The 44679-nt window shown below is 55.8% G+C and carries 43 protein-coding genes and 1 tRNA gene (1 of these 44 only partly in view); 23 read left to right on the forward strand and 21 right to left on the reverse strand.

Annotated features, from left to right (window positions below; genetic code table 11):
• From ABJI08_RS22625 to ABJI08_RS22655, 7 genes are all read left to right on the forward strand, one after another.
• On the forward strand, positions 1-686 hold the final stretch of the coding sequence (locus ABJI08_RS22625) for an AMP-binding protein (RefSeq protein ID WP_348404113.1). It extends 1312 nt beyond the left edge of the window; the window shows 686 of its 1998 coding nt (coding positions 1313-1998); its start codon lies off the left edge, out of view; its stop codon occupies positions 684-686.
• Positions 683-1498: an ABC transporter ATP-binding protein gene (locus ABJI08_RS22630; protein ID WP_348404114.1), complete on the forward strand. Its 816-nt coding sequence runs from the start codon at positions 683-685 to the stop codon at positions 1496-1498. Before ABJI08_RS22625 ends, ABJI08_RS22630 begins: the two co-directional genes overlap by 4 nt.
• Positions 1499-1539: 41 nt before the next feature.
• Positions 1540-2541 carry a branched-chain amino acid ABC transporter permease gene (locus ABJI08_RS22635; RefSeq protein WP_348404115.1) on the forward strand — a complete coding sequence of 334 codons (1002 nt, stop codon included), beginning with the start codon at positions 1540-1542 and terminating at the stop codon, positions 2539-2541.
• Positions 2542-2544: 3 nt separating this feature from the next.
• On the forward strand, positions 2545-2799 hold the full coding sequence (locus tag ABJI08_RS22640) for a hypothetical protein (RefSeq protein ID WP_348404116.1): 255 nt from the start codon (positions 2545-2547) through the stop codon (positions 2797-2799).
• Complete coding sequence (locus ABJI08_RS22645) at positions 2799-3875, forward strand: branched-chain amino acid ABC transporter permease (RefSeq protein WP_348404117.1); 1077 nt, start codon at positions 2799-2801, stop codon at positions 3873-3875. Before ABJI08_RS22640 ends, ABJI08_RS22645 begins: the two co-directional genes overlap by 1 nt.
• Positions 3876-3955: 80 nt before the next feature.
• Positions 3956-5239 carry an ABC transporter substrate-binding protein gene (locus ABJI08_RS22650; RefSeq protein ID WP_348404118.1) on the forward strand — a complete coding sequence of 428 codons (1284 nt, stop codon included), beginning with the start codon at positions 3956-3958 and terminating at the stop codon, positions 5237-5239.
• A 71-nt stretch (positions 5240-5310) separates the two neighbouring features.
• On the forward strand, positions 5311-6132 hold the full coding sequence (locus ABJI08_RS22655; protein WP_348404119.1) for an ABC transporter ATP-binding protein: 822 nt from the start codon (positions 5311-5313) through the stop codon (positions 6130-6132).
• Here the strand turns inward: ABJI08_RS22655 and ABJI08_RS22660 are convergent.
• The gene (locus tag ABJI08_RS22660; RefSeq protein ID WP_348404120.1) at positions 6129-6992 is read right to left on the reverse strand and encodes a hypothetical protein; all 864 of its coding nucleotides are present in this window, start codon (positions 6990-6992) and stop codon (positions 6129-6131) included. The two genes, ABJI08_RS22655 and ABJI08_RS22660, sit on opposite strands and share 4 nt — an antisense overlap.
• Before the next feature lie 122 nt (positions 6993-7114).
• Here ABJI08_RS22660 and ABJI08_RS22665 point away from each other — a divergent pair, with 122 nt between their 5' ends.
• Together ABJI08_RS22665 and cysK are read left to right on the forward strand one after the other, a co-directional pair.
• Entirely contained in the window at positions 7115-8335 is a 1221-nt protein-coding gene (locus ABJI08_RS22665) for a phenylacetate--CoA ligase family protein (protein WP_348404121.1), read from the forward strand.
• 168 nt (positions 8336-8503) lie between these two features.
• Positions 8504-9580, forward strand: a complete 1077-nt coding sequence (gene cysK / locus ABJI08_RS22670) for a cysteine synthase A (protein ID WP_348404122.1) — start codon at positions 8504-8506, stop codon at positions 9578-9580.
• A gap of 78 nt (positions 9581-9658) precedes the next feature.
• Here cysK and ykgO read toward each other — a convergent pair whose 3' ends face one another.
• Both ykgO and ABJI08_RS22680 read right to left on the reverse strand, forming a co-directional pair.
• Positions 9659-9784 carry a type B 50S ribosomal protein L36 gene (gene ykgO / locus ABJI08_RS22675; protein WP_008562923.1) on the reverse strand — a complete coding sequence of 42 codons (126 nt, stop codon included), beginning with the start codon at positions 9782-9784 and terminating at the stop codon, positions 9659-9661.
• A 74-nt stretch (positions 9785-9858) separates the two neighbouring features.
• Positions 9859-9933, reverse strand: a tRNA-Val gene (locus ABJI08_RS22680).
• 149 nt (positions 9934-10082) lie between these two features.
• Between ABJI08_RS22680 and ABJI08_RS22685 the strand changes: the two genes are divergently transcribed.
• Positions 10083-10946, forward strand: a complete 864-nt coding sequence (locus ABJI08_RS22685; RefSeq protein ID WP_348404123.1) for an N-formylglutamate amidohydrolase — start codon at positions 10083-10085, stop codon at positions 10944-10946.
• Between the two features lie 44 nt (positions 10947-10990).
• On the opposite strand, the gene ABJI08_RS22690 is transcribed toward ABJI08_RS22685, so the two are convergent.
• Positions 10991-12244 (reverse strand): DNA polymerase IV, encoded by a 1254-nt coding sequence (locus tag ABJI08_RS22690; protein ID WP_348404124.1) that lies wholly within the window; start codon positions 12242-12244, stop codon positions 10991-10993.
• Between the two features lie 30 nt (positions 12245-12274).
• Between ABJI08_RS22690 and ABJI08_RS22695 the strand changes: the two genes are divergently transcribed.
• On the forward strand, positions 12275-12727 hold the full coding sequence (locus ABJI08_RS22695; protein WP_348404125.1) for an NUDIX hydrolase: 453 nt from the start codon (positions 12275-12277) through the stop codon (positions 12725-12727).
• On the opposite strand, the gene dxs is transcribed toward ABJI08_RS22695, so the two are convergent.
• The 6 genes from dxs to ABJI08_RS22725 form a co-directional block, all read right to left on the reverse strand.
• The gene (gene dxs / locus ABJI08_RS22700) at positions 12713-14641 is read right to left on the reverse strand and encodes a 1-deoxy-D-xylulose-5-phosphate synthase (RefSeq protein WP_348404126.1); all 1929 of its coding nucleotides are present in this window, start codon (positions 14639-14641) and stop codon (positions 12713-12715) included. The two genes, ABJI08_RS22695 and dxs, sit on opposite strands and share 15 nt — an antisense overlap.
• A 16-nt stretch (positions 14642-14657) precedes the next feature.
• A complete protein-coding gene (locus ABJI08_RS22705) occupies positions 14658-15527 on the reverse strand; it encodes a polyprenyl synthetase family protein (protein WP_348404127.1) in 870 nt (289 codons plus the stop codon).
• Positions 15528-15579: 52 nt separating this feature from the next.
• Positions 15580-15822, reverse strand: a complete 243-nt coding sequence (locus ABJI08_RS22710) for an exodeoxyribonuclease VII small subunit (RefSeq protein ID WP_348404128.1) — start codon at positions 15820-15822, stop codon at positions 15580-15582.
• The gene (locus ABJI08_RS22715) at positions 15819-16754 is read right to left on the reverse strand and encodes a histone deacetylase family protein (protein ID WP_348404129.1); all 936 of its coding nucleotides are present in this window, start codon (positions 16752-16754) and stop codon (positions 15819-15821) included. Before ABJI08_RS22715 ends, ABJI08_RS22710 begins: the two co-directional genes overlap by 4 nt.
• A 105-nt stretch (positions 16755-16859) precedes the next feature.
• Positions 16860-17561 (reverse strand): response regulator, encoded by a 702-nt coding sequence (locus tag ABJI08_RS22720; protein ID WP_348404130.1) that lies wholly within the window; start codon positions 17559-17561, stop codon positions 16860-16862.
• 12 nt (positions 17562-17573) lie between these two features.
• Positions 17574-18071 (reverse strand): MarR family transcriptional regulator, encoded by a 498-nt coding sequence (locus tag ABJI08_RS22725; RefSeq protein ID WP_348404131.1) that lies wholly within the window; start codon positions 18069-18071, stop codon positions 17574-17576.
• Positions 18072-18236: 165 nt separating this feature from the next.
• Here ABJI08_RS22725 and ABJI08_RS22730 point away from each other — a divergent pair, with 165 nt between their 5' ends.
• Together ABJI08_RS22730 and ABJI08_RS22735 are read left to right on the forward strand one after the other, a co-directional pair.
• Positions 18237-19109 (forward strand): branched-chain amino acid aminotransferase, encoded by an 873-nt coding sequence (locus ABJI08_RS22730; RefSeq protein ID WP_348404132.1) that lies wholly within the window; start codon positions 18237-18239, stop codon positions 19107-19109.
• A gap of 102 nt (positions 19110-19211) precedes the next feature.
• A complete protein-coding gene (locus tag ABJI08_RS22735) occupies positions 19212-20729 on the forward strand; it encodes a malonyl-CoA synthase (RefSeq protein ID WP_348404133.1) in 1518 nt (505 codons plus the stop codon).
• Positions 20730-20755: 26 nt separating this feature from the next.
• Here the strand turns inward: ABJI08_RS22735 and ABJI08_RS22740 are convergent, their stop codons facing one another.
• The gene (locus tag ABJI08_RS22740) at positions 20756-21160 is read right to left on the reverse strand and encodes a helix-turn-helix domain-containing protein (protein WP_348404134.1); all 405 of its coding nucleotides are present in this window, start codon (positions 21158-21160) and stop codon (positions 20756-20758) included.
• 224 nt (positions 21161-21384) lie between these two features.
• Between ABJI08_RS22740 and ABJI08_RS22745 the strand changes: the two genes are divergently transcribed.
• The gene (locus ABJI08_RS22745) at positions 21385-21729 is read left to right on the forward strand and encodes a GFA family protein (protein WP_348404156.1); all 345 of its coding nucleotides are present in this window, start codon (positions 21385-21387) and stop codon (positions 21727-21729) included.
• An 8-nt stretch (positions 21730-21737) separates the two neighbouring features.
• Here the strand turns inward: ABJI08_RS22745 and ABJI08_RS22750 are convergent, their stop codons facing one another.
• Positions 21738-22694: a helix-turn-helix domain-containing protein gene (locus ABJI08_RS22750; RefSeq protein WP_348404135.1), complete on the reverse strand. Its 957-nt coding sequence runs from the start codon at positions 22692-22694 to the stop codon at positions 21738-21740.
• A gap of 150 nt (positions 22695-22844) precedes the next feature.
• Here ABJI08_RS22750 and ABJI08_RS22755 point away from each other — a divergent pair, with 150 nt between their 5' ends.
• Together ABJI08_RS22755 and ABJI08_RS22760 are read left to right on the forward strand one after the other, a co-directional pair.
• The gene (locus ABJI08_RS22755; RefSeq protein WP_348404136.1) at positions 22845-24575 is read left to right on the forward strand and encodes a sulfatase-like hydrolase/transferase; all 1731 of its coding nucleotides are present in this window, start codon (positions 22845-22847) and stop codon (positions 24573-24575) included.
• A 269-nt stretch (positions 24576-24844) separates the two neighbouring features.
• On the forward strand, positions 24845-25597 hold the full coding sequence (locus ABJI08_RS22760; RefSeq protein WP_348404137.1) for an SDR family oxidoreductase: 753 nt from the start codon (positions 24845-24847) through the stop codon (positions 25595-25597).
• 328 nt (positions 25598-25925) lie between these two features.
• Here the strand turns inward: ABJI08_RS22760 and fdhF are convergent, their stop codons facing one another.
• The 4 genes from fdhF to ABJI08_RS22780 form a co-directional block, all read right to left on the reverse strand.
• The gene (gene fdhF / locus ABJI08_RS22765; protein ID WP_348404138.1) at positions 25926-28709 is read right to left on the reverse strand and encodes a formate dehydrogenase subunit alpha; all 2784 of its coding nucleotides are present in this window, start codon (positions 28707-28709) and stop codon (positions 25926-25928) included.
• A 10-nt stretch (positions 28710-28719) separates the two neighbouring features.
• The gene (locus tag ABJI08_RS22770; RefSeq protein WP_348404139.1) at positions 28720-29100 is read right to left on the reverse strand and encodes a VOC family protein; all 381 of its coding nucleotides are present in this window, start codon (positions 29098-29100) and stop codon (positions 28720-28722) included.
• A gap of 1 nt (position 29101) precedes the next feature.
• Entirely contained in the window at positions 29102-30790 is a 1689-nt protein-coding gene (locus tag ABJI08_RS22775) for an NAD(P)H-dependent oxidoreductase subunit E (protein ID WP_348404140.1), read from the reverse strand.
• An 84-nt stretch (positions 30791-30874) separates the two neighbouring features.
• Positions 30875-31780 carry a LysR family transcriptional regulator gene (locus ABJI08_RS22780; protein ID WP_348404141.1) on the reverse strand — a complete coding sequence of 302 codons (906 nt, stop codon included), beginning with the start codon at positions 31778-31780 and terminating at the stop codon, positions 30875-30877.
• Positions 31781-32135: 355 nt separating this feature from the next.
• Between ABJI08_RS22780 and petA the strand changes: the two genes are divergently transcribed.
• The 7 genes from petA (at position 32136) to ABJI08_RS22815 (ending at position 40464) form a co-directional block, all read left to right on the forward strand.
• Complete coding sequence (gene petA, locus ABJI08_RS22785) at positions 32136-32696, forward strand: ubiquinol-cytochrome c reductase iron-sulfur subunit (protein ID WP_348404142.1); 561 nt, start codon at positions 32136-32138, stop codon at positions 32694-32696.
• A 12-nt stretch (positions 32697-32708) separates the two neighbouring features.
• Positions 32709-34022, forward strand: a complete 1314-nt coding sequence (gene petB / locus ABJI08_RS22790; RefSeq protein ID WP_348404143.1) for a cytochrome b — start codon at positions 32709-32711, stop codon at positions 34020-34022.
• 14 nt (positions 34023-34036) lie between these two features.
• Positions 34037-34828 carry a cytochrome c1 gene (locus ABJI08_RS22795; RefSeq protein WP_348404144.1) on the forward strand — a complete coding sequence of 264 codons (792 nt, stop codon included), beginning with the start codon at positions 34037-34039 and terminating at the stop codon, positions 34826-34828.
• A gap of 205 nt (positions 34829-35033) precedes the next feature.
• The gene (gene pncA / locus ABJI08_RS22800; RefSeq protein ID WP_348404145.1) at positions 35034-35630 is read left to right on the forward strand and encodes a bifunctional nicotinamidase/pyrazinamidase; all 597 of its coding nucleotides are present in this window, start codon (positions 35034-35036) and stop codon (positions 35628-35630) included.
• Between the two features lie 77 nt (positions 35631-35707).
• Positions 35708-37936 (forward strand): ATP-binding protein, encoded by a 2229-nt coding sequence (locus ABJI08_RS22805; protein ID WP_348404146.1) that lies wholly within the window; start codon positions 35708-35710, stop codon positions 37934-37936.
• Positions 37937-38020: 84 nt separating this feature from the next.
• Positions 38021-39313 (forward strand): nicotinate phosphoribosyltransferase, encoded by a 1293-nt coding sequence (gene pncB, locus ABJI08_RS22810; RefSeq protein WP_348404147.1) that lies wholly within the window; start codon positions 38021-38023, stop codon positions 39311-39313.
• A 92-nt stretch (positions 39314-39405) separates the two neighbouring features.
• Positions 39406-40464, forward strand: coding sequence for an ATP-grasp fold amidoligase family protein (locus tag ABJI08_RS22815; protein ID WP_348404148.1), 1059 nt, complete (start codon positions 39406-39408; stop codon positions 40462-40464).
• Positions 40465-40467: 3 nt separating this feature from the next.
• Here the strand turns inward: ABJI08_RS22815 and arfB are convergent, their stop codons facing one another.
• The 5 genes from arfB to ABJI08_RS22840 form a co-directional block, all read right to left on the reverse strand.
• Positions 40468-40890 carry an alternative ribosome rescue aminoacyl-tRNA hydrolase ArfB gene (gene arfB, locus ABJI08_RS22820; protein WP_348404149.1) on the reverse strand — a complete coding sequence of 141 codons (423 nt, stop codon included), beginning with the start codon at positions 40888-40890 and terminating at the stop codon, positions 40468-40470.
• 371 nt (positions 40891-41261) lie between these two features.
• Positions 41262-41897, reverse strand: coding sequence for a queuosine precursor transporter (locus ABJI08_RS22825; RefSeq protein ID WP_348404150.1), 636 nt, complete (start codon positions 41895-41897; stop codon positions 41262-41264).
• Positions 41898-41984: 87 nt separating this feature from the next.
• Positions 41985-42887 (reverse strand): esterase-like activity of phytase family protein, encoded by a 903-nt coding sequence (locus ABJI08_RS22830; RefSeq protein ID WP_348404151.1) that lies wholly within the window; start codon positions 42885-42887, stop codon positions 41985-41987.
• Positions 42860-43675: a penicillin-insensitive murein endopeptidase gene (mepA, locus tag ABJI08_RS22835; protein WP_348404157.1), complete on the reverse strand. Its 816-nt coding sequence runs from the start codon at positions 43673-43675 to the stop codon at positions 42860-42862. Before mepA ends, ABJI08_RS22830 begins: the two co-directional genes overlap by 28 nt.
• An 89-nt stretch (positions 43676-43764) precedes the next feature.
• A partial coding sequence (locus ABJI08_RS22840; RefSeq protein ID WP_348404152.1) for an MFS transporter occupies positions 43765-44679 on the reverse strand: 915 nt, incomplete at its 5' end.

Genomic DNA, 44679 nt, shown 5'->3' on the forward strand with positions numbered 1-44679 from the left:
CGGGCACATTTGTCGAGTATTACAACAACCCGGAATCCACGGCCTCGACCAAAGATGCCGAAGGGTGGGTCGCGACGGGTGATGCCGGGTTCTTTGAGGATCAAACCGGGCATCTGCGCATTATTGACCGCGCCAAGGACGTTGGCAAAATGGCTGATGGGTCGATGTTTGCGCCGAAATATGTCGAGAACAAACTGAAATTCTATCCCGACATTCTGGAAGCGGTTTTGTTTGGCAACGGTCGGGATCGGTGTGTGGCGTTCATCAACATTGATCTTTCGGCTGTGGGCAACTGGGCCGAGCGTAACAATATCGCCTATGCCTCTTATCAAGAGCTTGCGGGCCATCCCAAGGTGCTGGATTCCATTCAGGGCCACGTGGAAGAGGTCAATAAATCTGTGGCTGCTGACCCCATGTTGGCCGGGTGCCAGATTCACCGGTTTTTGATTTTGCACAAAGAACTGGATGCGGATGACGGCGAAATGACCCGCACGCGCAAAGTGCGCCGGGTGATTGTCGCGGACAAATTCAGCGATCTGGTCGACGCGCTTTATGACGGGTCAGACAAAATTTCGACCACCACCGAAGTGACATATGAAGACGGTCGTAAAGGCAGCATCAGTGCAACGCTTGATCTGCGTGATGCCGCTATCGTTTCAACTGCCAATAAGGTCGCCGCAGAATGAGCACCCAGGAAAGCTACATCACCGATGACGGCCGCACGATTGGCCCGACCGTGATGGAAATGAAAAATATCACGCTGCGATTTGGCGGTGTGAAAGCGATCACGGACATCAGTTTTGACATTCGCGAAGGTGAAATCCGGGCCATTATTGGTCCGAACGGCGCCGGGAAATCATCAATGCTGAACGTCATTTCCGGCTTTTACGTCCCACAGGATGGCGAGGTTTGGTACAAAGGCAAAAAACGGCCCCCCATGCGCCCCTATCAGGTGGCCCAGCAAGGCATTGCCCGCACATTCCAGAACATCGCGCTTTTTGAAGGCATGTCGGTTCTGGACAATGTGATGACCGGACGGTTGCGTAAAATGAAGTCGGGACTGTTGGCGCAGGCTTTGTGGCGCGGCAAGGCTGAGAAAGAAGAGACGGAAAACCGCGAGGCGGTGGAAAAAGTCATCGACTTTCTGGAGATTCAGCACATTCGCAAGACCCCGGTTGCGCGGCTGCCTTATGGTCTGAAAAAGCGGGTCGAGCTGGCGCGGGCCCTGGCGGCAGAGCCTTCCATTCTGTTGCTGGACGAGCCAATGGCAGGCATGAACGTTGAAGAAAAAGAGGACATGAGCCGCTTTATTCTGGACGTGAATGACGAATTTGGCACGACAATTGCGCTGATCGAACACGATATGGGCGTGGTCATGGACCTGTCTGATCGTGTTGTTGTGATGGATTACGGAAAGAAAATTGGCGACGGCACACCAGACGAGGTGCGCAGCAATCAGGACGTCATCGACGCCTATCTGGGGGTGTCACATGATTGATCTTTCTCTTGTTCTTAATATGAAAACCGGAGGCGCAATCGATGCCTGACAGTCTTCTCTTTGGTACCGAAGTGGTCCTGAACGGCCTGATGGCGGGTGTGCTTTATGCGCTTGTCGCATTGGGGTTTGTTTTGATCTACAAAGCTTCGGGCATTTTTAACTATGCACAGGGCGTGATGGCCTTGTTCGCGGCGCTCACGCTTGTGGGTATTATGAACGGGCAGGTCCCGTTTGCGCATCTGATCAATGCCACTTTTGGCACTGATCTTCATCACTTTGGATGGCATGTTCCGGGTTTTCTGGCGATTGTGCTGACCATGGTTGTCATGGTTTTTCTCGCTTGGGCCGTGAACCATTTTGTGATGCGTCATCTGGTTAATCAGGAACCGATCATTCTGTTCATGGCGACCATCGGACTGGCCTATTTCCTGGAAGGGTTTGGCGATCTGATGTGGGGCAGTGACATCAAAAAGCTGGATGTTGGCCTGCCTCAGGGCGGTAGTTTCTGGATTGAAGAAAACACCCAGTGGATGGGTATGGGCAATGAAAACTTCTATGGTTTCTTCCTGGATAAGCTTGATCTGGTGGCCACGGTCATCGCTGCCATTCTGGTTGGTGCGCTGGTTGTGTTTGCTCAATACACGAAACAGGGCCGCGCCATGCGTGCCGTGGCTGACGATCATCAGGCAGCGTTGTCGGTTGGCATCTCGCTGAACTTTATCTGGGTCATGGTCTGGTCTGTGGCCGGGTTTGTGGCGCTGGTTGCGGGAATCATGTGGGGCGCCAAATCTGGTGTTCAATTCTCGCTGTCGCTGATTGCGCTCAAGGCATTGCCGGTGCTGATGCTGGGTGGGTTCACATCGATCCCCGGTGCCATTGTCGGCGGGCTGATCATTGGTGTCGGCGAAAAGTTGTTTGAATTTTCGATTGGTCCGCTGGTGGGTGGGGCGACCGAAAACTGGTTTGCCTATGTGCTGGCGCTGATCTTCCTCGTCTTCCGGCCGCAGGGCTTGTTTGGCGAAAAGATCATCGAAAGGGTGTGACACATGACCAAGTTTATTGCCCTTCTAAATGTTGTTGCGTGGTCTGGTTTCTGGGCTTTCGGTTATCTGGCGCTGAGCGCCGAGGCCAGTTCCGGCCAGATGACCACGGCAGCCATTTTGGCAGCCTTGGGCGCCGCCATCGGAATCTGGGCGTATTTTCAGCTTGTGCGGCATTCTGAACGCACGGGCTATGCGAGAAAGCCAAACAGGGCTGACCGGACGCATCTTGAACAAGACTATAACGGGGAGAGCGCCTGATGTTTTATCGTGAGGCCGGCGATTTCAAGACCACCTACGCCGCAGATAACCAGACCTTCCCGATCAAGTTCGACCGGTATCGTTACTATTTCGTTCTGTTGATCGCCTTTGGCATCGTTCCGTTTATGATCAACGACTATTGGGTCAATGCGATCTTTCTGCCGTTTCTGATTTATTCGATTGCAGCCATCGGGCTGAATATTCTGGTCGGATATTGTGGTCAGGTTTCGCTGGGTACAGGCGGGTTTATGGCTGTGGGTGCCTATGCCTGCTATAAACTGATGACCGCATTCCCCGAGATCAACATATTCATACATGTGATCCTTGCCGGTGGTATCACCGCGGGGGTTGGGGTGTTGTTCGGGCTGCCATCGCTTCGGATCAAAGGGTTCTATCTGGCGGTGGCAACGCTGGCAGCGCAGTTCTTTCTGGTGTGGCTCTTTAACCGGGTGCCGTGGTTCTACAACTATTCGGCATCTGGTCAGATTTCGGCCCCGGAACGCACTCTGTTTGGCATTGAAGTCACCGGCCCAAATACCACCGCATGGGCACCATATCTGTTCTGTCTGGTGATCCTCACGCTGTGCGCAATGATTGCGCGCAACCTGACGCGCGGCACTCAAGGTCGCAAGTGGATGGCCATTCGTGACATGGACATCGCAGCCGAGATCATTGGCGTGAACCCGCTTTCTGCAAAGCTTTCGGCCTTTGCGGTCAGCTCGTTCTTTGTGGGCATTGCTGGCGCGCTGTTCTTTTCAGTCTATCTTGGGGCTGTTGAGGTGGGCGAAGTGTTTAGTATCAACCTGTCATTCCAGGTGCTGTTTATGATCATTATCGGTGGTCTGGGATCGATTTTCGGCAGCTTTGCCGGTGCAGCCTTTTTGGTTCTGATGCCGGTGTTTCTGAAAAACGTTCTGGTCGGCATGCTTGGCTGGCCAACCGATCTTGCCGCGCATCTGGAATTCCTGATTGTCGGCGCGCTGATCGTGACCTTTTTGATATTGGAACCACATGGCCTCGCGCAGCTTTGGCGCGTGGCCAAGGAGAAACTCAGGTTGTGGCCCTTCCCGCATTAGGCGGGGCCATCGCCAAAAGTTCGGGGCGGGGTGGCCCTGGCAAGTACCATCGGACAAAAAACCAAGGGAGGATAAACCCGATGAAAACGAAACTGACAACACTGGTCCTGGGCGCCATTATGGCCGCCGCACCAGCGATGGCGGACCTCGTGTTCCCGTCGCTGAGCTATCGCACCGGACCTTATGCTGCTGGCGGCATCCCATTTGCGGATGGATATGCGGATTACTTCACGCTGCTGAACGAGCGTGACGGCGGGATCAACGGTGTGCCAATCCGGATGATCGAATGCGAAACCGGATACAACACTCAAAAAGGTGTTGAATGCTACGAAGCCACCAAAGGCGAAGGCGCGCTGGTCTATCAACCGCTGTCGACCGGCATCACCTATCAGCTGATCCCGAAAGCCACGGCAGACGACATTCCAATCCACTCGATGGGGTATGGCCGGACATCGGCCGCCAACGGTAAGGTGTTCAGCCACGTCTTTAACTATCCCGGTAACTACTGGAATGGTGCGTCTGGCGCGATCAACTATCTGCTGGAAACCAACGATGGTGACATCAAGGGCAAAAAGATCGCTCTGGTGTATCACAACTCGGCGTATGGCAAGGAACCCATCCGCACCTTGGAAGAGCTTTCCAAGAAGCACGGTTTTGAGCTGAGCCTTTTGCCTGTTGACCATCCCGGTCAGGAGCAGAAATCCCAGTGGCTGCAAATTCGTCGCGAAAAGCCTGACAATGTTCTGATGTGGGGCTGGGGCGTGATGAACCAAGTTGCCATTCAGGAAGCTGCGAACATCCGTTTCCCAATGGAAAACTTCATCGGTATCTGGTGGTCCGGCGCGGAGCATGATGTGCTGCCCGCTGGTGAAAAAGCCAATGGGTACAAAGCTTTGACGTTCCACAACGTTGGCCGCGATTTCCCTGTATTTGACGACATCCAAAAGCATGTTGTTGATGCTGGCAAAGCTGCCGGTGCTGGCGATCAGGTTGGCAACGTTCTGTATAACCGTGGTATGTATGCGGCGATGCTTGCAGCCGAAGCTGTGAAAACAGCTCAGGACCTGCACGGCACCAAGGACATCACCGCCGGTCAGATGCGTGACGGCATGGAAGCCCTGTCCATGGACGAAGCCAAAATGACCGCTTTGGGCATGCCCAACTTTGGTCCGGCGTTCAACGTGTCATGCGAAAACCACGGTGGCCCTGGCCTTGTGGGTGTGACCCAGTGGGATGCCAGCTCGCAGACATGGTCGATGATCTCGGACTATAAACCAACCGACACGGACGTCATCGGTGGTCTGATTGCCGAAGATTCCAGTGCATATGCTGCGGAAAACAACATCGCTGAAAGCTGCATGTAATCCATTGAACTTTGTCCCGGCCGAATGCTTTGGCCGGGGCAACGCCAAACTCGACAAGAAAGACGAAGCACATGCTTGACGCCGGTCGCACCGAAGAGGCCCTTTTGGAGGTCAACAATATCGAGGTGATCTACAACCACGTGATCCTCGTGCTGAAAGGCGTGAGCCTGAGCGTGCCAAAGGGCGGCATCACCGCCTTGCTCGGCGGCAATGGCGCTGGCAAGACCACCACGCTCAAGGCCGTTTCAAACCTGTTGCACTCAGAACGTGGCGAAGTCACCAAAGGCAGCATTCTGTACCGTGGCCAGAACACCAAAGGGCTGGATCCGGCGTCGATGGTCAAATCGGGCGTGATCCAGGTGATGGAAGGCCGCCATTGTTTTGAACATCTGACGGTCGAAGAAAACCTGCTGACCGGGGCGTATACGCGGTCTGGTGCGGGTGAAATCGCGCAGGATCTGGAAATGGTTTACACCTATTTCCCGCGTTTGAAAGAGCGTCGGAAATCGCAGGCGGGTTATACCTCGGGTGGCGAACAACAGATGGTTGCCATTGGGCGGGCCCTGATGAGCCGCCCTGAAACGATCCTGTTGGATGAACCCAGCATGGGATTGGCACCGCAGCTTGTCGAAGAGATTTTTTCCATCGTGAAAGATCTGAACGAAAAGGAAGGTGCTACGTTTTTGCTGGCGGAACAGAATACCAACGTGGCGCTGCGATTTGCCCATTACGGGTATATTCTGGAATCAGGTCGCGTTGTGATGGATGGCCCCGCTGCGGAATTACGTGAGAACCCTGATGTAAAGGAATTCTACCTTGGCATGTCCGAAGAGGGGCGAAAGTCGTTCCGTGATGTGCGGTCCTATCGTCGACGCAAACGCTGGCTGAACTAAGACGACCCGAGCTGTGCGAGAACTTCAACACGCATTTCTTCTATCCGTGTCAGCGCTTCGTCGCGCGTGTTGCGGATATTCGGGCGAAACCCCTGGGATTCTGCGCGCAGCCGAATGTCTGCTTCGGTCTCTGATCCTGCGGCATAGCGCACCGAGCCAAGGGATGCCGCCTTGTTCAGGCGTTTGCCACGATACGCATAGCGCACCCAGGCCAACGGCATGATCTGGCATGCGTTGTAGTCGATCAGGAAGAACCATTTGCGATCGGTTTCCTTAATCCGGTCTTCAATGAAGTCATAAAAATCGTCCACATCGCGGGCGTGGTGAAAAGTGAAGTGAGAAAAATTGACATCCATAATGACCTTGTCGTGGTCAAAGCTGAGACGCCGCGCAAAATCGTGTTCGGTGTAGTTCGGGTCATGGCGGATGCGTTTCTTGCGTTGGCTGGGCAAGTCCGCGATGCGGGCCATGGCAGAGGCCCGGTCAGAAAACAGGTTGGCGTCAAAGCTCTCTGTGTTGGCGCTGCGTTCGATCTGTCGTTTCGTGGCTTCGCTGGCCTCAAACCGAACCGTGCCTTGACTGTGCGCCAGGTTCAGCGCGCGTCCGCGACGGGAATGCGCCACCCAGGCGGTCTGATCAATTTTGCAATGCGAATAATTGATAAGAAAGAACCACTTGGGTTCACCGGACTTGGCGATTTGATCCTCGATCAGGTCATACACCCGGTTCACCGTTACGCTGTTGTCCAGATGAAACTCGGAAAAGTCGACTTCCATACACTGTTCGGCGTCGTGAAATGTGATGCGGGAAGAAAAATCAATTGCTGCGTTATCGGCTACGGGGCCGGGGCTTTCGGTCATGCGGGCATTCCTCCATTAGCCATTCGTCGCGCGGTAATTCCTGAGTGCAGCAATGGCGCTGCGCGCGCCTTCGATCAATTCCGCAATACGTCGCGGTTCGTGAATATGAAAAGGATGGGCCTATGAGCCGGTATTTTGATGATCTTGAAACCCGCTCCGACGATCAACGCGCGGCTGATCTTGCCGCTGCATTACCAGCGCAAATATCGCGTGCAAAGGCGTTGCCGGGATATGAAAAAGCCTTTGAAAATGTTGATCCGGCTTCGATTTGTGACCAGGCATCTCTGGCGGCGCTTCCTGTGTTGCGAAAATCCGAGTTGAGCAAAGCGCAGGCCGGTCGCGCGCCGCTGGGCGGTTTCGCGGATATGACACGTCCGGGCATCACCCATGTATTTCAGTCCCCGGGCCCGATCTATGAGCCCGGCAGCAATGGCAATGACTGGTTTCGGTTTGGGCGTGTCTTGCATGCGGTTGGAATTGGCCCCGCAGATATTGTGCAAAACTGTTTTTCTTATCATCTGACACCCGCCGGGATCATGTTTGAAAGCGGTGCACACGCCGTGGGTGCCAAAGTGCTGCCAGCGGGTATTGGTCAGACGGAATTGCAGGTGCAGGCGGCCTTTGACATCGGAACAACCGCCTATGCCGGTACGCCGGACTATCTCAAGATCATACTGGATAAGGCTGATGAGATGGGGAGGTCGCTGAACATCTCCAAGGCGACGGTCGGAGGTGGCGCGTTGTTCCCGTCCCTGCGACAGGAATATGCAGACCGGGGTATTGCATGCCTGCAGGGATACGGCACCGCCGATCTGGGGTCGATTGCTTATGAATCCGACGCCATGGATGGCATGATCATCGACGAAGGTGTCATTGTGGAAATTGTCACGCCGGGAACAGGCACGCCCGTTGCACCCGGCGACGTGGGTGAGGTGGTCGTAACCACGCTAAACGCTGATTACCCGTTGATCCGGTTTGCCACCGGCGATCTCTCGGCCATCCTGCCTGGGCAAAGTCCATGTGGGCGCACAAACATGCGTATCAAAGGCTGGATGGGGCGCGCAGACCAAACCGCCAAGATCAAAGGCATGTTTGTCAGACCCGAACAGGTCGCCGCGTTGGTGGCGAAACATGACGAGGTTGGAAAAGCGCGGGTCGTTGCAACGCGCAACGGCGAAATGGACGTTATGACCGTTCGCATTGAAAGCGCGGATGGCAATTCTGATCAGTATGGCAAGTCGATTGCGGAAACTTTGAAGCTCAAGGGCGTGGTGGAAATTGTCGCGCCGGGCAGCCTGCCTAATGACGGGATTGTCATAGAAGACCAGCGAAAATACGACTGATATCCTTGAAAACAGCGTTGATCAAACCTGCTGCGACGCTCTGATCAACGACGATTTTCCTGGCGCGTTCCAAAATTGGAAGGGATTTCTTTTTTCCCCGAGCCTATCGTTATGGGCGCAAAGCTGCTTCATTATGCTCTTCAGATTAATTCTTGAGAGGAATTTGTTATGAGCATCAGAACGACTACGGGACATGGACGTCGCTATGACAGTGTATTGGACGTTGTTGGAAACACGCCTGTCATTCGTATCAATCGCATCGCCCCCAAAAATGTAAATGTGTACGTCAAGCTGGAGGCCGCAAATCCCGGTGGATCGGTCAAAGACCGGCTCGCGCTGAATATCATTGAGGCTGCTGAACGGGATGGACGCCTGAAACCCGGACAGACCGTTGTTGAGGCCACAAGCGGGAACACCGGTATCGGGCTTGCCATGGTGTGCGCGGCCAAGGGCTATCCTCTGGTGGTGATAATGGCCGAGAGTTTTTCCGTCGAGCGTCGTCGCCTGATGCGGTTTTTGGGCGCAAAAGTTGTGCTGACCCCAAAAGAACTTAAAGGGTTTGGCATGTACACCAAGGCAAAGGATCTGGCGGAAAAGAACGGCTGGTTTCTGGCCAGCCAGTTTGAGACCGCGGATAATGCGGATATTCATCAGGCAACAACGGGCCGCGAAATTTTGGCTGATTTCGAGGGCGAACGACTGGACTATTTTGTCACCGGATATGGCACGGGGGGCACCGTGTCGGGTGTGGGGCGGGTGCTCAGAGAACATCGCCCTGACACGCGTATCATCCTGACGGAACCGGCAAATGCGGCAATTGTCTCATCAGGTTATGTAAACACGCGCAACGCGGACAATCAGCCAACCGAGGGCCATCCCGATTTTCAGCCGCATCCGGTCCAGGGTTGGACACCGGACTTTATCCCATTTGTTTTGCAAGAGGCGATGGATGACAAATTGTACGACGAGTTGCACACCATTCCGGGACCTGAAGGTATTGCATGGTCGCGCCGGTTGGCCGCCGAAGAGGGTATATTTGTCGGTATCTCAGCCGGGGCTACATTAGCGACAGCAATGAAAGTTGCCGAGCAGGCGCCCGATGGCAGCAACATTCTGGTGATGCTGCCCGATACCGGGGAACGCTATCTGTCGACACCGCTGTTTGAAGGGGTGCCAGAGGGCATGAGCGACGCAGAGGTGGAGATCATGCAGTCAACACCGGGGCAGCAGCTGACGGGTGCCTAGGTGGGACCACACGCTAGAAAAGCAAAAGCCGCCCGGTTGGGCGGCTTTTGAAACTGTCAAAGTTCCATTTCTGGAAACTTAGCCCTGACGTGCTTTGAAGCGGCGCTGGGTTTTGTTAATCACGTAAACGCGGCCCTTGCGGCGCACAACCCGGCAATCGCGATGCCGGTTTTTGAGCGAGCGGAGCGAGTTTTTGACCTTCATGGTCTTCTCCTCATTTCGCGGCGCGGCGTGCGCCTGGGGTTACGGGTACCCCGCATGACGGGGCAATGAATTCATGGTGGGCGATACTGGGATCGAACCAGTGACCCCTTCGATGTCAACGAAGTGCTCTACCGCTGAGCTAATCACCCATGTCCCAGCTGGAAAGCCAAACCCCCTAACAAAAGGGGGCGCGGAAGACCGCGCCGGTGGCGGTTTCTATAAAAGGAGTCGTCGGGGGGATCAAGGGCTTTTGATGTAATAGTTTTTATGGCTATATTTTCATCCAGAAGGAGTCGCAATGCCCACAGAATCCTATCGCATCCTAATGCCCGAGAACCGCAGTTCGTCGGTGGTTTTCGCGTCTCCTCATAGCGGTTGTGATTATCCCGAGTGGTTTGTGCGGCGATCCTTGCTAAATGCGCACTCAATCCGGTCGTCCGAGGACGCGTTTGTCGATCAATTGTTCGATTCGGCCGTTGATAATGGTGCGCCGTTTCTTGTTGCAGGGGCGCCGCGCGCGTTTCTTGATCTGAACAGGGCATCAGACGAACTTGACCCGGCGCTGATACATGGTGTGCGAAAAGTAGGTCACAACCCGCGTATTGCGTCAGGGCTGGGTGTGATTCCACGCGTCGTGGCGAACAGTCGATCTATCTACAGTGGCAAGTTGACACTGGAAGAGGCCAATCGCCGGATCGACGCTTATTGGCGGCCCTACCACACCAAATTGCAGGGCTTGCTGGACGAGTCCCATCAAATGTTTGGCGAGGCGATTTTGATTGATTGCCATTCAATGCCCAGAGAAGCCGTGCAAAACGTGTCTCGCGAGGCCGGACGCCGCCCCGAGGTGGTACTGGGGGATCGTTTCGGAGCAGCCGCGCATAGCGATGTAGTTGATCAGATCGCAGCCGCGTTTGCAGAGGCTGGCTTTGCCGTGTCCCGGAACACGCCGTTTGCTGGCGCCTATGTCACGCAGCACTATGGGCGGCCGTCGCGCCGTCAACATGCAATACAAGTTGAGATCGACCGGTCGCTTTATATGGATGAAAAGAAAATTCAGCCCAACGCCGATTTTGAAGCCGTGCGGGCGCGATTACGTCGTGTCATTGCACGCATCACAGATATTGGGCGCGAAGAAGAGCGTCCTTTAGCTGCGGAATAGATATTAAAGCTGTCAGTTGTTACGCCAAAGCGGAGTTTTTTGGCCTAGCGCATGGACCGGCCTTTGAGGATGGCACCGGAACCAAACCTTTTCCGTATGGCGTCTGTCGCGCGTTCAGCTTTGGCGCGTTGTACGGCTTGCGGATCCAGCAAGTCACCTGACAAGTCAGCCTGCGTTGCGGGAACCAGATCGGCCAGACCAACGCCAATCAGGCGATATGGACCCTGATCGCCAATCTGATCGAACAACCCGCGCGCCGTGCGATAGACTGTATCGGCCATTTGTGTTGGATCGCGCAGGCTAAGCCGTCGGGAGATCAGGCTGTGATTGGCACGTTTCAGTTTCAGGGTCACAACGCGCCCGGCCTTGTCTTTGGCCTTGGCCCGGTCGGATACTTTTTCCGACATGCGCCACAAATGCCCGTCCAGAATGTCCGGATTGCCAGTGTCTTCGAAAAACGTCGTCTCATTGCTGATGCTTTTGATGGGCGTGTGCGCCGACACTTTGCGACGGTCCAGTCCGCGGGCGAGATGCCACAATCTGTAACCCATCGACCCAAACCGCGCGCTCAGATCTTCTTGGTCCCAGCGCAGCAGGTCGTTGAAGGTCCGAATGCCTGCCTGTTCAAGGCTTTGCTGTGCGGCGGGGCCAATCCCCCAGATCAGGCGAACCGGCTTTTCGCGCAGGAACGCGTCGGTTTCGGCTTTGCCAATCACAGAAAAGCCGCGTGGTTTGTCCAGATCAGACGCCACTTTGGCCAGAAACTTATTGTGCGACAGACCGATTGACCCGGTCACGCCAAGTTCATCCTTCATCCGTTTTGTCAGGCGGGCCAGCATGACGGCTGGGGGCGCGCCGTGCAGTTTTTGTGTTCCGCCAAGGTCCATAAAGGCCTCGTCCAGCGACAGGGGCTCAATATCCGGGGTCATTTCATCCATCAACTGACGGATGGCCCGGCTGACGTCGCCGTAAACGGACATTCGCGGTTTGATCACAACGGCCTCAGGGCACAGCTTGAGCGCCTGAAACATCGGCATGGCGGATTTTACACCGCGAATGCGGGCAACGTAACACGCGGTCGACACCACGCCACGACGCCCGCCGCCGATGATCACCGGTTTGTCAACAAGCTCGGGGTTGTCGCGCTTCTCGACACTGGCATAAAATGCGTCACAATCCATGTGCGCAATCGACAGATCAAACAATTCGTCATGCCGCACAATACGCATGCTGCCGCATGTCGCGCATCGGCGCTCATCGGTCAATTGGGTCAGGCAATCGCGGCACAGCGCTGGCATGGTGTCTCGTCAAACAGGAACGTCGGCAACATGAGTGTATCATTTCGGGACAGCGCCGACAGCGACAAAGCGCAAGTGTTCGGCGGTGCGAAGATGGCCTTGTTTGTTGGTGCGCGCATCCTGACGATTTTGCGAGACGATTTTGACCATATCCCCTGGCCCGGGAGTTGGGACTTTCCTGGCGGTGGACGAGAAGAAGGCGAGTCTCCGCTGGAGTGTGTTTTGCGCGAGACGCAAGAGGAAGTGGGTTTGATCGTTCCGGACGGGTGTATTCGGTGGAGCAGACCCTATCTCAGCGAAAGCGACAGGAAGTGGTTTTTTGCCGCGCATTTACCCGCGACGTGTGAAACAGAGATCGCGTTGGGCTCAGAAGGGCAATGCTGGGAGCTGGTCTCGGTTGACGCCTTTCTGTCACGAGACAAGGCGATTCCCTTCCTGCAAACCCGACTTAGCGACTATCTGGCTGGTTCAGGCGCGTCGTGAATCCAGCGAGGTTACGCCAAGAACATCAAGCACTTTGGCCTCGATCTGTTCGGCATTCATCGCTGCCACATCGTACATTGTCTTTGGGCTGGCCTGGTCAATGAACACATCGGGCAGCACCATCGACCGGTATTTCAGACCATTGTCGAACACGCCGTTTTCCGCCAGCATCTGGGCCACATGGCTTCCAAAGCCGCCGATAGCGCCTTCTTCGATGGTGATCAGCGCTTCGTGATTGGCGGCCAGATCAAGGATCATGTCACTGTCCAGCGGCTTGGCAAACCGGGCGTCGGCAATGGTCGGCGTGATGCCTTTCTGCGACAATGCCTCAGCAGCTTTGCGTACTTCTTCAAGACGGGTGCCAAACGAGAGCAGGGCAACCTTTTTGCCTTGTTGGATCATGCGGCCCTTGCCGATTTCCAACACGTCACCCTTTTCGGGTAAGTCAACGCCAACGCCTTCGCCTCGTGGATAACGAAACGCAATGGGACCTTCGTCATGGGCTGCGGCAGTTGCGACCATGTGCACCAGTTCAGCCTCGTCCGCGGCGGCCATAACCACCATGCCCGGCAAATTCGCCAGATAGGCGATGTCAAACGAACCAGCATGGGTGGCGCCATCGGCCCCCACCAGACCAGCCCGGTCAATGGCAAAGCGTACAGGCAAGCGTTGGATCGCCACGTCGTGCACCACCTGATCATAGCCGCGTTGCAGGAATGTCGAATACATCGTGCAAAACGGCTTCATGCCACCAGCTGCCAAAGCCGCCGAAAACGTCACGCCATGCTGTTCTGCAATCGCAACGTCAAAACAGCGGCTTGGATAGCGTTCAGCAAACAGATTCAGCCCGGTTCCGTCTGGCATCGCCGCCGTGACTGCACAAATCCGGTCATCCCGCGCGGCCTCTTCGACCAGCGTTTTGCCAAAGACAGAGGTATAGCTGGGCGCGTTTGACGGGGCTTTTTGCTGTTTGCCGGTGACAACATCAAATTTCGCAGTCGCGTGACCCCGGTCACGTGCTTGTTCCGCCGGAGCGTATCCTTTGCCCTTTTTGGTGATGATGTGCAGCAGAACCGGACCGGTGGCGCGTTGGCGCAATGTGCGTAACACCGGAAGCAGTTGTTCCATGTCATGCCCGTCAATCGGCCCGACATAGGAAAAGCCAAGCTCTTCGAACAACGTGCCGCCAACGGCCATGCCCTTGATCATTTCCTTGGCGCGTTTTGCGCCTTCTCTGAACGGTTCTGGCAAAAGCGACACGGCGCCCTTGGCTGCGGCGCGGAATTCCTGAAACGGTTCACCGGCATAAAGCCGCGACAAATAGGACGACATGGCACCCACAGGCGGCGCAATGGACATGTCATTGTCATTCAGAACAACAAACAGACGCTTATTCAGATGCCCGGCGTTGTTCATCGCCTCATATGCCATCCCGGCAGAGATCGAACCGTCGCCGATCACAGCAATTGCGTCGCCAAGACCACCGTCGCATTGGCCGCCCAGATCACGCGCTACGGCAAAGCCAAGTGCTGCCGAGATCGAAGTTGAGCTGTGGGCGGCGCCAAAGGGGTCATAAACGCTTTCGGATCGCTTGGTGAAACCGGACAGACCGTCTTCCATACGCAACGTGCGGATGCGGTCGCGCCGTCCGGTCAGGATTTTATGAGGGTAGCATTGATGGCCAACATCCCAGATCAGCTTGTCGCGCGGTGTTTCAAAAATGGCGTGCAGCGCGACGGTTAGTTCTACAACTCCAAGGCCAGCGCCAAGATGCCCACCTGTCTCTGACACCGCCGAAATGGTTTCGCTGCGCAATTCCTGTGCGACCTGGGCCAGTTCCGTATCAGTGAACTGTTTCAAATCCGCTGGGCTGGCCACGCGGTCAAGCAAAGGAGTGTCGGGTCTGGCTGACATGTGCAGCGCCTTTTTGTTAGCTGTCCCGCGAAATAACGAACCGGGCCGCCTCTCGCAAGGCGTCGGCATGTTCACCATAGGGTGTTAAGGCGTCGCAGGCATCATCAATCAATGCCCGTGCGCGGGTTTTGGCACCTTGCAGCCCCAACAAAGAGACAAAGGTCGCCTTGCCTGCGTCTGCATCCTTGCCCAACGCCTTACCAACCTTTTGTGTGTCGCCTTCGATGTCGAGAATATCGTCGGCAATCTGAAAGGCCAGACCAAGCGATTTTGCATAGCGTTGCAATGGGTCGGTATCGGCGCGGGCCATCACCGCCCCGACTGTGGCGGACCACGTGAACAATGCCCCGGTCTTGCCCGCCTGAAGACGCGTGATTTCAGACAGGGTGAGCGGCGCGCCTGCAGTTTCCGCAGCAATATCCAGCGCCTGTCCCAAAACCATCCCCTGTGCGCCGGCTGCACGCGCCAATGTCAGCGTCAGATCTGCCCGAACCGCGGGATCCTGGTGGCAATCCGGGTGGCTGACGCACTCAAACCCCAGCGTGTGCAAGGCATCCCCGGCAAGCACGGCGGTGCATTCATCCCATTTGACGTGCACTGTTGGCAAACCGCGCCGCAATGCGTCGTCATCCATACAGGGCAGATCATCATGCACAAGGCTGTAGGCGTGGATCGCTTCAATCGCGGTGGCCGGCCAGATTGCCTGATCTGGCGGTACGTCATGTAATCGCGCGCTTTCCAGCACAAGGAAAGCACGCAGCCGTTTTCCACCCGCGCTGGCATATCGCATGGCGTCGACCACGGGCAATTGCCCCATGGACGCCATGACGTGTGTCAGATGCGTCTCGACCTGATCGGCAGCATTTTTGAGGCGGAATTCAAACACGGTAGGTGCCTTTGAAAATGGACCCGGGCTGAAACGATGCGGTCCGCAGGTCTCAGAGACCTTCGGTTGCTGCTAGGCTTGCGGGGTTTCCGTCGTTGTCCAGTTTAATGGTCGCAACTTTTTCTTCGGCTTCCTTGAGCTTTTTCTCGCAGCGGGCCTTAAGATCGGCACCGCGTTGATAAAGTTCGATAGACTTTTCCAGCTCAACGTCACCGCGTTCCAATTGGCCAACAACCTGCTCAAGTTCGCGCAGGGCTTGCTCAAAGGTCATTTCACTGACGGGCGTATCACTCATCCGGCTCTCTCCATCAAAACTCTTGCATGTGCGGCAACCGAGTCCGCCAAAGCGTTCAGATCATATCCGCCTTCCAAAGTCGAGACGACCCGGCCAGATGAATGCACATCAGCCAGATCGCAGATGCGTTTTGTCAGCCAGACGAAATCGTCGGTTGTCCAGTTCAGCTGGGCCAACGGGTCGGCCATATGTGCATCAAACCCGGCGGAGATGATGATCAGCTCGGGTTTGAAACTGTCGACAGCCGGAAATACTTCGGCCTCATATGTGGCGCGCATCAGGCGGCCATCGCTGTGGGGCGGCAGCGGTATGTTGTGGATATTGTTGTGCCCACCGGTTTCATGCGGCAGACCAGTTCCCGGCCACAAGGGGTTTTGGTGTGACGACACGAAAAGCGCGCGGGCCTCATCCCACAACAAGGCTTGAGTCCCGTTGCCGTGATGCACATCGAAATCAACAATCGCCACACGTTGCAGACCGTGGCGTTCCATCGCGTGTCTGGCGGCAATCGCAGCATTGCCAAACAGGCAAAACCCCATTGGCGTTTCCTGCTCTGCATGATGCCCCGGAGGGCGGCAGGCGACAAACGCGTTGCCAATGTCACCGCTTAGGACAGCGTCAACAGCGCTGATATTTCCGCCTACAGCCCGGCGCGCGGCCTGTACAGAGCCCGGCGACATATGCGTGTCGCCGTCCAGCGCAAATGACCCGCTCTGTGGTTGAGAGGCGACAATTCTGTCGATGTGGGATTGCGGATGACACAAAAGAATATCCGCATCCGAACACAGCGGCGCATCTCGTCGATCCAAAGATTGAAATGCCGGACCAGACAGAGCCTGAGTGATGTGTTCCAGCCGCGCCACCTGTTCCGGGTGACCGGGCGGGGTGACGTGGTTCATACAGTCGGGATGGGTAATCAGTGCGGTTGTCATGGAGGAACCCTAAGATGTGTGGCCGCGACGACGCAAGCAAATCAACATGCGTGATATGGTCAGAACGGGCTGGTGGATTTGAACGTTCTACGCGCAGAAAAAGCGTCAGTCCGGAGCCAGCATATATCCGGCACCGCGCACAGTCTGCAAATATCTGGGTTGCTTAGGGTCTTCTTCCAGCTTGCGACGCAGGCGGGTGATCTGAACGTCAACTGCACGTTCCTGTGCCTGGCCTTTGTCGCGCCCCAACTCTTCAACAAGCCTGGCGCGCGTGATGGGTTCTGCGGGGGTGGCGGAAAAGATGCGCATCAGGTGTGCTTCGGTCGCGGTCAGACGGACCGGGGTTTCGCCCTGCCACATTTCCCCACGATCGATGTCATACCGGATCGGACCCAAATGCAGCACCTTGGGGATGGAATCAGATTCGTCCGGTTCCGGCATCCGGCGCAAAATAGCGTTGATCCGCAGCAACAGCTCTTTGGGCTCAAACGGTTTGGCCAGATAGTCGTCGGCACCCGCTTCAAGCCCGGCAATACGGTCGTCGGTCTCGCCCTTCGCGGTCAAAAGCAGGATCGGCGTCATCGAGGTTTCGCGAATTGACCGGGTCAGGGACATGCCATCTTCGCCGGGCATCATGACGTCCAGAACGATCAAATCGAAATCCAGACCAGAAAGGATACGTCTGGCATGCGCCGCATCGCGTGCAGGGGTCACCAGGAACCCGTTGCGCATCAGAAACGTGCGCAACAGCCCGCGAATGCGTTCGTCATCGTCAACAATCAGCAGGTGGGGAGCAACGTCATTCATGGCAAAGTGTCCTTACTGCCCGGTATCGCGCAATGACAGGTACTGGCGTTTCAGATCCCGGTCCATCATCGATTCCAGCACGCGTCGGAACCCTGCAACGGCATCCGGACCGGCATCGCGAAAGGCCGCCCGCATTCTGGCGCGCTGGGCGTCAGACAAGCGGTTCTCAAGTGCTTCACCGGCTTCTGTAAGATACATATTCCTCTCACGACGATCCGCGCTGCCGACCCTGCTTTCGACCAGACCATCTTCGATCAAGGTACGCAAAACACGATTAAGAGACTGTTTGGTCACACCTAAGATGGCAAGAAGATTGGTTACAGTTGTGCCGGGTGCGCGCTTGATAAAATGGATCGCCCGATGGTGAGCGCGGCCATAAGCCATGGTGGTCAGAATGCGGTCCGGATCAGCGGTAAACCCGCGATATGCGAAATACATTGCCTCAATACCCTGCCGCAGCTGTTCGTCCGTCAGATACAAAAGACTTTCGCTGCTGGATGTCTCTCCCATATCTGACCCGATCCTTGTGCGTATTCGTTACGCTCACAATACGTCAGCTTTATTGACACTCCAACCCTGAACTGGTAGCGGCATCCAGATTTTGCGCAACTTTGTGACCGGATCGGCCCTTGGACGCGCAATTAATGAAAACTAACGTTAGGCGAAGGAGCGACCATGGCGGGCGCAGCGTATGATGATCGTGACGGTGTAATCTGGGTAGACGGTGAATTGGTGCCGTGGAGGGACGCTAAAGTTCACATTCTGACCCATGCTATGCACTATGCCAGTTCGGTCTTCGAGGGCGAGCGCGCCTATAACGGCAAGATTTTCAAAAGCCGCGAGCATTCCAAACGCTTGATCGCCTCTGCCGAAGCACTGGATATGCCAATGCCGTGGTCTGTGGATCAGATCGAGGCTGCCAAGGAAGAAGCGTTAAAGGCAAGCGGACTGGAAGACGCCTATGTACGCGCAGTCGTCTGGCGTGGGTCCGGCGAAGACATGGGCGTCGCATCCGCCAAGAACCCGGTGCGGATGGCCGTCGCCGTTTGGGGTTGGGGCGCATATTATGGCGATGCCAAGATGCAGGGCGCCAAGCTGGATATCGCGGAATACAAACGCCCTTCGCCTGAAACCATTCCAGTGCACGCCAAGGCCGCTGGTCTTTACATGATTTGCACGATCTCCAAGCACAAAGCCGAGGCCAAAGGTTGTTCTGACGCGTTGTTCATGGATTATCGCGGCTATGTTGCCGAGGCGACCGGCGCGAATATTTTCTTTGTCAAAGACGGCGAAGTGCACACACCGCTGCCGGATTGCTTTCTGAACGGCATCACCCGTCAGACAGTGGTTCAGATGCTGCGCGATCGCGGTGTGAACGTGATCGAACGCCATATCCTTCCTGAAGAAATGGAAGGGTTCGAACAGTGCTGGCTCACCGGGACGGCCGCTGAGGTTACGCCGGTTGGGCAGATTGGCGATTATACATTTGAGGTTGGTGAACTGACACGCGACATCGCCGAGGCCTATGAAGCGCTGGTGCGCGCGTAACCTCTGAATTGGCTTTGGCCGTTTCGGACCGGTGAACTCGGGGGCATGTCGCCGTGTATCAACATGGCGGCGCGACGCGTGCCCCGGATCAGGAGATTGAACATGACCAATCCTCTTTATGATACCCTGTTTGGGAAACACCTCGGTGAAACGACACCCTTTTTGCAGCTGGCGGATGGGTCCGAGGTGTCGCATGACGCGTTTCTGCAGCTCGTGGCCCAATATGCAAACGGCCTGAAAAAAATGGGTGTTGTGCCCGGAGTCCGGGTCGCAGTTCAGATCGAAAAGTCGCCTCAGGGGCTTGCGGTGTATGCCGCCTGCGTTCAGGCCGGGTTGGTATTCCTTCCCTTGAACATTGCTTATACCGCCAGCGAAGTTTCGTATTTTATCGAAAACAGCGGCGCCAGGGTCATCTTGTGTGATGCGGCCCGCGCGACGACCCTGACCTCTATTGCCAAAACCACAAACGCAAAGCTTGAAACGTTAAATGCCGATGGCAGCGGGTCATTTGCGGCGCTGGCAGAAACGATGCCGACAACGTTCCAAACGGTGGACCGGGACCAAGACGATCTGGCGGCATTCCTCTATACATCCGGGACAACCGGGCGTTCCAAGGGGGCGATGCTTACCCAACGCAACTTGCTGTCCAACGCCGAGGTTCTGGTGAAAGAGTGGCGCTTTGGCTCGGATGATGTGCTTTTGCACGCGCTACCCATTTTCCATACGCATGGGTTGTTTGTGGCGACAAATATCATGCTGCTCGCAGGCGGAAAAATGATCTTCCTGCCCGGTTTTCAAATCGATGACATGATTGGGCTGATGCCACAGGCCACGGCGTTGATGGGTGTGCCAACATTCTACACGCGCCTTCTGAACGACGCTCGGTTTACGCAAGATCTGACCCGCCATATGCGCCTGTTCGTGTCCGGCAGCGCACCTCTTTTGGCGGAAACCCACACGCAATTTGAACGCCGTACCGGTCACCGTATTCTGGAACGCTATGGCATGACCGAAACCAATATGAACACGTCCAACCCTTATGACGGCGAGCGCCGCGCGGGCACAGTTGGGTTCCCGCTGCCCGGGGTTGAGGTCAGGATTACAGACCGCGACAGCGGTGCGGTGTTGCCTCAGGGTGAGATTGGCGAGATCGAAGTGCGCGGCCCAAATGTTTTCAAAGGCTACTGGCAAATGCCCGAGAAAACGGCGGAAGAGCTGCGCCAGAACGGATTCTTCATCACCGGCGATCTGGGTCACACGGATGAAGACGGCTACATCCACATTGTGGGGCGCAACAAAGACATGATCATTTCAGGCGGGTTCAACATTTACCCCAAAGAGATCGAGCTGTTGCTTGATGACGCGCCCGGTGTTCTGGAAAGCGCCGTGATCGGCGTGCCCCATCCCGATTTTGGCGAAACAGTTGTGGGCATTCTTGTTGCCGAGAGGGGCGCCGAACTGGACGTCGAAAGCATCAAGGCTGATATTAGCCAAACGCTGTCGCGGTTCAAGCATCCTAAACAATTGATTATTTTACCCGAGCTTCCACGAAACACAATGGGCAAAGTGCAGAAAAACGTCTTGCGGGATGCATACAAAGACTTGTTCAAACCCGTCTGAGTTTTTGGAACCAGTTCGCCCAATTGCTAGAGAATTTTGAGGTCGATTTCTGCGAGTGAAACCTCGTCTGTTCCGGCCTCGACCAGAGCGACCTTGAGTGGGTTTTTGCTTTCACGATGGCTGATGGCAATGGCTGGCTTCCCATCCTTGAGGTGCTTATCTCCCCATTGCATGAGCGCGAATATCGTAAGGCTCAGCTCGCGCCCCTTCGCCGTCAGCACATATCCGGGTCTCGAACGGGCACCTTCGACTTGATATTGTTTGCGTTCAAGGATGCCGTGCGCAACGAGATGCTTAAGCCGTGACGTGAGCACGGAACGGGGAATGCTGATGTCTTCCCGAATATCGTCAAACCGCTTCACACCGTAAAAAGCCTCGCGGATGATCAGCATCGTCCACTTTTCCATGAGCAATTCCGACGCAAGCGCCATGCCACAGTCACACTTGGCCACTGGCGCAAGACGTTTTGTCAGTTTCGATTCATCTGAGTTTGACAAATGGATTCAGCCTTGATATTTAGAGATAAGTTCGAAAATCATACTTAGCATTGCGCTGGTGCAAATTCAAATTCCTATTTTTGATTGGAGACAAAATGAACATGTCCGGCGGTTGTTATTGCGGCAAAGTGCGGTACGAAATATCTGGTGACCCGCTGATGAAGGGACAATGCCATTGCCGGCAGTGTCAACACATCGCCGGGGGCGCACCTCAATACTACATGGTGTTCAAAACAGAGGACTTTCGGTTCACGGCCGGGACTGTAAAGACGTTTGAGCGACAGGATATCGACGACCCGGTCAGCCGCGCATTCTGCGAGACCTGTGGCACACATATATCAACCCGCAGACCAGACTTTGATGGCGTGATCCTGAAAGTTGGCACGCTTGATGACCCTGCTTGCTTTCAAGCGCCGCGCATTGCGATTTTCACCAAAGAAGCGCAGCCCTTTCACCACATCCCCACAGATTTGGCGCGCTTTGAGGGGCTCCCGGATTTTTGAGACGACTATCAGACTGTGCCGTTTGCTTTTGTTTGCGAAGGCAACTCGCCAAACATGTTCCGATAATCACGCGCAAATTCTCCAAGATGCCAAAACCCGTATTCGTTTGCCACATCGGAAATCCTGAGATGTTCTGGCCCGGCACAAATCCGGGAACGCGCACGGTTTAGACGCACACGCAGGTAATAACTCTTTGGGCCAAAACCGAATTTATCCTTAAAGGCACGATCAAGTGTCCGCCAGGATGTCCCTGACATTTCACAAATTTCGCTGATTGGCAGGTTTTCATGCTGATGCTCGACCATGAACGCGAGTGCTGTGTTCAAGGCGCGGGCTCGCTTATGTGGGCTGGATTTGTGTGCCGTTTGGGGGTCGGTATTGGCTGACAGCAACAATGCAAGGATGATCTCTTCTTCATCGGCGCGCGTCATTTCTGAATGCACATTTCCAAGCAGCCGATTGGCAGCCTGGCGCATGTTACCAGGCGATTGTCCGGGGGCGGCGATCTGCGGCGTTCCGGAATTCCAAAGCAGCTCGGGAATTCCCAATCCGACCGCCTCTGCAATCCGTTCCACCTCGGTTTGAGCGATAGACAATGTGATGCCGTGAAATGACGCCCGGCTGACGCCATCAAACGGGTCGGTATTTCCAAATGTGACCATCTCTGTCGACGAAAGGTCTTTGCCCTGCCAGGTTTCGAGGGTGTTGGGATGAATAAGGCCAACTGACAAGGTCCCCTTCGGAGAGGCACCGGTCTGGTGCACCGCACGAGACATTGAAATCTCCAGCAGAGTGATCAATTCACCAGACCGCTGAAAGACTTTGGTTTCCATCGGGCCGGGTTCAATCTGTCGAAAATCTATCTCCCACGGGGACAGCCGATTGATCTCGTTCGGTTCGGCAAGCAATTGTGCGCCCGACTTTGACCCGGCAAGCTGTTTTGGCGAATTTCCGATGTGGTCCATACCCGTCGCTCATTAAACTTCACGCTATGTTAGCGACCCGAATGGGTCCACCACAAGTGTCGGCTGATGTGACGTACTGAAGTTGCTGTTCGCAAATTCGAAATTGGGCTCGCAAAGCGTCACCTCGCGACAAGTCTGAAGGGGAAATACATGAAATCTACCATAGGGATAGCCGTATCTCTGCTTGTCACCGCTGCCGCGGCAGGTGTGCAGGCCCAGCAAGGTCCGATTGTGCACGATGCCGAGTATTACATTCTGGAGGCACAGAATGGCAAAGTGTGGGAAGTTGAAGATGGCGAGCTGGATCAAAAACTGGCCGAGTTGCGCGAAAAGTTCGGAAAGCCGCCGAACATCATTCACTACATGTGGGATGACCAACCGCCTATGGCCTTTGGCGACCCCATGTATCAACAGATGCGCGGGTACACGACGCCCAACCTGAATAAACTTGCCGCAGAAGGCATGTTGTTTTCACGGATGTATACCGAACCGGGCTGCACCCCAAGCCGCGCTGCTGTTTTGACCGGTCAGAACGCAATTCGCACCGGAACATGGGAGATCGGCTTTCCAATCGAATACACTGGGTTGGCAGCAGAAAACGTGACCATGGCCGAAGTTTTGTCGGAGCAGGGCTATGCCACCGGCTTTTTTGGCAAACAGCATCTTGGTGATACCGAGGAATCCTATCCTATCAATCAAGGTTTCGACGTTGCCTTCTGGGCGCTCTACAATCAGGTCACAAGCCTTTACAACGCGACTGGCGAAGGCGCCAATGCCATTATCGGCATGAAAGAAGAGCTGCTCGCGGACAATCCCTATCAACGTGATCGGACTTTCGTTCAGGACGAAGGATTTGTTTTCTATATGGAAGGCAAAAAGGGAGAGCAGGCGGCGGAATGGCGTGATGGTTCACAGGAAATCAAAGATTACTATGACTTTGATATCGAGGGACGAGAGCGTGCAATCAGCTTTATTCGTCAGTCAGCCGAAGCAGACAAGCCTTTCTACGTGGCGTGGTGGCCGCTGTGGATTGCGTTCATTTCAGAGCCTGAAAAACGAACCCTGCAACGCGGGATGGTGGGCGAAAATTATCAGCGTGTGATCGAACCGGACATCGCTTTGCTACGCGAAACTCTTGAAGAGTTAGGCATTGCCGAGAACACCCTGGTGATTGCCATGGCCGACAACGGCCCGATGACCCACAATCCGCCTGCTGGTGCGGGTCTTGGCGAAGGCTTGTTCCGCGGTGGCAAAGGCGACTTCACCGAAGGCGGTGTCCGCGTTCCTGCGGCGGCATGGTGGCCCGGTGTTATTGAACCCGGTCAATATGTCGGAGACATGATCCACGAAGTTGACCTGTTCACCACGTTCGCACGCCTTGCAGGCGCGACGCCAGGCATTCCAACCGACAGGATCATTGATGGCATCGACCAGACCGCCCTGTTGCTAAAGGGGGATACACATGGTCGCCGTGACCACGTGTTTATTTATCAGGGGCCCGATCTGGCCGCGACGGTCAAAGATCAATACAAAATCCACTGGACATCAAACGATCCCGGGCAGGCCAAGTCAGGGCTGACAGCCGTCTACGACCTTTACAATGATCATCGGGAAGTGAACCCGATTGTCGTTGGTGGATTTCACTTCAAGGAACCGTTCAAACGGATGCGTGCACGGCATGAACTGTGGAAAAAGAAATTCCCGGACCGCGTTCACCGTCGCCAACCCGCCTACGGAAACCTTTCGAATGCAAGGCCCGCGACATTGGCGCTGTCAAAACCACCTGCAAATTTTGATAATCTGCCCTTCGACCCGCTGGAATTCATCGATCACCTCGACGAACTTCCCTACGAACTGAGTGAGCCCGGATTGGGTGAGTAAAACCTGTGTGGGCTGCCGGCTTCCGGCAGCCCACTGACAGATTTCTAATTTCGTTGAAGAAACCCAACATACACCCTGTGTAGTTTGCGGATCGTCGGCCGAACGGCGGTCCCCTGCCGCTCGGGGTTGGGGAACGATCCAAGTTGGTAGTTGAGATTGACCAAAATGCTCGCAATAGTATGCCAGACTATTGCTGAACCCGTGGACTGGGTCGTCATTTGGCTTCTATATGGTCCGTGTATTCTCAGCCCCAACCGTTAGGAAGCACGTTGCCAGACTTTGCGATTTACCCCAGCCTGAAAAACAAAACCGTCATCGTTTCTGGTGGAGCTCAGGGTATTGGTGCTGACATCGTCAAGGCATTCGCAGCGCAAGGGGCAAAAGTTGCCTTCCTTGATCTCGACGAAACTGCAAGCGCATCTTTGGCGCGCGACCTTGGCGCGGTAGAGTACGAGATATGTGATCTGCGCGACATCAATGCCATGCAGGCCGCGCTCGCGAAACTCACAGATCGCTTGGGTCCCGCACATGTGCTTGTGAACAATGCCGCGCGGGATGACCGCCATGATTGGAAAGATGTGACACCAGAATACTGGGATGAACGTCAGGCCACCAACCTGCGCCACATGTTCTTTGCCATCCAGTCTATTGCGCCCGGAATGATTGCGAATGGCGGTGGGTCGATCATTAACATGGGCTCGAATTCTTGGTGGGAGGCGGGAGGAGGTTTTCCGTCTTACGCTACGGCCAAGGCCGCCGTGCATGGTCTGACCCGCACGATGGCGCGCGATCTGGGCGATCACCGCATTCGCGTGAACACCGTGGTGCCCGGCTGGATCATGACAGATCGTCAGAAAGAGCTTTGGGCAACACCTGAAGCTCTTGAAGCGCATCGCAACCGCCAGTGCTTGCCGGACCTCATCGACCCTGTGTATGTCGCCCGCATGGTCCTGTTTTTGGCCTCCGACGACGCGGCTATGTGCTCGGCAAACAACTACATGGTCGAAGCTGGTTCCATCTGAATCCAAATTCATCGAGTTTCAATCAGAGGCTCGGTTTCCGATGGCCAAAAGCTTGGGCCGGAGATTGCTCCGTTGGCATATCGCGTGCCCCTGAGTTTCACCTGCGAATAAATACGCTTGGCGAAATAATTCAGAAAACCCCTTTTTTTTATCGACCGTTTGCGCTAACGTCAATCACGGATTGATTGCGCACGCCACTACGGCGGGGCGCGACGTTTGCACGAAATAGCGGATGGGCTTTGCAGCCAAGATCTCTCGGACCATAAAGGGTCACGGTCCGAGCGCAGAGCCCGGTGATGCGGTCATGAAATTCCCCGCACCACCGGGCTCACTCTGCAGCAACGCTGTCCACAATAGTCTCTACACGCACGGCCGAGAATTTGAATTCCGGGATTTTTCCGTAGGGATCGAGCGCGGCATTGGTCAGAATATTTGCTGCTGCCTCGACATAGGCAAAAGGCAGGAACACATTGTTTTCCGCCACAGCGCGATCTGCGCGCGCCATGACCGTTACTGATCCGCGACGGGTGGTCAGGCGCAAATAGTCGCCCGGTTTGATGCCCAGCTCACGCAATGTGCGGGGATGCAGCGAACAGTTTGCTTCGGGTTCCACCGCATCCAGAACCTTTGATCGGCGGGTCATTGACCCGGTATGCCAATGCTCCAGCTGCCGTCCGGTGATCAACACAAACGGATACTCGGTATCGGGGACTTCGTCCGGGGGAATCACATTGGCCGGTGCGAACCGTGCGCGTCCGTCGGGGCGCGGGAACCCATCACCAAATACAATCGCCTGTCCGGGGTCTTCGGGCGACAAGGACGGATAGGTCACTGCGGTATTCTGCAAACGGTCCCACGTGATGTTGTCCAGCGATCCCATATTCAGCTTCATCTCGGCGAACACTTCGCTTGGATGGGTATAACCCCAGTCCAGCCCCAGCCGCCTGGCCAGTTCGACTTCGATCCACCAATCTTCTTTTGCCTCGCCCGGGGGCGGGCACACAGGCCGTCCCATCTGGACCTGGCGGTTGGTGTTGGTCACGGTGCCGGATTTTTCGTACCACGCAGATGACGGCAAAATCACGTCTGCGAAATTTGCCGTCTCGGTCAGAAAGATGTCCTGCACCACAAGATGTTCCAGTTTGGCCAGCGCTGCGCGGGCGTGATCCACATCCGGGTCTGACATGGCCGGGTTTTCGCCCAGAATATACATGCCGCGAATGGCATCATCGTGGATGGCATGAATGATCTCGACCACGGTCAGGCCTTTTTCGCTGGAGAAATCCCCGGACCCCCAGACATCGGTAAAGGCCGACCGCACGCCATCATCCGTGACGCTCTGGTAATCTGGCAGGAACATCGGGATCAGCCCGGCGTCCGAGGCGCCCTGTACGTTGTTCTGGCCACGCAGCGGGTGCAGACCCGCGCCCGGTTTGCCAACATTGCCGGTCATCAGCGCCAGAGCGATCAGACAGCGCGCATTGTCTGTGCCGTGAATGTGCTGTGACACCCCCATGCCCCAGAAAATCATGCCCGCCTTTCCGCTTGCAAAGGTCCGCGCAGCGGCGCGCAAGTCATCAGGCGCAATACCACAGACCGGCGCCATTTTTTCGGGGGTAAAGCCCGCAAGATGCGCCTTCATCGCCTCCCAGTTCTCGGTGAACTGGGCGATATAGTCGGCGTCATACAGCTCTTCTTCGACGATCACCTGCATAAAGGCGTTCAGCATCGACACATCCGCGCCCGCTTTGAACTGAAGACGGTGTTCTGCGAACCGACCCAGCCCCACGCCGCGCGGGTCCATCACGATCAGCTTGCCGCCGCGTTTGGCGAATTGCTTGAAATAGGTCGCCGCGACCGGATGATTTTCGATCGGGTTACAGCCAATCGCAATCGCCACATCAGCGTTTTCAATCTCGTTGAACGTCGCCGTCACAGCGCCCGACCCGACATTTTCGATCAGCGCCGACACGGATGAGGCATGACACAACCGCGTGCAGTGATCGACATTGTTGTGGCCAAATCCCTGCCGGATCAGCTTTTGAAACAGATACGCCTCTTCGTTCGAACATTTGGCCGACCCGAACCCGGCGACATAGGTGCCTTTCTGGTCGCGCAGCCGGGCCATACCGCCCGCAGCGGCGTCCAGCGCTTCGTCCCACGTGGCCTCGCGGAAATGCGTCATCAGATTGCCCGGGTCAACGTTCAGCCCCTTGGCGGGGGCATCATCGCGCCGGATCAGCGGTTTGGTCAGCCGGTGTGGATGGTTGATGTAGTCAAACCCAAACCGCCCCTTGACGCACAACCGGTTTTCATTGGCCGGACCATCAATGCCTTCGACATACTGGATTTTGTCGTCCTTGACCTTGAACCTGATCTGGCAGCCCACCCCGCAATAGGGGCACACGCTGTCCACCTCACGGTCAAAATCCGCGCTGTCCCCGGCTTGCGCCTCGTCCAGCATATTGGCGGGCATCAGCGCCCCGGTGGGACAGGCCTGCACACATTCACCACATGCCACACAAGAGCTGTCGCCCATTGGGTCGTCCTGATCAAACACGATCTTGGCCGAGTTGCCGCGCCCGGCCATGCCAATCACGTCATTGACCTGAACCTCGCGACAGGCACGTACACACAGGTTGCAATGAATGCAGGCATCCAGATTAACGTTCATCGCCACATGGCTGGCATCCAACAACGGGATGTGCGTCGGTTCTTTGGCCGGAAACCGGCTCTCGGTCACATCATTCAGCGCAGCCATATCCCAGAAATGGCTGGAGGCATCGTGTTTCACCTCGGGCTGATCTGCGACCAGCAATTCCATCACCATTTCGCGTGACTTCTTGGCGCGATCACTTTCGGTTTCAACCACCATGCCCTCGGCAACCGGTCGGATGCACGACGCCACCAGCGCACGCTCGCCTGTCACCTCAACCATGCATGCGCGGCAATTGCCGTCCGGGCGATAACCCTTGGCCGGTTTGTGGCACAGATGCGGGATCACAAAGCCTTTGCCATTGGCGGCTTCCCAGATGGTGTGCCCCTCTGGCACGGTCACGTCTTTGCCATTCAGGTTGAATGTAACGGTCTTGGTCTCGCTGGAATCTAACATGGCTGGGGTCCTAGCGGTGTTGATCTATAAGAATGGTATTGCCGTCCGGATCGGTCAGCATAATGCTCGCCGGTCCGGCGCTGGCCTCGTCGGCCTCGGTGGTCAGGGTCAGCCCGTCGGCTTTCAGTTGTTTTTGCAGCGTGCGCACATCGGTAAAGTGTTCGGTTGGCTGGGCATTCTGATCCCAGCCCGGATTGAACGTCAGGATATTGCCGTCGAACATGCCCTGAAACAGCCCGATAATGTGGTCGCCATTGCGCAGGATCAGCCAGTTTTGGTCTGCATCGCCGCCCATGGTTTCAAAGCCCAGCTTTTCATAAAACTGTCGCGACGCCTCCAGATCCTTGACGGCAAGGCTGACCGAAAAGGCGCCCAGATCCATATCCGCCATCTCAGATTTCCTCCGGGAAATGTTTGATGGTCAACCGGATCGGGTTTGGCGCGGCCTGACCAAGACCACAGATCGACGCGTCGCCCATCACCTGACACAGGTCTTCCAGCAAGTCCTGATCCCAGCGTTCCGCCTGCATCAGCTTCACAGCTTTTTCGCACCCGGCCCGACAGGGCGTGCATTGCCCACAGCTTTCGTCCTCAAAGAACCGCAACATGTTCAGCGCCGCATCCCGCGCAGAATCCCGATCGGACAACACCACGACTGCGGCAGACCCGATAAACGTGCCATGGGGTTGCAATGTGTCGAAATCCAGCGGGATATCATCCATCGACGCGGGCAAAAGCCCCGAAGACGGCCCGCCCGGTTGATAGGCTTTGAACGTGTGCCCGTCCAACATGCCGCCCGCCGCCTCGATCACATCCATAACGGTTGATCCTGCAGGCAGCAGATACACGCCCGGGGTTTTCACGCGCCCGGACACGGAATAGCTGCGCAGACCTTTGCGCCCGTTCTTTTCAACCGCAAACACTTCGGGGCCTTCGCGGCAAATTCTGGACACCCAATACAGTGTCTCGATATTATTCACGAGGGTCGGACGCCCAAACACACCAACCTGCGCTACAAATGGCGGGCGGTGGCGGGGCAGGCCGCGCTTGCCTTCAATTGATTCGATCATCGCGCTTTCTTCGCCGCAAATATAGGCACCTGCACCGCGTCGCAGATCGATATAGCCCGGCGCCACGATCCCGGCTTTTTCCAAAGCCGCAATTTCGTGCCGCAAAATCTCGAGCACCGCCGGATATTCGTCGCGCATATAGATGAACGCGGTTTCGGCCTCGATCGACCAAGCCGCGATCAGCATGCCCTCAAGAAACATGTGCGGCTCGCGTTCCAGATAATAGCGATCCTTGAACGTGCCCGGTTCGCCTTCGTCACCGTTCACCGCCAAATAGCGTGGCCCGGCTTCGGCACGCACAAATTCCCATTTCTTACCCGACGGGAACCCGGCGCCACCCAGTCCTCGCAAACCAGAGGCCAGCACTTTCTCGCCTTCAGCAACCGGATCGCCGTTTTCGCGCAACCTGAGCAGCGTGTCATAGCCCCCACCGGCGCGATAGGCCGCAAAATCCTGATAATCCGGCACATGCGCATGTGTGTCACCCGCCGCAATCGCCGCCTGCACCTTTTGTGGGGTGGCATGATCAATGTGGTTATGCCCCAACTCCAGCACGGGTGCAGTATCACAGCGCCCCATGCACGGCGCGCGCAACACGCGCACCTGGCTCGCATCCAAACCCTCAGCCAGTGCCTGATAAAGCTGCTCTGCCCCGGCCAGTTCGCAAGACAACGAGTCACACACCCGAATCGTCAGAGCAGGGGGCGGGGTTTCCCCGTCACGCACCAGATCAAAATGGGCATAAAACGTCGCCACTTCGTATATTTCGGCCTGCGTCAGGCCCATCTCATCTGCCAGCGCCCGGATATGAACCGCAGACAAATGTCCATAGGCATCCTGAATCACATGCAAAAACTCGATCAAGAGATCGCGCCGCCGCGGGGTGGCACCCAACAGGTCACGCACCTGCTCCAAAGCCACGTCATCCAACTGACGCCCTTTGGGTGTGCGCCGGGATTTGCCCGTGCCCTTTTTCTTCCAGATGCCTTTTTGATCGTCTAGCGGTGCCATCGCGCCCTCCATGCCAGAGCGCGAAAATGACATCACCTATTTTGATAATCAATACATCAAAAATGAAGACGTGATAAATTTTGCTTATGAGATTTTCAGTGCCCGCCGCAACGCTTCGACAGTCGACAAACCCGGGTCACGGATCATGCTGATCAGACTGACTTCTTTGTTCACAACCGGTTCGACCAAGGGCAGCGCCACGGTACACCGCACACCTCCCAGCGACTGAACAAGATGTTTTGGCACAACTGTCGCGGCAACCCCGCTGGCCGCCATCACAATCGACGCAGAAAACCCGCTGGTTTCCGCAATGACCGTTGGCAGCACGCCAACTTCGGAAAATACTTTATCCAGAATGCGGCGATTCTGCATGCCGGGCTCTAACAGGCTCATTGGCAATGCTGCTGCTTCGGCCCATGTTGCTGACCCGCCTTGACGCGGCGCCATAGAATCGGGGGCCAACAGCAAATATTCCTCATCATAAAGCCGCTCGACTCGCATGAAATCGCGCGAAATGCCCTCGGAATAGCTGATTCCCGCATCATAGGTCCCGTTTTCAAGGCCCTGCTGGATTTTTAACGACGATCCGGCCTGTATGCTCAGCGTCACCCCCGGACAGGCGCTGCGCAAATTCCCGGCCATCTCAGCGGCAAAAGCAATGGCAGTGGGAATCACACCCAATGCCAACTGTCCGGTCACTTCGCCGCGCGCGGAGCGGAACTCTTCTTCCAGAACCTGCATGTCGTCCATGATCTTGCGCGCATGGCGTACCAGCGCCATGCCTTCGGGGGTAAACCCCTGAAACCGATTGCCCCGTTTAACGATCGCGGCGTCAAGGCGCTCTTCCAGTTTACGGATTCGCATGGAAAACGCGGGCTGAGACACGCCACATTCTTCGGCGGCACGCGCAAAATGTTTGTGTCGTGCCAGGGCCGACAGGAATTCAAGGTCTTTCAGGCTGATCACTGCGCCGCCCTCTCCTGTGGACACCAGACATCTTCAGCCCTAGCGCAATCTGGTACAGCGAACCAGCCTGCCACGGCGTTTCGACCCGATTCCAATCCACCCGACTCAGCCCAAACCCGAGGCGGCGGCCCAAAGGGCCAACAACGAGACAAAAATGGGCGCCGCAGGCGCGCGATTGGATCAAGCCCGCGAAAAAACGTGTCTCTTGTGCTTCGGTGGCACAATATAAGCGCGACAGAGGGACGCGAGGGCGCGTCTTGGGCGAATGTTCGCTGGACGGGTTGCGACAGCTTCGTTAAATAGCGGCTGAGAGAGGCTGCGGGACACTGCGGCCCCAGAGACATTGGCCGGCATTCGGCTGAAAAATGGAGAGAACCTCGTGTCCCACGCAGAAGATCACGAAGGCACCCGCAGAGACTTCCTCTACTACGCCACCGCAGGTGCCGGTGCCGTGACCGCAGGTGCCGCCGTCTGGCCTCTGGTCAATCAGATGAACCCCTCCGCGGACGTCAAAGCATTGTCGTCGATTCGGGTTGATACGGCGGGCATCGAGCCCGGAACGCAGCTGACTGTGAAATGGCTCGGCAAGCCCGTGTTCATCCGGCGCCGTACTCAGGAAGAAATTGATGCCGCGCGCGCCGTTCCGATGGAAGATCTGACCATCGATGATGAATCCCGCAACGCCAACAAGCCCGGCTCGGATGCCGAAGACGTCAACCGGTCCATGGACGAAGCTGGCGAATGGCTGGTGATGATGGGCGTGTGTACGCACCTTGGATGTGTTCCACTGGGCGATGGCGCTGGCGATTTTGGCGGCTGGTTCTGCCCCTGCCACGGATCGCACTACGACACTTCCGGCCGTATCCGCAAAGGTCCGGCTCCAGAAAACCTCCACGTTCCTGTCGCCGCCTTTGAAGGCAGCGAACTGGTCCTCGGATAAGGAAACGCGCACATGTCCGGAATTCCACACGATCATTACGAACCCAAAACGGGTCTCGAAAAATGGCTGCACAAACGTCTGAACGTTGTCGGTCTGGTTTATGACACGATCATGATCCCCACCCCCAAAAACCTGAACTGGTGGTGGATCTGGGGCATTGTTCTGGCGTTTTGCCTTGTGTTGCAAATCGCAACCGGCATCGTCCTGGCCATGCACTATACGCCGCATGTTGATCTGGCTTTCGCCAGCATCGAACACATCATGCGTGACGTGAATGGCGGCCATATGCTGCGCTACATGCACGCAAATGGCGCATCGCTGTTCTTCTTAGCTGTTTACATCCACATCTTCCGCGGCCTGTTCTACGGATCTTACAAGGCACCACGCGAAGTCACGTGGATTGTCGGCATGATCATCTACCTTCTGATGATGGCGACCGGCTTTATGGGCTACGTTCTGCCCTGGGGTCAGATGTCTTTCTGGGGTGCGACTGTGATCACCGGCCTGTTTGGCGCGATCCCGTTCATCGGAGAAAGCCTGCAAACATTCCTGCTGGGCGGACCTGCTGTGGACAACGCCACGCTGAACCGCTTCTTCTCGCTGCACTATCTGCTGCCCTTCGTAATTGCCGGTCTGGTGATCGTGCACATCTGGGCTTTCCACACCACGGGCAATAACAACCCAACCGGTGTTGACGTGCGGACGGGCTCTAAGGACGAAGTCAAAAAAGATACGCTGCCATTCTGGCCGTACTTTGTGATCAAAGATTTGTTCGCACTGGCGCTGGTTCTGGTTATTTTCTTCGCCATTGTTGGCTTCATGCCAAACTACCTTGGCCACCCAGACAACTATATCGAAGCCAACGCGCTGGCGACACCGGCACACATCGTGCCCGAATGGTACTACCTGCCGTTCTACGCCATCCTGCGCGCATTTACCTCGGACGTCTGGGTTGTGATGTTCACGAGCTGGATCACCGGCGGCATCATCGACGCCAAATTCTTTGGTGTTCTGGCGATGTTCGGCGCGATCTTTGTGATGGCTCTGGTGCCATGGCTTGACACAAGCCGGGTGCGCTCGGGCAAGTACCGCCCACAGTTCCGCTGGTGGTTCTACCTGCTGGTCATCGACTTCATCGTTCTGATGTGGGCCGGCGCAATGCCAGCCGAACCTCCGTACTCGACGATCTCGCTGATTGGTGCCACCTACTGGTTCGCTTACTTCCTCGTGATCCTGCCGATCCTCGGTGTGATTGAAAAACCAACCACCCCGCCGGCGACCATCGAAGAAGATTTCGACGCCCATTACGGCAAACCTGCTGAATAAGAAGGAACAGGATAATGCTTAAGAAAATTAGCATCGCCGCAGTTGCTGCCCTGTCCCTGACGGCAGGTGGCGCAATGGCCGCAGGTGGCGAAAGCCACGTGCATGACGTGGATTTCAGCTTTGAGGGTCCGTTTGGCACGTTCGATCAGAACCAGCTTCAGCGTGGCCTTCAGGTCTATACTGAGGTTTGTTCGGCCTGCCACGGTCTGCGTTATGTGCCACTGCGCACATTGGCTGACGAAGGCGGTCCGCACCTGCCAGAAGATCAGGTCCGGGCCTATGCTGCTCAAATGGACATCTATGATGCCGAGCTGGATGAAGATCGTCCACGCATTCCCACGGACCATTTCCCGTCAGAGGGCGCCGAAGGTGCACCTGACCTGTCGTTGATGGCCAAGGCACGCGCTGGTTTCCACGGTCCTTACGGCTCTGGTATCAACCAGTTCGTCAAAGGTATCGGTGGCCCTGAGTACATCGTCTCGATCCTGACCGGGTATACCGGCGAGGAGAAAGAGGAAGCGGGCACAACGTTCTATGAAAACACCGCCTTTCCGGGTGGATGGATCGCCATGTCGCCGCCGCTTTATGGTGAGGACGTGGAATATGCCGATGGGCACCCGACTTCTATTCACCATGAAGCCGAAGATGTGACAGCGTTCCTGATGTGGGCTGCTGAGCCCAAGATGATGGCGCGCAAACAGGCTGGATTCCTGGGCGTGTTGTTCCTGACGGTTCTGACGGTTCTGCTGTACCTGACCAACAAAAAGATCTGGGCACCGATCAAAGGCAAAAAGTTCGAAGCCTGATCACACAGTTAGATTTTTGAGAAGGCCCTGTCAGAGAAATCCGGCGGGGCCCTTTTTCCTGGCGCCGGGAGGGCTCCCGCCCCTTTTGAGGCCCAGCAAGCTGCGCCCCAAAGCGTTGGGCCCGGCTCACTTCGTGAGCCTAACCACACCATTGACCTTGTGCGCAGCGCTGCTATCCCTTGGGGTATCTGCAAGGAGCCCCCCCATGTCGCATGCGTTGATCGTCATTGATGTCCAAAATGATTTCTGTCCCGGGGGCGCGCTGGCGGTTCCGGATGGTGATGCCATTGTGGGTGGGATCAATGATCTGATGCGCGATGCCGACTGTGTGATTCTGACGCAAGACTGGCACCCGGGCGGCCATTCGTCTTTTGCGTCCGCCCACCCCGGCCAGGCTCCGATGCAGCTGATCGATATGCCATACGGGCCTCAGGTCCTTTGGCCGGATCACTGCATTCAGGGCAGCAACGGCGCCGAATTCCATGCCAGTCTTGATACCACGCAGGCTGATCTGATCATTCGCAAAGGGTTCAATCCGGCGATTGACAGTTATTCAGCCTTTTTCGAAAACGATCATACAACACCGACCGGGCTTGAGGGGTATTTGCGCACGCGGGGGCTGACCGAATTGACCATGGTGGGGCTGGCCACGGATTTCTGTGTGAACTTTTCCGCGCAGGATGCCGCCCGACTTGGATTTGCCGTAACCGTGCAGCTAAATCTATGCCGCGCAATCGATTTTGACGGATCTCTTGCCGCCGCATTAAGCGGAATGTCGGACGCGGGCGTTTCCATTGCCTAAGTGGCGGAATAAATTGCCACTTTCTTAAGGAATACACGCCAGAAATAGATCATCTTCGCAAAAGGATGGTCTCCCCCATGGGTGCAGAAATCCTGGAAATCGACCGCCGTCTCGCGCGGTTTGACAGGCAGAACACCGCCGCCGGGTTGCTGGTGCGTTATGCGGTTGGTCGCGTCAGGCATTTTGTAAGCCGTCAGTTCATAACGCTGACCGGCGCGTTGTTTCTTATTCTTCTGGTGTCGCCTCAAATCGGCCTGCTTGCGGTTCTGATTGCCCTGACGGGAGAGGCCGTTGACTGCCTGTTTCTCAAGGGTCTTCCGCAGCGTCTGGAGGCCGGGACAAGTTTTCGCCGTCTTTATATTTTGTCGACCGTCACATCGGTCATTCAGGGTATGACAATTGCGTCATGCGTCTGTCTTGCGTGGTTCACCGCGCCCGAAGACGCGGGGATGTTCTTTAGCCTCGCCTATATGACTGGTGCTGCCATAAACGCGGGCATTATCCTGCCCTATCATCGTGGCGCGGCGCTGGGACGGCTGGCGGTTTACGGGTTGACCTTTCTGGGGTTGTTTTCGATTGAAATCCTGTATTCGCCCCACACCACAATCGCGCTTATTTACAACGTCTTGGGCGCGGTGATGATGGGCTACATGGTGTTCGTGTTCATCTCGTATGTTCAGGCAGGTCACCGCCGCGAAGCTCATAACAGCCGAAGTTTGCTGGAACAAAGCTTGGCGTTGGCCAAGGCGAATTCGTCGATGAAAAATCAACAGGAAGAGATGCATCGCCTCGTTCTGGTGGCGGAACGCGCGCTGGACAGTGTGATTGTGAGCGACATGTCGGGCCGGATCCTGTGGGTTAACGACGCGTTTACGCGCATCACGGGCTTTACATCTGACGAGGTGATCGGGCGGTGCCCCGCTGATTTTCTGAACGGCCCGGAAACATCAATGCAGACAAGTCAGGAAATCGCGGAAGCCATTCAGGATGGGCGCACGCACCGCGCAGAAATCGTCAACTATACCAAGGATGGTCGCAAAATCTGGGTTGAGACGAACCTTGCGCCGGTCTTTGACGATTCCGGGTGCATCGAAATGGTGATCGCGATTGAACGTGATGTGACCACAGCGAAACATCATCAGGAAGAGCTGGCCAAAGCAAAACACGCGGCCGAAAAGGGAGAGCGCGCCAAGGCTGATTTCCTTGCTAGCATGAGTCACGAAATCAGAACTCCGATGAATGGGATCATTGGCATGGCCGACTTGTTGACTGAAGCCAACCTCAGCGAAGAGTCTCGCCTATATGTCCAGACGATCCGCCATTCCGCGCAGGCATTGCTGACCATTATCAACGACATTTTAGATTTTTCAAAACTGCGCGCAGGTAAAATGCGGGTTCATGCCGTGAATTTTGACCTGGCGGAATGCCTTGAAAGTGTTCTCAACCTGATGCGCCCTCAGGCACAAGCCAAAGGGTTGTCTCTGGACTATGTTACCGACCCGTATCTTCCGGACGTCGTGTGTGGTGATGACACGCGACTGCGTCAGATTTTGGTAAATGTCATCGGAAACGCGGTCAAATTTACCGATGAGGGATACGTGGCCGTTCGCCTTCGCAGTGTTCAACGTGAGGCTGACATTACCTTGACGATCGAGGTTGAAGACACCGGCATTGGCATTCCAGATAACCGGATTGAACACATATTCGAACAATTTGCCCAAGCTGACGCAGCGACCACGCGCCGGTTTGGGGGCACCGGGCTGGGACTCTCGATCTCGCGACGTCTGGCGCAAAACATGGGCGGCGCCATTACCGTAAAATCAAAACCGGGGCAGGGGTCTTGCTTTTGCGTGAGTGTTACGCTTGATGCGGTTCAAAAAGAGGTCTCAACGACTGACGATCAAGTGGTTGCCCCGAGGTTAGAAGCACTGGAAGGCCTGACAATTCTTTTAGCTGAGGACAACAAAACCAACCGGTTGGTGATTTCCAAATTCCTGCGCGACGCACCGATTCACCTGGTTTCGGCTCAGGACGGGCGCAAAGCAGTTGAGGCTGCGGTTGAACATAAACCCGATGTGATCCTGATGGATATGAGCATGCCAGAGATGGATGGGCTCGACGCCACCCGTGCGATTCGCAAATTACCCGGGCCCCAACCCCGGATCATCGCGCTGACCGCAAACGCTTATCAAAGTGACCGCGACGCCTGCCTCGAAGCAGGTATGGACGCGTTTTTGTCCAAGCCCGTGCGCAAGGCAGAGCTGTTGCAACAAATCGCGCAGGCGCCTGCGCGCAGGACTGGCTGAATTTCCGGATTTTGGAAAGGGCTTGGACCGCTCCCCATTAATGGGTATCAACAACAAACACTCGCTAACCGGGGACCGGCACGTATGGTCGATATTGCTACCCGAGTCTGGAATCACAAATGGAAGATTGATCCAATTGTGCGTTCTTTGATCGATAATGATTTCTACAAACTGTTGATGTGTCAGTCGATTTTTCGAAATCGTCCGGACGCCACGGTGACGTTCAGCCTGATCAACCGGTCTAAAACCGTACGGCTTGCCGAATTGATTGACGAAGGCGAGTTGCGCGAACAGCTGGACCATATTCGCTCTTTGTCATTGTCGCGCGGCGAAAGCACGTTTCTGCGCGGCAACACGTTCTATGGCAAGCGCCAGATGTTCCGCCCGGACTTTATGGAGTGGTTCGAAAATATTCGCTTGCCTGACTATCATCTCGAAAAACGCGACGGCCAGTACGAGCTGACTTTTGAAGGCAAGTGGCACGAAGTCATGATGTGGGAAATCCCGGCTTTGGCGGTTCTTATGGAATTGCGCGGGCGGGCCGTGCTGCACGACATGCGCCGGTTCGAACTTCAGGTCCTGTATGCACGTGCTATGACCAAACTGTGGGAAAAAATCGAACATATGCGCAACCTGCCCGATCTGCGCATTGCCGATTTTGGCACACGCCGCCGCCATTCTTACCTTTGGCAGGATTGGTGTGTGCGCGCGATGGTCGAGGGGTTGGGCGACAAATTTGTTGGCACGTCAAACTGTCTTATTGCGATGAAGCGTGATCTGGAGGCGATTGGCACCAACGCACATGAGTTGCCGATGGTGTTTTCTGCGCTGGCCAAAACCGACGATGATCTGCGCGAAGCCCCTTACAAGGTTCTGGCGGATTGGCATGAAGAGCACGAAGGTAATCTGCGCATCATTCTGCCAGACACGTATGGCACCGAAGGCTTCCTGAAACACGCGCCCGACTGGCTGGCTGGCTGGACGGGCATTCGGATCGATTCCGGCGACCCTGCAACCGGAGCCGAAACGGCAATCCGTTGGTGGAAGGATCGCGGAGAAGACCCGACACAAAAGCTGATCATTTTTTCAGACGGGCTGGATGTCGACAAAATTTCCGAACTTCATCAACAATTTACAGGCCGCGCCAAGATTTCCTTTGGTTGGGGCACGTTGCTGACCAATGATTTCCGCGGCTTGACGCGCGGCGATGGTCTTGCGCCGTTTTCGATGGTTTGCAAGGCGATCAAGGCCAACGGCTATCCAACGGTCAAGCTTTCTGACAACCCAAACAAAGCAATGGGCCCTGCCGATCAGATCCAACGCTACAAACGTGTTTTTGGGGTCGGAGATCAGGCAGAATTCGACGTGATTGTTTAAACCTGAAATTGTCAGTTATATCCGCCAGCTCGCAATGAAATGTCGTCACTTTCTGGCCTAATGGCTTGGCTGTTCTGACCAATGATGATTTCATGGTCGCATTATCTACAAATACCTTGCTGACCGGATGCCATCGCGTATCCTCAAAAGAAAATGACAAAGCAGATATGGACGGTCAAAAACTTACGGCGATTGACGCGCGGCGTGTAGCTCGCGAAGTCACCGCACGCATCTTCGAAGAAAACATGTTTGGGGCCTCTGACCCGGCTCCGCGCGGGACCTTGCGTGGCATTGACGTGTTGCCAACTTCGCGCGTAACCCAGAAACTATCGCGCGCGCTTCAAACCATTCTGACATCACGTGGCGCATTGCCCGACTTACTGCGTCCTCAGACGTTTTTTGAAAAGCTGACGATGGCCAAATTCTTTGCGCCTGTTCCGATGCCCTCGCCCGCAGACAAACTTGCAGTTGGCCAGTACGTGCCTGCTGAACTGCATGACACGATTAGCGTTATCCCTCCGGTCTGGTCCGGGCGCACCCAGATCACCAAAGATCTTCTGGATCAACTGTCGCTCCCTAAGGGCGTGTATTATGCAAAATCAAATTCGGGTTCGGGCACCAACGATATGTTTGAAATCCCGCCGACAGATCAAAATCTCGAACGGCTGGCGCGGTTTTCAGAGAACTGGCTGACCCAAAAACATGGCGAGCGCGCCGGAGAGTGGTGGTACGATCTGATCCGCCCTCAAAACATGATCGAACCGGATTTGGCCGTTAACCCCGGCGAGTCTTTGAGTGATTGGAAATTCCACACGGGCGGTGGCAACGTGCTGGCCTTGCAGCTTGACCTTGATCGTGGCGCAGCACACAGACAACTGATGTTTGAACGCGATTTCACATTTATTCCCGAAAAAATGTTCTTTCAGACTGGCGAGCCAGTCGAAAAGCCTGCGCGCTATGACGAAATTGTCGAAATCGTCGAAGCGATTGCCAAACCGTTCGAGTTTGCCCGGGTTGATCTCTATCTGGTGGGTGACAAAATCTATCTCGGGGAAATTACACTGGCACCTATTGGCGGGCAGCGCCTGCCCATTTCGGAAAAGCTGGATCATCTGATGGGCGCGCGCTGGAAAAGCGATTTCTTTGACTGATCGTCACTCCTGATCAGTCACTCGACCGCGCGCAGATTTCACTTCGCCGCGCACTTTCTTGGCCTTAAGGCGTCTTTGTTGCGATCCCCATGTCGGTTTCGTCTTAATGCGCTTTTTGGGCACGACCAGCGCTTTGCGGATCAGTTCGGCCAGACGGTCACGGGCAATGTCGCGATTGCGGGCCTGACTGCGGGTTTCGTCACACTGGATCACAATCGCCCCGTCGCGGGTCCAGCGTCGGCCCGCCAGTCGGCGCAGACGGGTCTTGACGGGCAACGGGATAGAGGGCGAACGTTCAGCTTCAAACCGCAGCTCGACCGCTGTTGCGACCTTGTTCACGTTCTGCCCGCCTGGCCCGCTGGCCCGTACAAAATGTTCGGTCAGCTCCCAGTCTTGAATTGTTATACCGTCGTCGATGACCAACATCCGGTCCCTTTCGCGCGCACGCGCTAGAATTTTTCAGGATTGCGCCGGGTTTTGTCCAATGTGATTTCGGAAAACGAAACCGACGCAATACCGACGTGATACAGACGTCCTGCCGACAGCGCAAATTACACTGTGGTCCGGATATGAAAAGGGCCGCTCCACGCGGGGAGCAGCCCTTCGAGATATAGGAGGTGCGTCGGTTAGGTCAGCACCAATTCGTCGTTAGTCTCAGCCAAGGGCTGCCCTAGCTGGTCCCTCTCCGAACTGTTCCAACACTGCTCTCCATACGTTCTCTAGACAATGGGCACCTCCTTTCAATTTGTTATCGCGTATCCTCAGCCTGCCACAGCCTGAGGATATGTCAAACAAAATCATGTGGTACGGCGCACCATGTTCCCCACGATGATGCGAAAAGGCACAAGAGCGAGCAACGCCAGTGACAATTTCACCATCCAGTCGGCAAATGCCAGGCTGACCCAAAGTGGAGCTTCTGGTCCAGCGCCCAACAGGGGCAGAACTTCGCCAGCCCAGCTGACATCGTTGGAAGGTTCCATGAATGTCAGCGCGCCGGAAAAGGCAATTGTAAAGAAAATCACGGTATCCAGAGATGCGCCCACAAGTGTCGATGCCAATGGGGCACGCCACCAGCGACCTTCGCGCAGGCGGTCAAAGATTGCCACGTCCAAAAGCTGTGCGGTCAGGAACGCCAACCCGGACCCCAGCGCGATGCGCAGCGTCACAGCGGGATAGATGTACCCATCGCCCTGCAACATAACCTGAGTGCCAATGGCCGAACAGATTACGCCGACGACAAACCCGGCAAGCACCACGCGGCGCGCCGCAGCAACGCCATAAACGCGGTTCATGACATCTGTCACCAGAAAGGCGAGCGGATACGTGAAAGCCCCCCAGGTCAGCCATTGACCAAAGAGGTATTGAACAAGAATGTTGGACGCGACAACAATCGCGGCCATGGCAATGATGCCAGGAATATGAATGCGGTTCATTTTTTGAGCCCGTTTTGACAAGGTAGCGGCGACTTGGCCCCGCACCATTGCGGGACGGACGGCATGTACCGAGCCATTAAAACTGAATCAAGGCTTTTCGATCAGCGCGTATTCAACGATTTCAGTTCTTTGCAGCAGGCGAAAGTTGTCGTCCGAGATCATGGTCAGGCGGATACGCCCCCTTGCGTCTCGCCAGACGGACAGACCTTCAAGATTGTCATGTGCCCCTATGCCTTTGCGAAGTATCAGCTTTTCGTCCTTTAACTCATCGCCATCCACGACGAAACTGCGCACCCGAACCCGAAACCCCAGGCCATTGAAGCCCCTTTCCAAAAGATACAATCGCCCATCCGGCCCGAAATCCGCGCCCACAGGCTGAAACTGTTTATCGCGTTTCACGATAGTGCGCTGGCGCCAGACATTGCCCTCAAGCCGAAACAGATGCATGCGATCCGGCTGCCCGATTGGCGATTCAGGAAAGGCATAGAGATGCCCGTCAGGTCCCAAAGCAATCCCCTCGAATCCGCCGTTCAGCTTCATGGTGTTCAACTGAACAGACCATGGCATGCGTGTGGCGGATGCTCCGGGTCGGGCGAATTCTTCGACCCGATGCTCGCCTTCGAACGACACAATCAGCGGACCAGACGGTCGTTGCGCCAGCCCTTCGGAATCCCGAAGACCCGTTTTTTGCTCAAATTTTCCGTCAGAGTTCAACACCTGATGCGTAACCGGATTGCGCACATCCACCAGAACCGAGCCATCGCGTTCCAGATCTGCCTGCACAAACCGCCCACGGTCCGAAACCGTGGTCATGCGTTTGCCGTCTTGCGAGAGCTTTAAACCGGAAAACCCTCCAAACCACCCAGCCGGAATTTGCCAACGATAAACCGACACCAACTCTGCACTCGGGTCCGGGCCACCCGCCCGGCTTGCCTTAAATCCAACGATGGTCAGACCGGCAATTACTGCGACTGCAAGACGTTTATACATTGACGCGGAAGATCAGCCATCTGGAGTTCACGACGGGGTTTGGGTTTTGGTGCGTTGGGATCAGGTGGCGGTGCAGGCGGCGGGTTAAGGATATTGCGCACCCATTGTTCCGCGTCCTTGCAGCCATCTCCGGCGGGGGGCGGATCCTGATTGACACATCCGGCGGCCCCTTTGGGGCAGCTTAACCGAACGTGGAAATGATAGTGATGGCCCCACCACGGGCGAATTTTCCGCAACCATTTGCGGTCGCCTTTTTCGTCATTGCACATCTGGACCTTGGCACCGGGAAACACAAATATGCGCGCAACACGCGGGTCGCTGGCCGCGGCTTTCAGGACTTCATGGTGCTGCCGGGTCCATTTGTCGTTCACATATGCCCCGCCCGAGCGACGCATCGAAATCGAAGACAGGTTTTCACGTTCCGTTGTCGACAGATTCAGCCTGTTTGGCGGCAGCATCCAGATATCGACGTCCAATCCCAGTTGATGACTGCGATGTCCCGACAGCATCGGGCCACCACGTGGTTGGCTGATGTCGCCAATATAAAGCCCTTCCCAACCGGGTTGGCGTGCGGCCTTTGCGGACAGGTCACGAATATAGGACACGGTTTCCGGGTGACCCCAGTTCCGGTTGCGTGACAAGCGCATCGCCTGCCAGGTTGGTCCCGTCTCCGGTAATTGCGCGCCACCGGCCATGCATCCCTTGGCATAACTGCCAAACGGGACGGCGGATTGGCGTGATCCTTGTGGCTGTACGCCAAATAATTGCCGGGCTTCGACCCCCTGCATAGACGCCGGAACCGACGCCTGGGTCGAGACCCGGGCGATTTCTTGTTCTTCGGATTTGCAGCCAGTCAAAAAAGCGGCAATTGCAATGCTTAGGAAGAGGCGGACCATCTTTTATAATCTCCGGCCGGTTTCACCCAGATTAACAGGATCAGACCAATAAGAAAGAGAGCAATCAAGGGCGCGATGCCAAGTCGCTGACTTCCGCTTATATCTGACGTCAACGCAATCAGCGCGGGTGCCAGAAAAGTCGTCGCCTTTCCGGAAAGCGCATAAAGGCCAAATGCTTCGGTCATGCGCTCGGGATTTGATTGTAAAACGACCATGGTACGGCTGGCTGATTGCAACGCGCCGCCCGCTGCCCCAATCAGGCCCCCAGCGACATAGAACAGAATGTCAGGCAATGCGGACCCTTCCTGGAGCGCAACGCCAAAGACAGAGTTGCGAGACAGGCCGACAACCAGAATGGACGTGCACAACAACGTTAGAATACAGGTGACAATCACGGGTTTTGGACCAAACGAGCGATCCGCCTTGCCCCCCAACCAAGCGAACAAGGCACCGGTCAAAGCGGCGACAATGCCAAAAATGCCGACCTCCATGATCGACCATTCCAACACGCCCAAGGCGTAGATCCCGCCGAATGTGTACAACCCGTTCAGCGCGTCGCGATAAAACATCGATCCGCCCAAATACGCCAGCAGGCTGGGATGGGACGGCAGGTTCTTGATCGTGTTCCAACAATCTTTCAGCGCTTTTGACACCTTATGTGGGGTATGATCGGGATCAGGGGTCTCGCGCACCCACAGGAAGAATGGAACCATAAAGACAACGTACCAAAGCGACGTCAGTGGACCAACGACCCGCGTGTCGGCCTTGGTCGCCGGGTCAAGCCCCAGCGCAGGTGCGAGGCCCACCATAGTTTTTCCATTTGCGCCCGCCTGAAAAAGAACAAGCATAATTGCCAGCGCAATGACCCCCCCAACATACCCCCACGACCAACCGGT

This window comes from Shimia sp. (assembly GCF_039969785.1).
Lineage (GTDB): Bacteria > Pseudomonadota > Alphaproteobacteria > Rhodobacterales > Rhodobacteraceae > Shimia.

Coding starts and splice junctions, on each gene's coding strand:
- ABJI08_RS22630 (WP_348404114.1), top strand. CDS start 683: ATGAGCACCCAGGAAAGCTACATCACCGATGACGGCCGCACGATTGGC.
- ABJI08_RS22635 (WP_348404115.1), top strand. CDS start 1,540: ATGCCTGACAGTCTTCTCTTTGGTACCGAAGTGGTCCTGAACGGCCTG.
- ABJI08_RS22640 (WP_348404116.1), top strand. CDS start 2,545: ATGACCAAGTTTATTGCCCTTCTAAATGTTGTTGCGTGGTCTGGTTTC.
- ABJI08_RS22645 (WP_348404117.1), top strand. CDS start 2,799: ATGTTTTATCGTGAGGCCGGCGATTTCAAGACCACCTACGCCGCAGAT.
- ABJI08_RS22650 (WP_348404118.1), top strand. CDS start 3,956: ATGAAAACGAAACTGACAACACTGGTCCTGGGCGCCATTATGGCCGCC.
- ABJI08_RS22655 (WP_348404119.1), top strand. CDS start 5,311: ATGCTTGACGCCGGTCGCACCGAAGAGGCCCTTTTGGAGGTCAACAAT.
- ABJI08_RS22660 (WP_348404120.1), bottom strand. CDS start 6,992: ATGACCGAAAGCCCCGGCCCCGTAGCCGATAACGCAGCAATTGATTTT.
- ABJI08_RS22665 (WP_348404121.1), top strand. CDS start 7,115: ATGAGCCGGTATTTTGATGATCTTGAAACCCGCTCCGACGATCAACGC.
- cysK (WP_348404122.1), top strand. CDS start 8,504: ATGAGCATCAGAACGACTACGGGACATGGACGTCGCTATGACAGTGTA.
- ykgO (WP_008562923.1), bottom strand. CDS start 9,784: ATGAAGGTCAAAAACTCGCTCCGCTCGCTCAAAAACCGGCATCGCGAT.
- ABJI08_RS22685 (WP_348404123.1), top strand. CDS start 10,083: ATGCCCACAGAATCCTATCGCATCCTAATGCCCGAGAACCGCAGTTCG.
- ABJI08_RS22690 (WP_348404124.1), bottom strand. CDS start 12,244: ATGCCAGCGCTGTGCCGCGATTGCCTGACCCAATTGACCGATGAGCGC.
- ABJI08_RS22695 (WP_348404125.1), top strand. CDS start 12,275: ATGAGTGTATCATTTCGGGACAGCGCCGACAGCGACAAAGCGCAAGTG.
- dxs (WP_348404126.1), bottom strand. CDS start 14,641: ATGTCAGCCAGACCCGACACTCCTTTGCTTGACCGCGTGGCCAGCCCA.
- ABJI08_RS22710 (WP_348404128.1), bottom strand. CDS start 15,822: ATGAGTGATACGCCCGTCAGTGAAATGACCTTTGAGCAAGCCCTGCGC.
- ABJI08_RS22715 (WP_348404129.1), bottom strand. CDS start 16,754: ATGACAACCGCACTGATTACCCATCCCGACTGTATGAACCACGTCACC.
- ABJI08_RS22720 (WP_348404130.1), bottom strand. CDS start 17,561: ATGAATGACGTTGCTCCCCACCTGCTGATTGTTGACGATGACGAACGC.
- ABJI08_RS22725 (WP_348404131.1), bottom strand. CDS start 18,071: ATGGGAGAGACATCCAGCAGCGAAAGTCTTTTGTATCTGACGGACGAA.
- ABJI08_RS22730 (WP_348404132.1), top strand. CDS start 18,237: ATGGCGGGCGCAGCGTATGATGATCGTGACGGTGTAATCTGGGTAGAC.
- ABJI08_RS22735 (WP_348404133.1), top strand. CDS start 19,212: ATGACCAATCCTCTTTATGATACCCTGTTTGGGAAACACCTCGGTGAA.
- ABJI08_RS22740 (WP_348404134.1), bottom strand. CDS start 21,160: ATGGCGCTTGCGTCGGAATTGCTCATGGAAAAGTGGACGATGCTGATC.
- ABJI08_RS22745 (WP_348404156.1), top strand. CDS start 21,385: ATGAAGGGACAATGCCATTGCCGGCAGTGTCAACACATCGCCGGGGGC.
- ABJI08_RS22750 (WP_348404135.1), bottom strand. CDS start 22,694: ATGGACCACATCGGAAATTCGCCAAAACAGCTTGCCGGGTCAAAGTCG.
- ABJI08_RS22755 (WP_348404136.1), top strand. CDS start 22,845: ATGAAATCTACCATAGGGATAGCCGTATCTCTGCTTGTCACCGCTGCC.
- fdhF (WP_348404138.1), bottom strand. CDS start 28,709: ATGTTAGATTCCAGCGAGACCAAGACCGTTACATTCAACCTGAATGGC.
- ABJI08_RS22770 (WP_348404139.1), bottom strand. CDS start 29,100: ATGGCGGATATGGATCTGGGCGCCTTTTCGGTCAGCCTTGCCGTCAAG.
- ABJI08_RS22775 (WP_348404140.1), bottom strand. CDS start 30,790: ATGGCACCGCTAGACGATCAAAAAGGCATCTGGAAGAAAAAGGGCACG.
- petB (WP_348404143.1), top strand. CDS start 32,709: ATGTCCGGAATTCCACACGATCATTACGAACCCAAAACGGGTCTCGAA.
- ABJI08_RS22795 (WP_348404144.1), top strand. CDS start 34,037: ATGCTTAAGAAAATTAGCATCGCCGCAGTTGCTGCCCTGTCCCTGACG.
- pncA (WP_348404145.1), top strand. CDS start 35,034: ATGTCGCATGCGTTGATCGTCATTGATGTCCAAAATGATTTCTGTCCC.
- ABJI08_RS22805 (WP_348404146.1), top strand. CDS start 35,708: ATGGGTGCAGAAATCCTGGAAATCGACCGCCGTCTCGCGCGGTTTGAC.
- pncB (WP_348404147.1), top strand. CDS start 38,021: ATGGTCGATATTGCTACCCGAGTCTGGAATCACAAATGGAAGATTGAT.
- ABJI08_RS22815 (WP_348404148.1), top strand. CDS start 39,406: ATGGTCGCATTATCTACAAATACCTTGCTGACCGGATGCCATCGCGTA.
- arfB (WP_348404149.1), bottom strand. CDS start 40,890: ATGTTGGTCATCGACGACGGTATAACAATTCAAGACTGGGAGCTGACC.
- ABJI08_RS22825 (WP_348404150.1), bottom strand. CDS start 41,897: ATGAACCGCATTCATATTCCTGGCATCATTGCCATGGCCGCGATTGTT.
- ABJI08_RS22830 (WP_348404151.1), bottom strand. CDS start 42,887: ATGTATAAACGTCTTGCAGTCGCAGTAATTGCCGGTCTGACCATCGTT.
- mepA (WP_348404157.1), bottom strand. CDS start 43,675: ATGCAGGGGGTCGAAGCCCGGCAATTATTTGGCGTACAGCCACAAGGA.